The organism is Muricoprocola aceti (assembly GCF_025567005.1).
Lineage (GTDB): Bacteria > Bacillota > Clostridia > Lachnospirales > Lachnospiraceae > Marvinbryantia > Marvinbryantia aceti.
Map to the genome: position 1 here is coordinate 57,672 of NZ_JAOQKE010000002.1, position 57,671 is coordinate 115,342.

The 57,671-nt window shown below is 44.7% G+C and carries 46 protein-coding genes and 2 pseudogenes (2 of these 48 cut by a window edge); 38 read left to right on the top strand and 10 right to left on the bottom strand.

Annotated elements, in window-relative coordinates; genetic code table 11:
* The 3 genes and pseudogenes from OCV47_RS02455 to OCV47_RS02460 form a co-directional block, all read left to right on the top strand.
* Positions 1-97, top strand: partial view of a virulence RhuM family protein gene (locus OCV47_RS02455; RefSeq protein ID WP_262653517.1) — the 3' portion only. The gene continues 896 nt to the left of window position 1, outside the view; the window shows 97 of its 993 coding nt (coding positions 897-993); its start codon lies off the left edge, out of view; it ends in the stop codon at positions 95-97.
* 88 nt (positions 98-185) lie between these two features.
* Positions 186-377 (top strand): annotated as a pseudogene (locus OCV47_RS16140) (hypothetical protein); the annotation flags it as partial.
* Entirely contained in the window at positions 364-537 is a 174-nt protein-coding gene (locus OCV47_RS02460; RefSeq protein WP_470358168.1) for a DUF6061 family protein, read from the top strand. The pseudogene OCV47_RS16140 and the gene OCV47_RS02460, both read left to right, overlap by 14 nt.
* 51 nt (positions 538-588) lie before the next feature.
* Here the strand turns inward: OCV47_RS02460 and OCV47_RS02465 are convergent, their stop codons facing one another.
* The 4 genes from OCV47_RS02465 to OCV47_RS02480 form a co-directional block, all read right to left on the bottom strand.
* Complete coding sequence (locus tag OCV47_RS02465; RefSeq protein WP_262653521.1) at positions 589-3,237, bottom strand: ABC transporter permease; 2,649 nt, start codon at positions 3,235-3,237, stop codon at positions 589-591.
* A 15-nt stretch (positions 3,238-3,252) separates the two neighbouring features.
* The gene (locus tag OCV47_RS02470; RefSeq protein WP_262653522.1) at positions 3,253-3,924 is read right to left on the bottom strand and encodes an ABC transporter ATP-binding protein; all 672 of its coding nucleotides are present in this window, start codon (positions 3,922-3,924) and stop codon (positions 3,253-3,255) included.
* 135 nt (positions 3,925-4,059) lie between these two features.
* Positions 4,060-4,959 carry a sensor histidine kinase gene (locus tag OCV47_RS02475; RefSeq protein WP_262653523.1) on the bottom strand — a complete coding sequence of 300 codons (900 nt, stop codon included), beginning with the start codon at positions 4,957-4,959 and terminating at the stop codon, positions 4,060-4,062.
* A complete protein-coding gene (locus tag OCV47_RS02480; RefSeq protein ID WP_262653525.1) occupies positions 4,952-5,629 on the bottom strand; it encodes a response regulator transcription factor in 678 nt (225 codons plus the stop codon). Before OCV47_RS02480 ends, OCV47_RS02475 begins: the two co-directional genes overlap by 8 nt.
* 1,000 nt (positions 5,630-6,629) lie before the next feature.
* On the opposite strand from OCV47_RS02480, the gene OCV47_RS02485 reads away from it, so the two are divergent.
* The 8 genes from OCV47_RS02485 to ilvD all read left to right on the top strand — a co-directional run bounded on the left by OCV47_RS02485 (position 6,630) and on the right by ilvD (position 14,782).
* The gene (locus OCV47_RS02485; RefSeq protein ID WP_262653527.1) at positions 6,630-6,962 is read left to right on the top strand and encodes a dihydroxyacetone kinase subunit DhaK; all 333 of its coding nucleotides are present in this window, start codon (positions 6,630-6,632) and stop codon (positions 6,960-6,962) included.
* A gap of 33 nt (positions 6,963-6,995) precedes the next feature.
* Positions 6,996-7,862, top strand: coding sequence for an EamA family transporter (locus tag OCV47_RS02490; RefSeq protein ID WP_262653529.1), 867 nt, complete (start codon positions 6,996-6,998; stop codon positions 7,860-7,862).
* A gap of 89 nt (positions 7,863-7,951) precedes the next feature.
* On the top strand, positions 7,952-8,392 hold the full coding sequence (locus tag OCV47_RS02495; RefSeq protein ID WP_262653530.1) for a MarR family winged helix-turn-helix transcriptional regulator: 441 nt from the start codon (positions 7,952-7,954) through the stop codon (positions 8,390-8,392).
* A 5-nt stretch (positions 8,393-8,397) separates the two neighbouring features.
* Positions 8,398-9,078, top strand: coding sequence for a hypothetical protein (locus OCV47_RS02500; RefSeq protein WP_262653532.1), 681 nt, complete (start codon positions 8,398-8,400; stop codon positions 9,076-9,078).
* Between the two features lie 228 nt (positions 9,079-9,306).
* Positions 9,307-10,677, top strand: coding sequence for a sodium-dependent transporter (locus tag OCV47_RS02505; RefSeq protein ID WP_331481128.1), 1,371 nt, complete (start codon positions 9,307-9,309; stop codon positions 10,675-10,677).
* A 15-nt stretch (positions 10,678-10,692) separates the two neighbouring features.
* Entirely contained in the window at positions 10,693-11,415 is a 723-nt protein-coding gene (locus tag OCV47_RS02510) for a FadR/GntR family transcriptional regulator (protein ID WP_262653533.1), read from the top strand.
* Between the two features lie 206 nt (positions 11,416-11,621).
* The gene (locus OCV47_RS02515) at positions 11,622-12,977 is read left to right on the top strand and encodes a GntP family permease (RefSeq protein WP_117448051.1); all 1,356 of its coding nucleotides are present in this window, start codon (positions 11,622-11,624) and stop codon (positions 12,975-12,977) included.
* Between the two features lie 17 nt (positions 12,978-12,994).
* Entirely contained in the window at positions 12,995-14,782 is a 1,788-nt protein-coding gene (gene ilvD, locus OCV47_RS02520; RefSeq protein ID WP_256298733.1) for a dihydroxy-acid dehydratase, read from the top strand.
* A gap of 75 nt (positions 14,783-14,857) precedes the next feature.
* On the opposite strand, the gene OCV47_RS02525 is transcribed toward ilvD, so the two are convergent.
* Both OCV47_RS02525 and OCV47_RS02530 read right to left on the bottom strand, forming a co-directional pair.
* Complete coding sequence (locus tag OCV47_RS02525; protein WP_256298589.1) at positions 14,858-16,507, bottom strand: putative manganese-dependent inorganic diphosphatase; 1,650 nt, start codon at positions 16,505-16,507, stop codon at positions 14,858-14,860.
* A 61-nt stretch (positions 16,508-16,568) separates the two neighbouring features.
* Complete coding sequence (locus OCV47_RS02530) at positions 16,569-17,855, bottom strand: O-acetylhomoserine aminocarboxypropyltransferase/cysteine synthase family protein (RefSeq protein ID WP_256298591.1); 1,287 nt, start codon at positions 17,853-17,855, stop codon at positions 16,569-16,571.
* 649 nt (positions 17,856-18,504) lie between these two features.
* On the opposite strand from OCV47_RS02530, the gene OCV47_RS02535 reads away from it, so the two are divergent.
* From OCV47_RS02535 to OCV47_RS02550, 5 genes and pseudogenes are all read left to right on the top strand, one after another.
* Positions 18,505-19,068 carry an HD domain-containing protein gene (locus OCV47_RS02535; RefSeq protein WP_117448055.1) on the top strand — a complete coding sequence of 188 codons (564 nt, stop codon included), beginning with the start codon at positions 18,505-18,507 and terminating at the stop codon, positions 19,066-19,068.
* 140 nt (positions 19,069-19,208) lie between these two features.
* Complete coding sequence (locus OCV47_RS02540) at positions 19,209-19,733, top strand: ECF transporter S component (protein ID WP_256298594.1); 525 nt, start codon at positions 19,209-19,211, stop codon at positions 19,731-19,733.
* Positions 19,734-19,998: 265 nt separating this feature from the next.
* Positions 19,999-20,133: pseudogene (locus OCV47_RS16145) on the top strand (response regulator); the annotation flags it as partial.
* 78 nt (positions 20,134-20,211) lie between these two features.
* Positions 20,212-20,343, top strand: a complete 132-nt coding sequence (locus tag OCV47_RS02545) for an LPXTG cell wall anchor domain-containing protein (protein WP_117448058.1) — start codon at positions 20,212-20,214, stop codon at positions 20,341-20,343.
* Between the two features lie 166 nt (positions 20,344-20,509).
* On the top strand, positions 20,510-21,493 hold the full coding sequence (locus OCV47_RS02550) for a D-isomer specific 2-hydroxyacid dehydrogenase family protein (RefSeq protein WP_256298601.1): 984 nt from the start codon (positions 20,510-20,512) through the stop codon (positions 21,491-21,493).
* 441 nt (positions 21,494-21,934) lie between these two features.
* Here OCV47_RS02550 and OCV47_RS02555 read toward each other — a convergent pair whose 3' ends face one another.
* The gene (locus OCV47_RS02555) at positions 21,935-22,792 is read right to left on the bottom strand and encodes an AraC family transcriptional regulator (RefSeq protein ID WP_256298603.1); all 858 of its coding nucleotides are present in this window, start codon (positions 22,790-22,792) and stop codon (positions 21,935-21,937) included.
* Between the two features lie 374 nt (positions 22,793-23,166).
* Here OCV47_RS02555 and OCV47_RS02560 point away from each other — a divergent pair, with 374 nt between their 5' ends.
* The 6 genes from OCV47_RS02560 to OCV47_RS02585 all read left to right on the top strand — a co-directional run bounded on the left by OCV47_RS02560 (position 23,167) and on the right by OCV47_RS02585 (position 30,912).
* Entirely contained in the window at positions 23,167-24,462 is a 1,296-nt protein-coding gene (locus tag OCV47_RS02560) for an ABC transporter substrate-binding protein (protein ID WP_256298605.1), read from the top strand.
* A gap of 100 nt (positions 24,463-24,562) precedes the next feature.
* Positions 24,563-25,450 (top strand): carbohydrate ABC transporter permease, encoded by an 888-nt coding sequence (locus OCV47_RS02565; protein ID WP_256298607.1) that lies wholly within the window; start codon positions 24,563-24,565, stop codon positions 25,448-25,450.
* 12 nt (positions 25,451-25,462) lie between these two features.
* On the top strand, positions 25,463-26,308 hold the full coding sequence (locus tag OCV47_RS02570; RefSeq protein WP_256298609.1) for a carbohydrate ABC transporter permease: 846 nt from the start codon (positions 25,463-25,465) through the stop codon (positions 26,306-26,308).
* Between the two features lie 11 nt (positions 26,309-26,319).
* Entirely contained in the window at positions 26,320-28,434 is a 2,115-nt protein-coding gene (locus tag OCV47_RS02575; protein ID WP_262653540.1) for a glycoside hydrolase family 3 C-terminal domain-containing protein, read from the top strand.
* A gap of 1 nt (position 28,435) precedes the next feature.
* Positions 28,436-29,989: a glycoside hydrolase family 43 protein gene (locus OCV47_RS02580; RefSeq protein WP_262653542.1), complete on the top strand. Its 1,554-nt coding sequence runs from the start codon at positions 28,436-28,438 to the stop codon at positions 29,987-29,989.
* On the top strand, positions 29,986-30,912 hold the full coding sequence (locus OCV47_RS02585) for an MBL fold metallo-hydrolase (protein ID WP_262653544.1): 927 nt from the start codon (positions 29,986-29,988) through the stop codon (positions 30,910-30,912). The genes OCV47_RS02580 and OCV47_RS02585 overlap by 4 nt, the downstream gene beginning before the upstream one ends.
* A 56-nt stretch (positions 30,913-30,968) precedes the next feature.
* Here the strand turns inward: OCV47_RS02585 and OCV47_RS02590 are convergent, their stop codons facing one another.
* Positions 30,969-32,519, bottom strand: a complete 1,551-nt coding sequence (locus OCV47_RS02590; RefSeq protein ID WP_262653547.1) for an ABC-F family ATP-binding cassette domain-containing protein — start codon at positions 32,517-32,519, stop codon at positions 30,969-30,971.
* Positions 32,520-32,685: 166 nt separating this feature from the next.
* On the opposite strand from OCV47_RS02590, the gene OCV47_RS02595 reads away from it, so the two are divergent.
* The 4 genes from OCV47_RS02595 to OCV47_RS02610 all read left to right on the top strand — a co-directional run bounded on the left by OCV47_RS02595 (position 32,686) and on the right by OCV47_RS02610 (position 39,758).
* Positions 32,686-33,174: a MarR family winged helix-turn-helix transcriptional regulator gene (locus OCV47_RS02595; RefSeq protein WP_262653548.1), complete on the top strand. Its 489-nt coding sequence runs from the start codon at positions 32,686-32,688 to the stop codon at positions 33,172-33,174.
* Complete coding sequence (locus tag OCV47_RS02600; protein WP_262653550.1) at positions 33,158-37,477, top strand: efflux RND transporter permease subunit; 4,320 nt, start codon at positions 33,158-33,160, stop codon at positions 37,475-37,477. The genes OCV47_RS02595 and OCV47_RS02600 overlap by 17 nt, the downstream gene beginning before the upstream one ends.
* 129 nt (positions 37,478-37,606) lie before the next feature.
* Complete coding sequence (locus tag OCV47_RS02605; protein ID WP_262653553.1) at positions 37,607-38,803, top strand: hypothetical protein; 1,197 nt, start codon at positions 37,607-37,609, stop codon at positions 38,801-38,803.
* 112 nt (positions 38,804-38,915) lie between these two features.
* On the top strand, positions 38,916-39,758 hold the full coding sequence (locus OCV47_RS02610) for an Mrp/NBP35 family ATP-binding protein (RefSeq protein WP_256298625.1): 843 nt from the start codon (positions 38,916-38,918) through the stop codon (positions 39,756-39,758).
* Between the two features lie 51 nt (positions 39,759-39,809).
* Here OCV47_RS02610 and OCV47_RS02615 read toward each other — a convergent pair whose 3' ends face one another.
* Both OCV47_RS02615 and OCV47_RS02620 read right to left on the bottom strand, forming a co-directional pair.
* Positions 39,810-40,577 (bottom strand): lysozyme family protein, encoded by a 768-nt coding sequence (locus OCV47_RS02615; RefSeq protein WP_262653554.1) that lies wholly within the window; start codon positions 40,575-40,577, stop codon positions 39,810-39,812.
* 53 nt (positions 40,578-40,630) lie between these two features.
* A complete protein-coding gene (locus tag OCV47_RS02620; protein WP_262653556.1) occupies positions 40,631-40,804 on the bottom strand; it encodes a hypothetical protein in 174 nt (57 codons plus the stop codon).
* Between the two features lie 265 nt (positions 40,805-41,069).
* Between OCV47_RS02620 and OCV47_RS02625 the strand changes: the two genes are divergently transcribed.
* From OCV47_RS02625 to OCV47_RS02680, 12 genes are all read left to right on the top strand, one after another.
* Positions 41,070-41,276 carry a hypothetical protein gene (locus tag OCV47_RS02625; protein ID WP_262653559.1) on the top strand — a complete coding sequence of 69 codons (207 nt, stop codon included), beginning with the start codon at positions 41,070-41,072 and terminating at the stop codon, positions 41,274-41,276.
* A gap of 197 nt (positions 41,277-41,473) precedes the next feature.
* Positions 41,474-42,511, top strand: a complete 1,038-nt coding sequence (locus tag OCV47_RS02630; protein WP_256298633.1) for a LacI family DNA-binding transcriptional regulator — start codon at positions 41,474-41,476, stop codon at positions 42,509-42,511.
* A 133-nt stretch (positions 42,512-42,644) separates the two neighbouring features.
* Positions 42,645-44,411, top strand: coding sequence for an arginine--tRNA ligase (gene argS, locus OCV47_RS02635; protein ID WP_256298635.1), 1,767 nt, complete (start codon positions 42,645-42,647; stop codon positions 44,409-44,411).
* A 319-nt stretch (positions 44,412-44,730) separates the two neighbouring features.
* Positions 44,731-46,242: a protein kinase domain-containing protein gene (locus OCV47_RS02640; protein WP_256298735.1), complete on the top strand. Its 1,512-nt coding sequence runs from the start codon at positions 44,731-44,733 to the stop codon at positions 46,240-46,242.
* Positions 46,243-46,280: 38 nt separating this feature from the next.
* Positions 46,281-48,887 (top strand): hypothetical protein, encoded by a 2,607-nt coding sequence (locus OCV47_RS02645; RefSeq protein WP_256298641.1) that lies wholly within the window; start codon positions 46,281-46,283, stop codon positions 48,885-48,887.
* 51 nt (positions 48,888-48,938) lie between these two features.
* On the top strand, positions 48,939-49,895 hold the full coding sequence (locus tag OCV47_RS02650) for a YARHG domain-containing protein (protein ID WP_256298643.1): 957 nt from the start codon (positions 48,939-48,941) through the stop codon (positions 49,893-49,895).
* Between the two features lie 13 nt (positions 49,896-49,908).
* Entirely contained in the window at positions 49,909-51,009 is a 1,101-nt protein-coding gene (locus tag OCV47_RS02655; protein ID WP_256298645.1) for a hypothetical protein, read from the top strand.
* A gap of 37 nt (positions 51,010-51,046) precedes the next feature.
* Positions 51,047-51,994: an N-acetylmuramoyl-L-alanine amidase family protein gene (locus OCV47_RS02660; protein WP_262653563.1), complete on the top strand. Its 948-nt coding sequence runs from the start codon at positions 51,047-51,049 to the stop codon at positions 51,992-51,994.
* A gap of 2 nt (positions 51,995-51,996) precedes the next feature.
* Positions 51,997-52,644 carry a CPBP family intramembrane glutamic endopeptidase gene (locus OCV47_RS02665; protein ID WP_262653564.1) on the top strand — a complete coding sequence of 216 codons (648 nt, stop codon included), beginning with the start codon at positions 51,997-51,999 and terminating at the stop codon, positions 52,642-52,644.
* Positions 52,645-52,677: 33 nt separating this feature from the next.
* Positions 52,678-53,196 (top strand): signal peptidase I, encoded by a 519-nt coding sequence (gene lepB / locus OCV47_RS02670; protein ID WP_256298651.1) that lies wholly within the window; start codon positions 52,678-52,680, stop codon positions 53,194-53,196.
* A gap of 68 nt (positions 53,197-53,264) precedes the next feature.
* Positions 53,265-54,641, top strand: coding sequence for an aminopeptidase (locus tag OCV47_RS02675; protein ID WP_256298653.1), 1,377 nt, complete (start codon positions 53,265-53,267; stop codon positions 54,639-54,641).
* Between the two features lie 104 nt (positions 54,642-54,745).
* On the top strand, positions 54,746-57,671 hold the 5' portion of the coding sequence (locus tag OCV47_RS02680; RefSeq protein WP_262653565.1) for a phosphoribosylformylglycinamidine synthase. Its footprint extends 911 nt past the window's final position; the window shows 2,926 of its 3,837 coding nt (coding positions 1-2,926); the start codon lies at positions 54,746-54,748; its stop codon lies off the right edge, out of view.

Below are 57,671 nucleotides of genomic sequence, written 5' to 3' on the forward strand. Positions count from 1 at the left end.
ATATAAAAAATATAAAGCGCGAACACTCAGCACGGTGGAAGAAGACTACCTGAATTCAATAAAAATATTGGAGAAAAAAACAGATAAAAAACAGTGAGAGCATCATCGGAATTAGTGGTCTGGTATTTCCGGTGTATTATGAAGACTTTGAAGGCGAAGCAATTCGGTTGCTCAACGAAAACACAGTTGAGACGGTTGTTTTGCTTCCCAAGGGTGAGGTCGACTTGAAAAAGATTCGGGTTGGTAAGAACTATAATTTGCCGAAGTCCGAAAATTCCAGACAGCCACAGTGTCCACCGGAAAAAGAGAAAGCAATCCGAGAAGCATACCGCCTGTGTGGAACTGAAATTCTTAGATGGCAGTATGATTGCTATTGATATAATAGCCGTGGAGAATGAGGTTGCTGACAATATGTATCAGCGGTCAGAGCTGGACTATCTAATCTACAATGACCCGATTGGATATGCAGACCTTGTTTTGAACGGAAACCCCGAAATTTATCTAAAAACTGTAACTGAATGTAAACCCTTAGATTAAAACTCAGCCCTCTGCCTTTTCATTGGCAGAGGGCCGTTTTTTGCTTAACAGTTATTGAGCATCCCTTAATTGCTCTACAACACTGCATTTCGCTGCGTTGTCATACATCATGCAGGGGATCAGCCACCCCAGCAGAAGAAATACCGGAATTGTCAGCAGGACAGGCAGAATGGTGAATCGATACTCAAAGAACCAGAACATACTGCCCAGCATTTTTCCTGCAAGAGGTCCCACCGCCAGCGACAGAATAAAAGCCACCGCTACGGAGGACATTGCGTAAAACAATCCCTCGTAGATCAGCATGGTTTTGAGCTGCCGGTTCGTCATTCCTACAGCTTGAAGCACAGCAAATTCACGGCGGCGGGAAAGAATACCGGTCATCATGGCGTTGAAGAAATTTAAGAGTCCCACCAGCCCAATGATAGCACAGAGGATACCGCCTATCAGAAGGAACATATGCCGGTACTGAGCAAATTCAGAGCGAGCCGTGGCCTTGCTTTCATACATCAAGGGCGAAAACTCACCGGCAGTGAGCTTCGATAGATATTGCTCTGCTTCGGCCTCGTCAGCGTCGTCCGCTGTGTCGAACAGGTAGAGCATCGGAATGGCTGCACCACCGCTGTCCCTCTGTGCGGTGTCCACAGACAAAACTACGTCATATCCAATACCACCATAACGATAACTCATGGAATTCGGAAGTTCTACCAAGGCGCAGACCGTGTACTCTACATCTCTGGCTCCATACAATTTTGCCTGAAGGTACTCCTCCGGTGTATCTTCGGTGCAGAGTTCTCCGGTGCGGCTGTCGATATATTTCACATCGTCCGCATAGGTAGCGGTGATCGTGTCTCCCACCTTGGGGTAGTATTCAAGATTGGGCAGATTACCGTAGTCATCTAAGGAAACCGCAATGGCAATGGCGTTATTGTCCGGCTCCAACATGGGAGAAATATCTCCGTCGAACACTTGCAGCTTGTCAAACAGACTGTTATCCAGAGCCTCGATTCTGGTATCTCCCATCACCATATTGCCCCGGTGCTCCAGACGGCTCATATGGCTGTCCAACTGCTCGGCGCTTTCGTACCTTGCATAGTCCTGCCGCAGAGCATCCTCCGTCATCCACAGGTAGGCGATTTTTCGCACAGCATATCCCGTGCCGGAAAGACTGGCCTTTGTGTTTGCGGAGATATCCTCTATTTGCTCCTGGGTGATAAATTCATCTGCACTCGAGTTATAACGAAAATAGTCGGGAGTGCTGACAATAAAATCGGCGCAGGTCATGGCGGATACATACTTCTCCATGCTGAAGCCGCCCACAAAGGCACACAGCGCATTGAACAGTGTCACCGACAGTGCCAGAGACAACACCACCAGTACCGTCTTTTTCTTGTTTCGTCCCAGATTGGCAAAGGCCATCTGATGGAGCTTTGCTCCCCGGGTGTTGCGCCGTTTTTTCTTGGTCTGCATTGCATCCGTATATTTGGTAGCCTCCACCGGAGAGACCTTAGCTGCCATTTTTCCGGGCTTGGAACAGGACAAGAGCACCGTCAACAAGGCGAACAGCATAGAACCAAGGAAGATCACAGGCGATGTGCTGATGGTGGTGATGCCTGCATCCAACCGGGTGGAGCGCAAGACAACAGGAACCAAAACAGCGCCAATGCCGTAGCCCAGCAGCAGCCCCGCCGGAATACCGATCAGACAAAGCAGAAGTGCCTGCTGGCGAATGATGCGTTTGAGCTGCCGGGGCGTTGTGCCAATGGTTTTCAGAAGTCCGTAAAACCGGATATCCCCTACAACAGAGATCTGGAAAATGTTATAGATGATAAGATACCCCGTGAAAATCACCAGCAGCAAAAAAGCTGCTATGGCGATCACAAGTTCCGGATCAAGCTGCGACTCCAGCTGGGATGAGGTATATCCCCAGTTGACGCCGATCCGGACGCTGTTGGGATCAGTATAGCTGTCCCATGTGTAGCCAAGATCGGTATCCACCTGCTCCATCTGCCCTTGAATGTTTGTGCCGGAGGCCAGCATGACATTCAAATCGGTGCGGAAAGGCTGTAAACCTGTTTTCACTGCCTGCGCTTCGATGTCATCTGCGTAATCACGGCTGATGTTGATGTAATGAACAGGCATTAGTTCATCATAGTCCCAATAGCCCACCAGCGTAAAGGTATCTGTTACAGTAAAGGCGGTTTGATCCTTGTCCGTAATGGAATAGGAAACCGTGACCTCGGTGCCCAGCTCCGGCGTTACGCCAAGCAGCTGCAACGCTGCCGTATCCATGGCTACCTCTTTGCCGCTTTCGGGCATCCGTCCGGTAGTAGGGGTTGCATAGCTCCATTTAGTGCAGTTGGCATCCATGTAGCTGATCTCTGCCGGTATTTTGGCAAAGACCCCCTCCGCAGTGATACCGATTACCTTCCGTACCCCCGTAGCCTTCACCTTTGGGTGGGCAGCGATGCGTTCCGCCTGCTCGGGGGAAACATCCTTAAAGGTGCCATGCGCATAGCCGCCTACCTGCCGAAACTGGTAGGTTTCATAACTGGCGTTCAACGACAAGACAATGGTGAACATGGAAGTAAATAACAACGTGGTCAGCGCAATGGCAAAAATAGCGATTAGATTGCGGCGACGGTTCGCATAAAGAGATTTTACGCTGAGTTTTCGAATACATTTTCGATTTTTGACATTCATCGTAGCCACCTCCCGTTAGTTCTGGGAGACGATCCGACCATCTTCGATACGGATAATGCGGTCTGCCATCTGCGCAATTTCTTCGTTGTGAGTGATCATTACGATTGTCTGGGCGAACTTTTGACTGGTGACTTTCAAAAGGCTCAATACATCCTGGCTGGTTTTGGAATCCAGATTGCCGGTGGGTTCATCTGCCAGAATGATAGCGGGTGCTGCCGCCAGCGCACGGGCAATGGCTACCCGCTGCTGTTGACCGCCTGAGAGCTGATTGGGCAGCGCATCCAGACGATCATCCAGCCCAAGTGTCTGTACAATCTGCTGTACGAAATCCTTATTGACCTTGCCACCGTCCAGCTCAATGGGTAGAACAATATTTTCATACACATTCAGCACCGGAACAAGATTATATGCTTGGAACACAAAGCCGATTTTCCTGCGGCGGAAGATGGTCAGCGCTTCCTCCTTCAGGGAGAAAATATCCTGTCCGTCCACCATGACCGTGCCGCTTGTAGGGCGATCCAGCCCGCCCAGCATGTGCAGCAGCGTGGATTTGCCGGACCCGGATGTGCCGACAATTGCAACAAATTCGCCCTTCTTTACACTTAAATCAACTCCATCCAGTGCATGAACTGCGTTATTGCCGGAGCCATAAATTTTTCTCAGGTTTTTTGCCTGTAAAACCTCCATAAATGAGTACCTCCATGAAAAAATCTGTATGTATGAAAGGAAATGATCCTTTGATATATACAGATTATCGCATAGGATTCTTTCCACATTCTTTCCGGCGGAAAATGAAATCTAACAGTTTTGATAGAATTGTTGTTATTTCGGCAGAAATATGGAAAACGTACTCCCTTTTCCCAGAACGGAAGCAACCTTGATATAACCGCCCTCGCCGGATATAATCTGTCGGGCAAGGTATAAGCCGATGCCGACCCCTTCCTGCTCCTGAACCGCCTTTGAACGATAAAAACGGGCAAAGATCTTTGCTTGCTCACTTTCCGAAATGCCTGTGCCAGTATCCGATATATCGATCCTTGCAAACATTTCATAGCTTACAGCAGAAATAGTAATGGTGCCATGCTCCGTATATTTGATGGCGTTGTCTACGATATTAGCCAGCGCTTCCGCTGTCCATTTGAAGTCGAATACAGCAAAAGCATCGGTATCCTGCATTTGCAAAGACAATCCTTTTTCAGAAACCTTGGCGGCATATTGTTCTATTACGCTTTCAAGCAGCGGCTGCAGCGCTGCTTGCTGAGGGGAGAGTGAAATGATCCCGTTTTCCAGTCTGGAAAGCTTTACGAGAGAATCGATCAAAAATCGTAGCTTTTCCGATTGTTTGTACAGCGCCTCCACATTTGCCTTCGCCGATGCAGGCAGAGTTTCCTCCATCAGAAGCTCGCTGTATAACAGCAGGTTTGCAATTGGCGTTTTTGTCTGGTGGGAGATGTCCGCAATCAAGGTTTTGATTTTGTCTTTTTCCTGCGCTATATTTTGAGAAGATGCTTCTGCGGCAGAAAGATAGTGTGCAAACTTTGTTTCCAAAGCAGACAGCTGGCTTTCATCAAAATTGGTTTCAGAAAAGGAGCCGGTCATGGCAGCGTCCAGCATCCTTTCGATTTCTTCCAGCGTTTTTCTGACCTTTCGCCGTTCCCATAACACAACAGCTGCCGCCACCAGAAAACACAGCAGTATGATCACAATACCGGTTCTATTCATCTTTTATCACCCAGCTATAACCGATTCCATAGACGGTTTTAATATATTTCTGTGCACCAAGCTTATCCCTCAGACGCTTGATCGTAACAGATAAAGCATTTTCATCCACATATTCTGCGCCATCTGTCCAGATCCGGTCTACAAGGTCTCCACGGGTCATGGTTCGACCTCGGTTTTCAACAAGCAGGCGCAGTAATTTTTGCTCTGTTTTGCTCAATTCCACTTTTGAATCTCCCGCATAAAAGGTCATAGCCTCAAAGTCAAAGTGAAATAGATCAATACAGATCGGCGCATTTTTATGGTTTAACGCTTGCTTTCGCAGTTGGGTATTCACCCTTGCCCGCAAAACCGAAAGAGAAAAGGGCTTGGTAATGTAATCATCAGCGCCCCGCTCCAGTCCGTCTACGATGTCCAGATCGGTGTCATTGGCAGTCAGCAGAATAACAGGAATCCCGGGCATGTTTTCCTTGATCTCCCGGAGCAGCTCAAGCCCACTGCCATCCGGCAGATTGATATCCAACAGGATCAGGGATACACAGCCGCAAAGTAGCTGCTCCTTCGCCGTTTTTAGGTCTTGGCAGGAAATGATCTGCCGAGCATCTGCTTTCAGCGCTTTGCATAACCCTTGATTCAAACCGATATCATCTTCAACAATCAGTAATTGCTCCATATATCTCACTCCTTCGTTATTCAAATGCCACCATGCCTTGCCGTTCTGAAAATCCAATGATATTTCGCCCCATTCGTCATCGCAGTCTGCTTGGTATTCGTAGATTGCGGCGGCTCCGGTTCCAGTTGGAAGATGCACAAAAGAAATATGTCATGCTTTGCATGACGCGCATCTCGCAGCAAGAATGCCGAGGCATTCTTGAACCCATGAAAAATCATTCGGCATAGCGCACCTCCCTTCATCTCGAAATTTTGAATTTACTTCTTTTTCTTTGGCGCAGGAAGATCGTTATACATAGCATGAAATATCCTTGTAGGAGAACGGCGGCGTTTCGCTGAGAATATCTGGCATCGCCAGAGCAGCTCCCCTTGCCATAGGAAAGAGTGCGGAAACATCCTGTCCTGTTTTTTCATTTTTCTAATTATATCATGTGAATGTGAAGAAATCTACGTCCTCAGATAAGTTGTCCTGTCATTAGCCTGGTTTTTGAACGCAGATAAGCATTCCCCCGCTTCAAGTGCGCGGAGCGCAAAGCGACTGCGTTCATGAGATAGCTTGGAATAGTAAGCGGATATTTTTAAATTGATTGTGTCAATTTACAATCAATTTCTATTCAATGTGTCAAACTCCCGCCAAGCAATGGAAAAATAATAATCCGAGTAAAAAGGGGAATGTGCGTGATGATGCAAATTTAAATCAGTTATAAAGGAAAACAGAAATTGATAGAAGAAATTAATTTCAAAGATTGAAAGGATCTTGTTTTCCTGCTTCATTTTCAGGCGTAGTACAGAGATGGAAAGTGTTCTAAGACTAAAATGGAAACATAAATCTTGATGTTGATACATGGTATATGTGTGAGTATAATTATTTTAGAATTAATGAAAAAATGATGAATGATTTATACAAAAATTTAAATAAATAACGAGGAGGCATACCATGAAAAAAGTATTAAATGCGGATGTTACCAATGTTGTAGAAGAGAGTCTTACAGGTTATCTTCTTGCGTATAAAAATACTACAAAAAATTGGGGATTTCAATGCATTTTCTTACAGAGGCGCAAGACAGAATAAGGTTGCCCTTGTAATTGGTGGTGGCAGTGGACATGAACCACTGTTTACAAGTTACTGTGGAGCCGGTCTTGCTATGTTGAATTCCATGGGTGGCGCATCTGGAGTGATTTTCGGAAGTTTGTATCTTGAAGGAGCGAAAGGTATGGATGCGAAAGCATTTCTGACACCAGCTGATTTGGCTATGATGGAAAGAAAGAGTCTCGTGAATATTCAGAAACGTGGTGGTGCTCAGGCGGTGACAAGACTATGGTGGACGCATTAGTTCCTGTTCAGGTGTAATACAGGAGGAAGGTATATGTGGATTTTATATGCGGCAGGATCCTCTTTTTTTGCCGGAATTACAGCAATTCTTGCAAAATGTGGAATCCGGAAAACGGATTCGGATGTGGCAACGGCACTGAGAACCGTTGTGGTATTTGTGTTTTCATGGATCATGGTACTTTTAACCGGAACAATATCCGAATGGAAGAATATAAGTGGACAGACATTGTTATTTCTTGTGCTGTCCGGACTTGCTACAGGAGCCTCCTGGTTATGTTATTTTCATGCACTTCAGAAAGGTGATATTAACAAAGTTGTGCCAATTGATAAATCCAGTACGATTTTGACGATACTTCTTGCTCTTATTTTTCTTCATGAGGGACTGACGTGGAAAAAAGCAGGATGTGTCTGTCTGATTGGGATTGGAACAGCATTGATGATTACCAAAAAAGAAGTAACGGAGGATAGAGAAACGCATAGCGGAAGCTGGTTTATCTATGCTGTATTATCTGCGGTATTTGCCAGTCTGACTGCAATTTTAGGAAAAATAGGTATCTCTGGCATTGACTCAAATCTGGGAACCGCAATTCGTACAACTGTGGTGCTGGCTATGGCATGGTTTATGGTGATGATCAAAAGAAAAACACATGAAGTTGGAAAAATCGATAAAAAGGAATTGCTGTTCATGGTTCTTTCAGGAATCGCAACAGGAGCCTCATGGCTTTGTTACTACAAAGCATTGCAGGATGGTCCGGCAAGTGTGGTCGTGCCGATGGATAAATTGAGTATTTTGCTCACGATTGCATTTTCATGGATCGTTTTTCATGAAAAACTGACACGGAAATCTGCTGCGGGAACAGTTCTGATCACAGTGGGAACAGTTCTGCTGGCAATGATATAAAAATTGTAGTATCTGAAAAAGCAGGGTTGACGAGGGATAGTACTTACTATATAATCGTTCTAAATAGAACGATAGAGAGGAGAAGCAAGGTGCATTTCTGGGACAAGCACAAGACAATTACAAGCTACTATGAATTGCTGGCAAGAGAAGTATGTGAGAGATATCAGCTGACGCAGATGGAATATGATATACTCATGTTTTTATATAGCAACCCACAGTATAATACTGCGGCGGATATTGTAAAGGTTCGAAAATCGACCAAATCTCATGTTTCGACTTCCATAAAAGAGTTGGAAAACAAAGGAATGATCGAAAGAATTCAGAGTGCCCACAATAAAAAACATATCGAGATTGTTTTATTAGATAAGGCCGGACCGGTTGTAGAAGCCGGAATGGATGCTCAGAAGCAATTTGCAAAAAATGTGTTAAGTGGACTGACAGAGGAAGAAATGCAGATATGCAGAGAGATATTTGACAAGATTTGCAATAATGCGGATGAGTATTTAAAAAATTATAGGGAGGAGAAATAAAAAGTATGAAAGAAAAAAACTATAAACCGCTGATGCCGGATCTTATGGAGGCAATATTTGATGCAGGATATCTGATCTTTGATTTGATTGCAGGGATTTTATTTTTCGTATTTTCAAAAGGAAATACGTTATTCGTTCTTTATGGTATATTGACATTGACACTTTGCGGCGGAGACGCATTTCATCTGGTTCCGAGAATTATCAGAGCTGTGCGTGGAAGTAATGATAAAATAAAGAAAATGCTTGGGAGAGGACTGCAGATTTCATCCATTACCATGACAGCATTTTACATTATTTTAATGTATGTCTGGAAGCTGACTTTCCCGGAGCTGAGTGCACCTGCTGCAGTAGAAGCAATGGTATGGATCTCAGCACTGATCAGAATCATGATCTGTATTTTACCGCAGAATAACTGGTGTACAGAGGATGGAAACATGAAACTGTCAGTACTCAGAAATGCAGTGTTTGCAGTTACCGGTATAGGTGTGATAATTCTTTATGCCATGTCAGGTAATACGAACGGATATCATCTGACAAGAATGGTTGCAGCAATTATTATTTCTTTCGGATGTTATATTCCGGTAACCTTGTTCAGCAAAACAAAACCAAAAGTCGGATTATTGATGATCCCAAAGACCTGTGCATATATGTGGATCATTGCAATGGGACTGGAACTGTTATTTTAACCGAATCGGGCAGGTAACGAATGCGGATTGCGAAGATCCACCTGACAGGAATCAGATAAGCTCTGTGTTGAGAAGCATGGAGCTTTTTACGTGAAACAGATAAAGGCTGTGCAGGAAAAGACGAATAAAACGAAAAAAACAGATAAAGCAGACAAAACAGAAGATAATTGTGGTATAATCAGTTCTTGCGTAATACAAATGATTTTGAACTACGGGAGGAAAAGAGAAGTGGAACATCATGAAAAACGAAGTACATTTTCCGGTAAACTGGGATTTGTACTGTCAGCAGCAGGTGCATCTGTCGGACTGGGAAATATCTGGAGATTCCCATATCTGGCAGCAAAATATGGAGGAGGAATTTTTCTCCTGGTTTATATCATACTGGCACTGACTTTTGGTTATACCATGATAGTAGCAGAGAGTGCACTGGGACGTATGACGAAGAAAAGCCCGGTGGGAGCATATCATTCTTTTGGTAAATCAAAATGGCTGTCTTTTGGCGGCTGGATCAATGCGATCATTCCGGTGCTGATTGTACCGTATTATTCCGTTATCGGTGGCTGGGTCATCAAATATCTGGCAGGATATGTTATGGGACAGGGACAGGAACTGGCAGCAGATGGATATTTTGGAACTTTTATATCCAATGGAGTGTCTACAGAGATTTGTTTTGCTGTCTTTACTTTGTTCACAGTAGCGATTATTTATGCAGGAGTGCAAAATGGAGTAGAACGTGTATCTAAGCTGATGATGCCGGTATTGGTGGTACTATCTGTTATTATTTGCGTATATTCAGTAACTAGGCCGGGAGCAATGGAAGGTGTAAAATATTTCCTGATTCCGAATCTGGCGAATTTTTCCTGGATGACAGTAGTGGCAGCTATGGGACAGATGTTTTATTCTCTGTCCATTGCCATGGGTATTCTGGTAACATTCGGTTCCTATATGAAGAAAGATGTGCCGATCGAGGAATCAACCAGAAACGTAGAGATTTTTGATACAGCCATTGCGATTATGGCCGGCTTGATGATTATTCCGGCAGTATTCGCTTTTTCGGGTGGAACACCGGAGACACTGCAGGCAGGACCGTCACTGATGTTTATTACCATTCCAAAAGTATTTGAAAGTATGGGAATGGGAACGATCGTAGGGATTATGTTTTTCCTGCTGGTATTGTGTGCGGCAGTCACCAGCTCCATTGCTCTGACAGAAAGTGCAGTGTCCACATTTCAGGATGAGCTGAAATGGAGCAGAAGAAAGGCAACGGTGATCGTGGGCGTAATCATGCTGCTGCTGGGAACACTGTCATCACTGGGCTATGGACCATTGGCCGGTGTGAAGATCATTGGTATGCAGTTCCTGGATTTCTTTGATTTCCTGACAAACTCTGTGATGATGCCAATAGCAGCAATCGCTACCTGCCTTCTGGTGGCGAGAGTTATGGGAGTGAAAAAGATAGAGGAAGAAATGCTTCTGGAAAACGGCACCTTCCGCAGAAAGAAGATTTTTAACTTTATGATTCAGTATCTGTGCCCGATTTTTGCGGCTATCATACTGGTCAGCTCTGTGGCTAATGCATTTGGATGGATTTCGATGTAGACAGGTGGGGATTTTATGGCATACAAGTATGAAAAAGTAGACCAGAAACTGCTGGTTCCACAGATTGAGGATCAGCTGATGATGTATGTGCATCAGGAGCAGATGGAAAAAGGCGCCAGACTGCCAAGTGAACATAAGCTTGGAGAACTTTTCGGTGTGGGAAGAAGTACCATTCGGGAAGCGGTAAAGAGTCTGGTATCAAAAGGCATTTTAGAGGTCAAAAGAGGTTCCGGGACTTATGTGAAAAATACGGAAATCACCGTAGACGATCCATTGGGATTTTCTCAGTTTGAAGATAAATACAGATTGGCGATGGAACTGTTTGATGTCCGTATACTTCTGGAGCCGGAAGTAGCAGCGACTGCATGCCAGAAGGCTTCAGAAGAAGATAAGAAGCATATAAAAGAACTGTGCGATGAAGTAGAACAGCTTTACTTATCAGGGAAGAATCATATTCAGAAGGATATGGAATTTCATTCAGCAATTGCAAAAGCCAGTGGCAATCATGTAGTGGAGATATTACTTCCGGTGATTTTTACTGCGATTACGACCTTTGCAAATCTGACACACAGAAAGCTGCAGCTGGAAACGATCGAAACCCACAGAGAAGTCACCAATGCCATTCTGCGTGGAGACAGTATGGGAGCAAAATGTGCCATGATCATGCATCTTACTTATAATCGTCAGACATTGCTTCAGATGTCAGATACACGAAAAAATCTGTCTGACAAGTTGTAATGACAAATTATGAAAATTGAATATAATTCACGAAAAATCCGGTCTTACAGATGTGGTAAGACCGGATTTTTTGTTGTATTTATAGAAAAAATAGGTAGATTTGAAACAACTTGATGTGGGAATACTGATATTATATACTGAAATCAGGATACAGAAGACGTCAGATGTATAAGACAAAAACTGGAAAAATAATTGGAGGGTTATCAATGAGTGAGACCGTAGTATTAGATCCAACGCGCCTGGTGATAGCTGCATTAGTTGGATTAGCATTATTGTTGGTATTAATTATTAAATTTAAGATTCATGCGATGATTTCTATTTTGATCGGAGCAATTACCATAGGACTGGTAGCCGGTATGCCGTTTTCAGAGATCGTTCTGGCAGTAAATGATGGAATCGGGAATACTTTGAAGGGTATTGCATTACTGGTTGGACTTGGTTCTATGTTTGGAGCTATATTGGAAGCATCTGGCGGTGCTCAGACACTGGCTGTAACCATGGTCAGAAAGTTTGGGGATGAAAAGGCAGCATGGGCGCTGGGCTTAACCGGGCTGGTCATTGCCATGCCGGTATTTTTTGATGCAGGATTAATCATTCTGATTCCACTGGCATTCTCTCTGGCAAAGAAAACAAAACGTTCCACCTTATTTTATGTCATTCCACTGCTGGCCGGACTGGCAGTAGGACATGCATTTATTCCACCTACACCTGGACCGGTACTGGTAGCAACCATGTTGAATGTAGATCTTGGATGGGTAATTTTAGTAGGTATTTTATGTGGAACGGTAGCCATGATCGTGGCAGGACCGATCTGGGGATCCATTTGTGGAAAGAAATATATGGTTCCAGTTCCGGAACATGTGGCAAATCAGGAAGACTTTGATGAATCCAAGCTTCCAAAGTTCGGCACGATTGTACTGATCATTTTGATTCCACTGGTACTGATCATTCTGAAGTCACTGGCAGGCGTCGTTCCGGCTATGGCACCGGTAGCGTCCATATTCACATTTTTGGGAGAACCGTTTGTGGCATTATTAATTGCAACAGTAGTGGCAATGTTTGTGCTTGGAACAAAGCATGGATATAGTCTGGAAGAACTGGAAAAAATCATGACCAAGTCTCTGGAACCAACCGGACTGATTCTGTTAGTAACCGCCTGCGGTGGAGTTCTTCGTTATGTGTTGCAGTATTCCGGACTGGGAGACTTAATTGGTAATGCGGTCGCTTCTATCAATATGCCAATCGTAGTAGTAGCATTTGTTGTGGCAGCGCTGGTAAGAATCTGCGTTGGTTCTTCTACCGTAGCGATGACTATGGCAGCCGGCATTATTGCTGCAATGCCTGGAATCGCTGATTTATCTCCGTTATATCTTGCATGTACCGTAGCAGCAGTAGCAGGTGGAGCCACCGTATGCTCCCACTTTAATGATTCTGGCTTCTGGCTGGTAAAATCATTGGTTGGCATTGATGAAAAGACAACTTTAAAAACATGGACAATTATGGAAACATTAGTTGGCGTGACCGGATTTGTAGTAGCTTTTATTATTTCATGTTTCGTATAGGAAATTGACAGGAGGGCATTATGCTTAGAAGTGAAGAAGTTAGAAAACTGGCACCGGAGATGGATCCGCTTCGTATGGGAATGGGATGGAAAGTGGGTGACTTGTCTAAACCACAGGTTATGGTGGAAAGTTCTTATGGAGACAGCCATCCAGGTTCTGCGCATCTGAATATATTTGTAGAGGAAGCAGTAAAAGCAGTCGATGAAAATGGTGGCAAAGCAGCCAGATATTTTGCAACAGATATGTGTGATGGAATCGCACAGGGGCATGACGGAATCAACTATTCACTGCCGCATCGTGATGCCATGGTCAATCTGATCGAGGCACAGGCAAATGCAACGGTGTTTGACGGTGGCGTATTTATTGCAAGCTGCGATAAATCTATGCCGGCCATGATGATGAGCATCGGACGACTGAAAGATATGAGTGCAATTGTTGTGACTGGTGGCGTGATGGAGGCTCATGAGCTGCCTGAAAAATATATTGTGAACGATCCAGCCTGTAAAATCAATGAACTCCTGACACTGGAACAGATCGGTAAGTTTGATGCATGGGAAAAGACTGGTGTGATTCCAAATGAACAGCTGGATTACTATAAACAGCATGCCTGCCCGAGCTGTGGAGCCTGCTCCTTTATGGGTACTGCTTCAACCATGCAGATTATGGCAGAAGCACTGGGACTTATGCTTCCGGGAACTGCCTTGATGCCATCCACAGCGCCGGAATTAAAAGAAGCATCCTATCAGGCTGGAAAACAGCTGATGGATCTGATCGCAAAAGGAATCAAAGCGTCAGATATCGTGACAAAAGAAAGCTTTGAAAATGCCATCATGGTTCATGCAGCCATCTCCGGTTCTACCAATGCGACCATGCATATTCCGGCCATTGCTCATGAGTTTGGGGTGGAGATTGATGCAGATACATTTGACCGGTTACACAGAGGAGCACATTATTTATTAAATATTCGTCCTTCCGGAGACTGGCCGGCACAGTATTTCTATTATGCTGGCGGTGTGCCTCGTGTCATGGAAGAGATCAAGAGTATGCTTCACCTGGATGTGATGACCGTAACAGGCAAAACTTTGGGAGAGAATCTGGAAGAACTGAAAAAAAATGGATTTTATGAGCATTGCGATGAAATTCTTCAGAAAAAAGCAAAACAGTTTGGAAAAGAGATTGACAGAGAAGATATTATCCATTCTTTTGATCATGCTAAGGGAACAGACGGAAGTATCGCAATTCTGAAAGGAAATCTTGCACCGGAAGGCTGTGTCATTAAACATACCGCCTGCCCGAAAAATATGTTTAAAGCGGTGTTAAACGCCAGACCATTTAACAGTGAGGAAGCGTGCATTGATGCAGTGCTCCATGGAAAAGTAAAACCGGGAGATGCCATCTTCATTCGTTATGAAGGACCAAGAGGAAGCGGAATGCCAGAGATGTTCTACACAGGAGAAGCTATCTGCGCCAATCCGGAACTGGCATCCAGTGTGGCGCTGATCACAGATGGACGATTCTCAGGTGCTTCCAGAGGTCCGGTAATCGGTCATGTTTCACCGGAAGCTGCAGCAGGAGGCCCGATTGCCTTAGTGGAAGAAGGCGACCTGATTGAGCTGGATGTAGCAAACAGAAAGATTGCCATTGTCGGTATCAGAGGAGAAAGAAAAACGCCAGAAGAGATCGATGCCATCTTAAAAGAAAGAAAGGCAAACTGGAAAGGATTCGAGAGTAAATATAAGCACGGACTTTTAAAATTATATGCACAGCATGCAGTAAGTTCCATGAAAGGAGCTTACATGGAATAAACCACTGGGGACGGAGTTTTCTGGCTCTATAGAGCCAGAAAACTCCGTCCCCAGTGGCTTTCGTCCCCAGTGGCTTTATCCCCCAATATATTCAGTAATTACTGCTGTCAGTGCCGGCAATATTTGCTGTTTTCGTGAAAGCAGATTTTCCTGAAAGGCATGTTCTGTGCCATCTGGATCCGGGAAAGCTTCCTCTGCCCACGGTGCACGACTGCCACCGGCGTAGATGACAGAACCGTTTTCCAGAATGCTGGTAAAGACCAGTACAGCCAGGTCAATACGCTTTTTCTGGGCAAAACGATCCAGTGCAGCGGTGATCTCCCGGGCATCGATTCTGGTATCAGCTGCGGATGGCACAATAACCTGTGAAATAGACAGCTTACAGGAATGGATATCATAGACCTTCAGATCCTGATTGATCATGTCAGAATAGCTGACGTTTTCCTGGTTGGAAGTAATGCTGAACATCTCTTCGGCAAAGGTATCGATATCCAGATCTGCAATGGCTGCCAGAATATTAGCAGTAGAGATATCCTTTTCTGTGGTAGTCGGTGAGTGAAAGTCCATGGTATCGGACAGGACAGCACCAAGAAGAAGACCGGCCAGATTCGTTGGAATCGGGATCTGATTCTCACGGAAGATGGTTGCCACAATAGTGGCAGTAGAGCCAACGATCTCATTACGAAAAGCCACTGGCTGTGAGGTGGAAAAATCATTAATCCGGTGATGGTCAATAACTTCCAGAACCTCTGCTTTTTCGATGGCATTTACGGACTGGGAAAATTCGTTGTGATCCACCAGAATCAGTTTCCGCCGTGGAGCATCCATGATGTGATATCTGGCCACGTAGCCCACCAGCTGTTCATTCTGGTCTACCACAGGATAAGCACGGTAACGGTTGCGCAGCATCTTTATACCAACGTCTTCTGCCAGTTCATTGGTATGAAAATAAATTGGATTGCGCTTCATGATTCGTTCCACCGATGGCGCAAAGTAAAGATAGCGGGAGGTATTCATGGTGCCATGTCCTGAGAGAATGATTGGACAATGGTGTGCTCTGGCTTCTTCAATTACCGCATCCTCGACACTGTCTGCCCAGACAATAATCAGCATACCAGCGCCAAGCAGGATGCATTTTTTCTGCGCCATAGTATCGGCACCTACGATCACAATTCGTTTTTCCACTTCATAATGATCCAGCCGTTCTGGTTTTGTCATGGCAATGACACTGACTTTTCCATTGATAACGGCCTGGTCATCGTCATAAAGAATGGTTCCGTTAATGGTTTTTCTGATATTTTCGGAAGAGGTGTGAGCCAGAATATCAATAGATCTGGCTGTATCATCCAGTCCAACGACAGAGATATCAGACTTTGTCACCATACCAAGAAGATGATTCTGTTCGTCCACCACACCACAGTAGGCTCGATTGGTCTTCTGCATAATCTGCAGAGTATCATAGATAGTAGTATCCGGTGTGATAGAAACCGGAGAATCCATATCTATTTCAGAAAGCTTCATACGGGCATCCTGAAGAAGCTGTGGAGCCTGAAAGCCGAAACGGTCCAGAAGATAGCTGGTCTCCGCATTCAAAGAACCCAGACGGCATGGAATCGTCGGAATCCCCATGGATTTTTTGAAAAAAGCATATGCGATAGAAGAAGCAATGGAATCCGTATCAGGATGACGATGACCAGTGATATATACAGAGCTTTTCTTTTTCATATATAGCAATCCTTTCTGAATAAATACATATTCTCAGATAAGTCAGTTTGGTATAAAAAGTTTATTTGATTGCGTCCAATGCGTTGGAGATATCAGCAATCAAATCTTCTTTATCCTCCAGACCCAGGCTGATACGGATCAGTTCAGCCGGAACGCCGGCTTCGATCAGCTGCTCGTCTGTCATCTGACGATGGGTAGAAGTAGCCGGATTCAGGCAACAGGTGCGGGCATCGGCAACATGAGTTTCGATAGCGCCAAGCTTTAAGTTCTGCATAAAGACAGAAGCAGCTTCACGGCCGCCTTTGAGTCCAAAGGAGACAACTCCACAGCCACCGTTTGGCAGATACTTCTGAGCACGTTCATAATATTTGCTGGATGGAAGTCCAGAGTAATTCACATAAGCAACCTTCGGATGCGCTTCCAGGAATTCTGCAACAGCCTGGCCGTTTTCTACATGCTTTGGCATACGTACATGAAGAGATTCTAGTCCAAGATTCAGGATAAATGCATTTTGCGGAGACTGCATACAGCCCAGGTCACGCATCAGCTGGGAGGTACATTTGGTAATAAACGCGCCCTCTTTGCCAAATTTTTCAGCATAAGTAATACCGTGATAGCTTTCATCCGGGGTACAAAGTCCCGGATATTTCTCAGCATGAGCCATCCAGTCAAAACGGCCACTGTCTATGATCGCGCCGCCCAGTGCAGCTCCATGTCCATCCATATATTTTGTGGTGGAGTGAGTGACGATATCTGCACCCCATTCGAATGGACGGCAATTCACCGGAGTAGGAAATGTATTATCCACAATCAGCGGTACATCGTGTGCATGAGCAACCTTTGCAAACAATTCAATATCCAGAACTGTCAGTGCCGGATTGGCAATGGTCTCACCAAACATCAGCTTCGTATTTGGCTGGAATGCCGCATTCAGTTCATCTTCCGTAGCATCCGGAGAAACAAACGTGGAAGAGATTCCCATCTTCTTCAGGGTCACTGCAATCAGGTTAAAAGTGCCGCCGTAGATCGAAGAAGAAGCTACGATGTGATCACCACATTCACAGATATTAAACAATGCAAAAAAGTTGGCCGCCTGACCGGAGGAAGTCAGCATGGCAGCAGTGCCACCCTCCATGGCAGCAATCTTGGCAGCCACATAATCATTTGTCGGATTCTGAAGTCTGGAATAAAAATATCCAGATGCCTCCAGATCGAAAAGCTTTCCCATGTCTTCACTTGTACTGTACTTAAACGTGGTGGACTGGACAATCGGGATTTGTCTCGGTTCACCGTTTCCAGGTGTATAGCCGGCCTGTACACATTTGGTGCCCATCTTATAGTCATTCATAATAATCTCCTTAAATCATATTAATTTTATAGTAATAGTAGAAATATCGTAGCATTTTATGATGAAATTTTCAAGATAAGCAGAATTTCTTCCTGAAGATATAAAAGACTAATTATTCTGACAATTTGAAAGAAAATAAAAAAAGATCAGAAATATAATTGACAAACAAAAAGTATTGTGATATTATCTAACTATCAAAAGAAAAGACGAATAAAACAAATCAAAAGAAAGAGGTACAGTCCAATGAAGTAAGAATCTTTCGCCAAAGAAAATCCTGAGAGGATAACAAAAAATCTGAAGGAAGATGATAAAGATGAAAGGCAGAGATCCATAACGAATGGACAAAGAAGCAAAATTCTAAGACAGGAGGTATAGTCTAAAAGGAACATAAGGTACCAAATTCGCAGACAATGAAAGTTGAAGGTGTAGACAATGAAATTGCTGGAAATTCATTAAGAGCCCGATCGAGAGAAAAAAGAATCGATCGGGCTTCCTTTGTGCCTGGAGACAAAACAGGTTTTGCAGGTTGAGCCAGTGTATGTTATATTAAAAGTAATCTTCTCTGCCCTTTAAAGGAAATGAACTGGCGTGGAAAATAAGAGATGTCCGACAGGCATATGACAGATCTGCCGGTCAGAAAGGATAAGTAATGGATGCAAGAACATTAATTGATACACTGGCAGTAGCCGGCAGACTGAAGGACACGACAAGGCATTGCTATACACCGGGCGGAAGACATGAAAGCGTGGCAGAACATTCTTGGAGAATTACGCTGATGGCCTATTGGATCAGTGACGAATTCCCGGAGGCTAATCTTGAAAAACTTCTGAAAATGTGCCTGATCCATGATCTGGGTGAAGCTTTTACCGGAGATATTCCTTCTTTTGAGAAAACAGAGGTCAATGAAGAACGGGAAGCAGAGCTGTTATTTAAATGGATGAAGTCACTTCCGGAGCCGTTTGCCACAGAGATGATGGAACTTTACAGAGAAATGGAAGAGCGCAAGACTCTGGAGGCACGGATCTATAAAGCACTGGACAATATGGAGGCTCTGATTTCTCATAATGAGTCCGATATTCAGACCTGGCTTCCACTGGAATATGATTTACAGATGACTTATGGGAATGATAAAGTGGCGTTTTCAGAATATCTGACAGAATTGCGGGATATGATAAGGGAAGACAGCAGGGAGAAAATCGCCAGAGAAGCATAAGAAGCAATAAGTACGGATCTGACATTTGAAAAAATAAAAAAACTGGTTCTTTTAAAAATTGTTTTTTTCTTCTATTATAAGACCACGCAGAAAAGAATACTGCAACAATGCCGATAGATCCGGCCGGAAGGAGAAACATTATGAAAGAAAACACAGCAAAATATGTAACCGTCAATGCACTCGCAATTGCATTAGTCTGTATTGCAACTATGGCGATTCAGATTCCGATTCCACTGGGATATATGCATCTTGGCAACACCTGTATTTTACTGGTGGCAGTCTTATTCGGACAGACCACGGGACTGCTGGCAGGCGGTATAGGTTCTGCACTGGCGGATCTGCTAACAGGGTATACACAGTGGGTGCTTCCGACTCTGATCATTAAAAGTATCATGGGATTTGCGATTGGTGCTATTGCACACAGGAAGGGTACCGGATTTCATATGGTGAACATACGTACATTCCTTGGATCTGCTGCAGGAATTGTGATTATGATTTTTGGATACTTTGCAGCAGGTGCCATTATGAATGGCAGTATCTACACCGGATGGACGCAGGTGCCAGGACTGACTCTTGAAGGAATTATCGGTATGGTAGTGTTCTATGCCATTGGACTGGTGCTGGAAAAAGCCCATGTAGTAAAAACTCTCAATCTCGAGAGCTGATAAGTCCATATTTTTATAAAAATAATAAGCAAAAAGAAAATGTCTATGCTATAATGAAAATACAACAGATCTAAGATAAATGAGAAAATGGGGCGGTTCAGTAAAGAAGTGGAGAACAGGAACTTTGCAACGGATTGAGAAAAGAGGAACACCAGTATAAAAAGCAGATAAAACATGGAAGCGAGATGGAACAGGTGAATGCAGCCGACAGAGAATGGAAAGATGACAATGTCATAACACAGTATGATAGTAAAAGGACAAGACTGTCATCGCCATGACGGCCAATGCATTTGCGGAGGATGTGGTGAAGGCCAAAAAGGCAGGAATGAATGATCATATTGCAAAGCCGCTGGATCGGAAAAAGATGCGGGCAGTGCTGGCGAAATATATCGAAAAATAATAAGAAAACCGCAGGTTATCAGTAGCTGATCTGTGGTTTTCTGTCGTTTTGCACAAAAGTGGAGAGAAAAGAAGAAATTTGTGGATAAGACAAAAGATCAGCATAAAGACCGGCGATAACACGCCGATAGGTATGTTTGCAGGTATGCTGGCAGCATCCATGACAGTGATTTGTGTATACTTGAAACGACGCAGAAAGAATCAGAAATAGTACGGCGAAAATACCATGATGAAGAGATCTGTCATGGTATTTTACTGCCCGAGAGGACGTTGACTTTGCCGGGAGGCAAGGCTATACTGGATAGTAATGATGGCAGGGAAACAAAGAATCTTCCGTCATCCATAGTGATTTACGTGAAAGAACAGGAGATGGAGAAATGAGAGTATTTGTATACAGTTGCAGAACATTTGATGAAGATCCATATTTTGAACAGTTTTCCAGGGAATTTGGAATTGAACTTGGAATTTGCCGGGAGGCACCAACATTGGAAAATGCACATCTGGCAAAAGGGTATGATGCGATCAGCGTCATCACAACAAAAGTGGATGGTGCGCTTGTGGAGAAGTTTCATGAAATGGGTGTGAAAATGATCTCCACCAGAACGATTGGCTATGATCATATTGATCTGGAAAGGGCAAAAGAGCTTGGTGTGCATGTGGGAAATGCTACTTATTCACCGAATTGTGTGGCAGATTATGCCATGATGTTGATGCTGATGTCGATCCGCAAAATGAAGCGTATCATGCAGAGAGCGGAAATCAATGATTTTTCACTGCCAGGTATCCAGGGCGGTGAAATGGCAAACTTTACAGTGGGCGTCATCGGAACCGGCCGAATTGGACAGGCTGTGATCAAAGATCTTTCTGGTTTTGGATGTAAGATCTACGCACATGATCTGTATGAGAATGAAACCGTTAAGAAATATGCAGAATATGTCTCGCTGGATAAGTTATATCAGGAATGTGATCTGATTACGCTGCATATGCCACTGACAGAAGAAAATCATCACATGATCAATGCAGAGAGTCTGGCAAAGATGAAGGACAAAGTGGTGATTGTGAATACGGCCAGAGGCGGCCTGATTGATACAAAGGCCATGATTGATGCGATAGAATCTGGTAAGATTGGAGCAGCAGGCCTGGATGTAATCGAAGATGAATTCGGTATGTATTATTTTGACCGAAAGTCAGATGTGATGAGCAAAAGGGATCTGTATATCCTGCGTGGTTTCCCGAATGTCATCGTAACACCACATATGGCATTCTATACCGATCAGGCCATCAGTGATATGGTAAAACATTCACTACAAAGCTGCATGCTGGAAGAAAGCGGACAGGAAGATCCGTGGAGAGTGGCATAGCACACGGAAGAACAAGAGGTGGTACTGGCATATATGTAAAATAAATAAAAATGGGAACATATGTCCGATAAAAGAAAAGGATGTACGTTTCCCATTTTTGAGATTTAAATAGAAAAAGACATACTAAAGAAAAAGCATATTATTTCAACTCAAGGTGCGCAGCACTATCTGAATTCTTCATACATTTCAGGAATCTTATGCTTTCAAAAATAAAAAGTGCATAGGGACTGGGATGTATCACAGAATGAGGAGGCTGTAGACAGGTGGCAGTGTTTCCTTTTCAGTTCCTGTTCAGGAAAGGACGGTTTTAATCATTTCCTACTTATATACCGAATTATGAGATCAAACATGAAAGACAAAGAAAAGCTGTCAGAACTTCTCAAATTGATGATGCAATTCAGGAAGAAAAGAAAAAAGCCACTTTTCCCCGTCCCTAATGGCCTACGAATCGTACATATTCCGGAATTCTGTCGGGGTACACATATTCAATTGTTTGAACATCCGCAGGAATGCGGACAGACTGGAGAAGCCGCATTGCAGTGCAACATCCAGCACTGGCAGGTTCGGATCCAGCAGTAGGGTCTTGGCGTAGTCGATACGCTTCTGATTCAGATATTTGTAAAATGAGGTATCGGTGTATTGTTTGAACAGCCTGGTAAAGTGGTATTTACTAAAGCCGGCCAGGTCGGCAATCTGCTCCAGGGACAGATCCTCCGCAAAGTGTTCGTTGATATAGTTGGTGATGTAGAGAAATTTATCCAGATAGTCTTTTTGCCGGCTGTTGGAGGCATCAGCAGAAGGATGCTTCAGGGCACCGTGAAGCCGCCCGATATCCACGAGGATTCGTAAGAAATGGGAGTAGATGGCAGTCTCGTAGTATGGCTCGCAGCGAAAGTATTCCTCTTTGATCTCCAGCATAAGCTGATGGGCGGTCTGGTGAAAGGTGGGATATTTCTCCGGCGTGATCAGCACAGCCGGCCGGATCAGGGAGATCAGCAGTTCCAGTTCACGGATTTGAACCTGGGACAGCCCTGGCTGGAAAATGATCCGTTTTCCGGTCTCAGGTGCAAACAGTTCATGAACGATGCCGGGACAGATAACCAGAATATCTCCTTCTCGCAGAACATAGTGCTTTTTCCCGACATCCACGGTGTAGATATTCTTTACCGGCATGATTACCTCGAATGGTGTATGCCAGTGCGGCGGATAATTTTCATTTTCGTCGTTATAATACAGACAGATCTGGGTATCGGTACGATAATCTGCCGTTTCGTGAATTCCGCTGAGATGATGAATCATAGAAGGCTCCTTTTTATATGTGAAAACTGGTTGACTGGGTGCGATTATTCGATGAAACGTTATGAATTATTGCTGAGAAACAACGAATAGTTGCGAATGAACTTGTAAAATAAATATATCAAAATAACGTAAAAAATACAATATAGGAAATGATAATTGTGTATATTTTTTGCAAAATATAAAATATTATAGAAAAAGTGCATAAAAATTGAAAAAATAAATTGTATAAATTATCTATATGAATAATAGAGGAAAAATGAAAGAGCAATAATTAATAACTGAAAAGCAAGAATTGTAGTGAAAGCTGTCAGCCCCTTTGCTATGATTTGAGTATCAAGATCGTGAACAAAAAATAAAAAAGGGGGATTTACAAAATGAAGAAAAAATTACTTTCTGTATTACTTTCCACAGCTATGGTAGCTGGTCTGTTCGCTGCAGTGCCACTGACCGCATCTGCGGAAGGAGAGGTAGAAGAGATCACATGGATGTTCTGGGATGATCTGGAAGCAACAGAAGATCTGATTTCCAAGGGTTATGCAGATGTTATCGATCGCTTTAATGAGACCTATGACGGACAGTATCATGTGACTCCGATTACTACGAATCTGGAAGAATATGATGGCAAGTTAAATGCGCTGATCGCAGCTGGCCAGACACCGGACTGTTTCATCTGCAACCCTGGTCCGAACATGGATGTATATGTAAATGCACAGGCAGCAGCTCCTCTGACAGACATTCTGGAAAATCAGGAAAAAGAATGGTATGACGGATTTACTGATGGTATTTTTGAAAGAATGACTTATGACGGAGAGATCTATGCAGTACCTACCAACTTTGCAGCAGCACTTTGCTTCTATAATACTGAGATTTTTGATGAGGTTGGAGTAGAAGTTCCGACTACTTATGACGAACTGCTGGATGTATGCCAGAAGATCAAAGATGCAGGCTATACACCGATCAGCTGTTCTGCAGGAACGGCATGGTGCTTATCCATGGTAGCCGGTTATCTGTGTGACCGTCAGGGCGTTGACCTTGCAGCAATCGCATCTCATGAAGCAAACTGGACCGATGAGAACTGTGTAGAAGCTGGAACAAAATTAAAAGAACTGTCCCAGTACTTCCAGGAAACGGCAGCAGGTGATTCCAATGATCAGGCAACTGCAGGCTTCTACAATGGCGAAGCAGCTATGCTGATCCAGGGCTCCTGGGCTATCGCTCAGATCAATGGTAACAATCCTGACTTCGAAAGCAAATGTGGTGTATTCCAGTTCCCGGCAATCGAAGGAGCAAATGACCCGAACCGTATGATCGTTAAGACAGATAACCTTCTGATGAGCGCAACGACAGAACATCAGGATGCAGTCATTGCACTGATGAAGATGTTCACAGATGAGACCGCTCAGAAGTACACCGCAGAAGTTGGTGGAAAGATTCCGATCATCAAAGATATCGACATCGACTATGATGCAGCACCTGCACAGCTGAAATATATCACAGACATTCTGGCTAATGCAACAGGTACATTTGGATTCTACAACGAATCTCTGGCTTCTGTAGAAGCTGGCGACTGCTTCGACAATGCAATGGTTGACATCTTCCTTGGCAACCAGACACCAGAAGAAGCATTCCAGACTGTTCAGACATTCTATGAAGACAATGTTTGGGAATAAATGATAATCTGAAGGCACATGGCTGCTGCGGAACAAAAAGGCATGTTCCGCAGCAGCCTTTTCTATCATCTTGGAAACATAAAACTACGAGGAGGATGTTATGGATAAGATTTTAAAAGACAAAAAAGCCATTTTTATCTTTATAGCACCGGCACTTCTGATGTTTGTTCTGGTACTTGTGATACCGATCTGTCAGATGCTGTATTATTCACTATGTGACTATGCAGCACTTACGCCGCCGAAGTTTGTTGGCTTTGCCAATTATAAAAAATTATTTTTCAAAGATTCTACATTCCGTTTTGCATTGAAAAACTCTGTCTTTTTCATGCTGTTTTCTGCAGTCAGCCAGCAGATCGTGGGTCTGGGACTGGCGGTATTCCTTACGAATATTCCAAAGGGCAGGAACTTTTTTAAGAATATATATTATCTGCCATGTGTATTGTCATCAGCAGCGCTGGGACTGTTATGGGCATTCTTATTTAATCCAAAGATCGGTATCAATGCCCTTCTGGCAAAGTTTGGTATTCAGGGCCCGTTATGGCTGATGGATACCAAAGGATTCATTATCCTGCCGATGTGGGTGATTGCGTTTGTAGCACTGTGGCAATATGCAGGACAGAATATGATGCTGTATATGGCACAGATTACCGGCATCTCCAGAGATATTTATGAGGCATCTTACATAGACGGAGCATCAAAGGCCAAGTCTTTCCGTTATATTACACTGCCGTTGATCAAGCCGATGATGATCACATCCCTGTCTCTGAACTGTATCGGATCGCTAAAGTTCTTTGATCTGATTTACAATATGACACAGGGAGGACCAAACCATCGTACCGAAGTACTTGCTACAGAATTGTACGCAGAAGGGTTTAACTACTTCAAATATGGTTATGCCAGCGCAATTTCTGTGGTACTGCTGGTGATGTGTCTGTTCGTGACGCTGCTGATCAAGCGCGTTATCAAAGTAGAAAATTATGAAAGCTAGGAGGTTGGGAGAATGAAAGCTACAGCAAAGAAAAAACCGCTATCTCCGGTTGTTGTAATCATTTATATTGTTCTGGTACTTCTGGTTGTGATTTACGTTGCGCCACTTTTATGGATGCTGTGTGTATCTTTAAAAGATAATGCCGGAGTCATGGCGGATCCGTTTGGACTGCCAAAGGTATTGCATCCTGAGAACTATGCACAGGCATGGAGTATGGGAAAGCTGGGGGCAGCACTTGTGAACTCGGCACTGGTCTGTGGTGTCAGCCTGGTAGTCAGCCTGTTCTTCGGATCCATGGCAGCCTTTGCCATTGCCAGAATGAAATGGAAATTATCAGAAGCAGCACATACCTTTTTCCTGATTGGTATGATGGTACCGGTACACTGTATTCTGATCCCACTGTTCGTACGATTTGCTCGTCTGGGACTGACCAACAGCCGGTTTGGTCTGATGATACCATATATCACTTTTTCTCTGCCAATGACGATTTTCCTGATGACAGGATTCTTTAAAAGTATGCCTGGAGAATTATTTGAATCTGCAGCGATTGACGGATGTGGTATCTATGGATTTTTCTTTAAGATCGCATTTCCACTGGCCCGTACCGGATTTTTTGTATCTGGACTGATGACATTTGTAGGTAACTGGAATGAACTGCTTCTGGCGATGGTATTTATCTCAGATCCGATGAAGAAGACTCTTCCGGTTACACTGACTTACTTTGTAGGACCATATGCAACCAATTATGTACAGATGTTTGCGGCAATCATCATTGCCATTGCACCAACGGTTGTCGTGTACTGTATGTTCAGTAATCAGATCGTAGAAGGCCTGACCGCAGGCGCGGTAAAGGGATAAAGGAGAAGCAGATGAACAGAGAAGAAGCAAGAAAAAGAGCAGAAGCACTGGTGGGACAGATGACGCTGGAGGAAAAAGCCAGCCAGCTTCGCTATGATGCTCCTGCGATTCCGCGACTTGGAATACCGGCTTATAACTGGTGGAATGAGGGACTTCATGGCGTGGCAAGAGCGGGTCAGGCAACCATGTTCCCGCAGGCCATTGGGATGGCAGCTACTTTTGACACGGAGCTGGCAGGAGCAATGGCTGATACGGTAGCAGTGGAAGGACGTGCCAAATACAACGCTTATTCGGCGGAAAATGACCGGGATATCTACAAGGGACTCACATTCTGGTCACCAAATGTGAATATTTTCCGGGATCCAAGATGGGGACGCGGACATGAAACATACGGGGAAGATCCGTATCTGACCAGCCGTCTGGGAGTCGCCTTTGTAAAAGCAATGCAGGGGAACGGAGAAACGATGAAAGCAGCAGCCTGCGCTAAGCATTTTGCAGTGCATTCCGGACCAGAAGCGATTCGCCATGAATTCGATGCAATAGCCAGTGAAAAGGATATGGAAGAGACTTATCTTCCGGCTTTTGAGGCTCTGGTCAAAGAAGCCGGGGTAGAAGCGGTAATGGGGGCATATAACCGTACTAATGGAGATCCATGCTGTGCCCATCGTGCACTTCAGAAAAAGCTGCGTGGGGAATGGGGATTCCGGGGACATTTTGTTTCAGACTGCTGGGCCATCAAAGACTTTCATGAAAGCCATATGGTAACCAATACCCCGGCTGAGTCAGCAGCGCTGGCGATCAACCGTGGCTGCGATCTGAATTGCGGGAATACCTACCTTCACATATTGAGGGCTGTACAGGATGGACTGGTGACGGAAGAGACAATTACCGAATCGGCCGTTCGTCTGTATACTACACGATTCTTACTTGGCCTGTTTGACGGATCGGAATATGATCAGATTTCTTATTATGAGATTGAATCAAGAGAGCATCTGGCGTTGTCGCAAAAAGCGGCAGAAGAAAGCTTTGTGTTATTAAAAAATAATGGAATTCTGCCATTACAAAAAGAAAAGCTGCATACCATCGGCATCATTGGACCAAATGCAGACAGCCGGGCAGCACTGGCAGGAAATTACCATGGTACGGCTTCCAGATATGTGACGATCCAGGAAGGAATACAGGATTATGCAGGGGAAGATGTACGGGTGCTGACCAGTGTGGGATGTGATCTGTTCCGTGACCGGACGGAGCATCTGGCATTGACACTGGATCGTCTGGCAGAGGCAAAGGAAGTAGCGAAGCACAGTGATGTGGTGATTTTGTGTGTAGGATTGGATGAGACACTGGAAGGAGAAGAAGGGGATACCGGCAACAGTTATGCATCAGGGGATAAAGAGACGCTTCAGCTGCCGGAGGTGCAGCTGGATCTGATGAAGGCTGTGGCAGAATGTGGCAAGCCGGTGGTGCTGTGTCTGATGGCTGGAAGCGATCTGGATTTAAGCTATGCAAGAGAGCATTTTGATGCCATACTGGATCTGTGGTATCCAGGCTCCCAGGGCGGTGCGGCAGCAGCAAGGGTGCTGTTTGGTGAGGTGTCTCCGTCAGGTAAACTGCCGGTTACTTTCTATGAGACGCTGGAAGAACTGCCAGAGTTCACGGATTATAGTATGAAAGGCAGAACTTATCGTTATATGACAGAAAAAGCCCAGTATCCATTTGGATATGGTCTGACTTATGGGGATGTGCAGGTAGAAGAGGCAAATATCTGTACAGAAGGAAGCGGGGACGATATCACAGAGCTGTCTGTAAAGGCAATTGTGAAAAATCGTGACCGAACAGCTACAGATGAAGTGCTGCAGATCTATGTGCAGTATCTGGAAAAAGAAAATACCATCCCGCACCCGCAGCTTTGTGGATTTATCCGGGTACATCTGGAAGGCGGAGAAGAAAAAGAAGTGACTGTTCCAGTGGCAGCCAGGGCATTTACGATCGTAACAGAAAGTGGGGAACGAAAAGCTGTAACAGGAAGATTTGCTCTGTATGCAGGATGCAGCCAGCCGGATGAGAAAAGTGTGGAACTGACCGGAAAACGGCCGATTCGCATGGATTATGTGAGGAAACTATGATATGAAGATTTGGAAAAATCCAATACTGGAAGGGTTCTATCCGGATCCTTCCATCTGCAAGGTGGGAGACCGATATTATCTGGTGAATTCCACTTTTGCCTTTTATCCGGGAATACCGATATGGAGCAGTACAGATCTCCAGAACTGGAAACAGATTGGAAATGTACTGGAGCGTCCGTCTCAGCTGCAGCTGAGAGAATGTGCACATTCACAGGGTATCTATGCACCGACGATCCGGTATCATGATGGAAGATATTATCTGGTGAGCACCAATGTAGGGGGCTGTGGGAATTTCCTGGTGACAGCAGAACAGCCGGAGGGACCATGGTCGGACCCTTACATGCTGGATGCAGAGGGGATTGATCCAAGTCTGTTTTTTGAGGATGATGGAACCTGCTATTATATTGGAACCAGAGAACGGACAGGCGGCGGATCCTATTTCGGAGATAATGAGATCTGGATGCAAAGACTGAACCTGGAGACGAAGAAACTGGAAGGAGAGGTGGTACCGATCTGGTATGGCTTTATGGAGCATTCCATCTGGCCGGAAGGACCACATCTCTATAAAAAAGATGGATGGTATTATCTGCTTTATGCAGAAAGTGGGACGGAACAGCATCATTGTATTGCTGCGGCACGAAGCCGCCAGCTTACCGGTCCATACGAGGGCTGCCCGGATAATCCGATTTTTACCCATCGTCATCTGGGGAAGCATTATCCGGTGACTTGTGTGGGACACGGAGATCTGGTGGAAGATCATCAGGGAAACTGGTATATGGTATTGCTTGCCTGCCGTCCGAAGGATGGTTACACATTGAAAGGCCGGGAGACTTTTCTGGCTAAGGTGGTCTGGGAGGATGGATGGCCGGTGGTAAATCCGGGAATAGGACATCTGGAAGTGCCGGAGCCGGAGAAAATTGTGAAAAAGAAGTATGGTTTTCAGAAAGATCACTGGGAACCGGATTTGCTGAGACTGAGAAATCCCGGAAAAATGCAGATGCTCGATGGAACCTTACGTATGTGGCTGATGCCGGGAACCTTATCAGAACGAAAAGAAACCGCATTTGTGGCGCTTCGCCAGCAACATGACCAGTTTTATTTGGAGACAACAATGGAGATACCGACAGATCTGAAGCCTCACGAATGTGTGGGATTAGCTTATCTGCAGAATGAAGAGAATCAGATCAGGCTCGAACTGTATTTAGAAGAGAATCAGAATACTTTGAAAATGAATTGCTTCCAGACGGGAAAGGATGTACAAACAAGAGAATTGGAATTGCCTCTGGAATCCGTATCAGAGAAGGATTTTACGGGGGTAAAAGGCCGATATGTGGTGCGGCTTCGTATGGAAGTAACCTATCTGCAGGTATCTTTTGAAATGATGACCCAAAACGGATGGAGAAAAGCAGGCGATTACGTAGACACCAGACATTTATCCACAGAAGTGGCAGGCGGATTCACAGGATGTGTGGCCGGAGTATATGGATCATCCAATGGGAAAGATAGTGATCAGTATATAGAGATACATAATCTGGAGTATGGAGAACTGGTATGATAAGAATCTTGACAAAGAAATTAAAAGATCATTTTTATCGTTTTGAGGAATATGGCGGACCGAATCAGGTGCACGCTTATCTGATCTGTGGAACAGAAAAGGCGCTGATGATAGATGGACTGTGGCTGGCAGAAGGATTGCTGGCAGAGGCAGAAAAGGTTTTACGGACAGAGTATGAAGACTATACACCCCAAAACAGGGCTAAAAAGCTGGAGATGTTGATTACTCACGGACACGAAGATCATGCCGGAAAAGGAATGGAAGAGTTTCTGGAGGCAGGATGTGTGGTGTATTTGTCGGAGAAAGACTGGCTGATGCTTGCTGAAAAATACAAAGACAGAAAGCCACAAATCACATTTCTTACAGAAAAAATGTGCGGCGGTTTCACGGATTCAGGACAGTTGGTGCCCGGGCAGGAAGACGGAAGAATGGATTTTGGCAGCATCACTGTGCAGATCGTAAAGATGCCGGGCCATACACCCGGATCACTTTTGGTTTGGGTGCCAGAGTGGAATACTCTGTTTACTTCAGATGCTATTGGCGCAGGAGTATTGTGGATGCAGCTTCCAGAATGCAGACCACTTTCTGAGTATGAAATGCAGGTACGAAGGCTGCTGGTATTTCTGGAAAACGAGAAAGCGCGGACTGGAATAGAAGTCAAGATCTATCCGGGACATGCACAGCAGATAGTCGCGGATGGAAATGGGGTATCGGAAGACAGTTTGGCAGAAGATGGGGAGCAGGAGATACTTACTTATCACTATGTCAGAGAAGTACTGGAGCTTACAGAAAAGATACAGGATAATCCCCAGATTGGACAGACGAAGCAGATAGACTATCCAGGGTTGGAGCATGTCAGAGTAAGAAGCGTTGGGGAAAGACTGCTGTATGATTATTGCTATGATGAAGATCGTGCCAGATAAGTAAAAAAGATCCTTGGAGAGGAATGTGATGTCTCCACGGATCTTTTTTTGTTCTGTTACAGTTTCGTACTCCATTCCTGGCAGTTCCATACTTTTGTCACCACATCCTGATAGAATTCTGGTTCATGACAAATGAGAAGAATACTGCCCTTGTATTCTTTCAGGGCGCGTTTCAGCTCCTCCTTGGCATCTACATCCAGATGGTTGGTTGGCTCGTCCAGAAGGAGGATGTTGGTTGGTTTATTCAGAATCTTGCATAGCCGAACCTTGGCCTGCTCGCCACCGGAGAGTACACGTACCTGACTTTCAATGTGTTCGGTAGTCAGACCACATTTGGCCAGAGCAGAGCGCACTTCAAACTGATTAAAAGCAGGGAATTCCTGCCAGATCTCTTCAATGCAGGTAGTAGTATTTCCTGCCGGGGTTTCCTGTTCAAAGTATCCGATATACTGATAGTCGCCCAGTGTAACTGAGCCGGAGAATGGTTTGATCAGACCAAGTATACTCTTCAACAGAGTCGTCTTACCAATTCCGTTGGCACCCACCAGTGCAATCCGCTCGCCACGTTCCATGGAGATATTCAACGGACGGGTCAGAGGATCATCGTACCCGATCACCAGATCTTTTGTCTCGAAAATCATTTTCCCGGAAGCACGGGCTGCCTGAAAATGGAACTCTGGCTTCGGCTTTTCTTTGGCCAGTTCGATCACATCCATTTTATCCAGCTTTTTCTGACGGGACATGGCCATGTTACGGGTGGCCACACTGGCCTTATTGCGGGCTACGAAGTCCTTCAGGTCACGGATTTCCTGCTGCTGGCGGTTGTAGGCAGCCTCCAGCTGTGCTTTTTTCATAGCATAGACTTCCTGGAATTTGTCATAGTCTCCCGGATAACGGTCCAGAGATTTATTTTCCATATGATAGATCAGGTTGATGACACTGTTCAGGAACGGAATGTCATGTGAGATCAGAATAAATGCATTCTCGTAATCATTCAGATAGCGCTTCAGCCATTCGATATGCTGTTCATCCAGGTAGTTGGTCGGCTCATCCAGAAGCAGAATATCTGGTTTTTCCAGAAGCAGTTTTCCCATCAGTACTTTGGTACGCTGACCGCCGGACAGATCCGTAACATCCCGATCCAGCCCGATATCCACCAGACCGAGGGCACGGCCGATCTCTTCTACCTTTGCATCAATCATATAAAAATCGTGATGTTCCAGAAGCTCCTGAATGGTACCGGTCTCTTCCAGCAGCTTTTCCATTTCTTCAGGGGAGGCTTCCCCCATCTGCTCGAACATCCGGTTCATGTCGGCTTCCATATCAAAAAGATAAGAAAAAGCAGACTTCAGAACGTCTCGGATAGTCATGCCCTTTTCCAGAACGGCATGCTGGTCCAGATATCCCACACGGACATTTTTCGCCCACTCTACCGTTCCTTCATCTGGCATCAGATGCCCGGTAATAATATTCATAAAGGTAGACTTTCCTTCTCCGTTGGCACCGATCAGTCCAATGTGTTCTCCTTTTAAGAGCCGGAAAGATACATTTTCAAAAATCGCACGGTCACCAAAACCGTGGCTCAGATTCTTTACCTCTAAAATCATAAAAATCTCCTTAAATACAGGTGTTTTACAACAGACTCCTGACCATCATATAAGAAAACCGTAAATTTGGCAACAGATTTTTGGCAATTCCCTTGACACTTTAATAAGGACTGGGCTAAAATGCTAATACTATTAGATAACAATATGAGGAATAAGAGGGAAAATAATGGATTTTGAAGAACTGGCAAGTGAATTTTTAGAAGATTTTATTAGACTGGGACGATATCATCGCAGCAGAGAGATCAGCAGTTCGATGAAGGGAGAAGCGTTCCTGCTGATGTATCTCTGGAAAAAACAGGATACTGCGACGCCGGGGGAACTGGGAAAAGCAATGAAGACCAGCTCTGCGCGTGTGGCGGCAGCTCTGAATAATCTGGAACGCAAGGGGATGATCGCTCGAAAGGCAGAGGAGAAAGATCGAAGAAAAATACGAGTAGAACTGACTGGAAAAGGAGAAGAACAGGCAAAACAGTGGCAGAAGATGCCGCTTTGCATGGTGACCAGGCTGATGGAACAGCTGGGAGAAGAGGATGCAAAGCAGATGCTGCATATACTGAAGCGGATCAATGAGATTATGCCACAGATAGATTGTTGTGACAGTGTAAATGAGGGAGAAAAAGACAACAGGGGAGGCAAAGATGATATCGAAGTTTAGTGTAAAGAAGCCGTATACCGTTCTTGTGGGAGTGGTACTGGTTCTGGTGCTTGGTTATGTATCCTTTACCAGCATGCAGACAGATCTCCTTCCGGATATGAATCTGCCGTATGCGATTGTGTATACCACTTACATCGGGGCAAGTCCGGAGGAAGTAGAGAGTACGGTAACCAGACCAGTGGAACAGGCGATGGCAACCATCAGTAATATTGAAAATATCAGTTCTACATCCGCAGAGAATCTGTCTATGGTGGTCCTGGAATTTGCTCAGACAACAGATATGGATTCCATTACGGTAGATATGCGGGAGAAGCTGAACCAGATCGAGGGAACCTGGAGTGATTCGGTGGGCAATCCGATTATTATGAAGCTGAATCCGGATATGATGCCGGTTATGGTGGCAGCATTGGAAGGCGGCGACCTGAGTCAGAGTGAATTGACTGATCTGGTGGAAAATAATATCCTGCCGGAGCTGGAAAGCATAGAGGGTGTAGCTTCTGTTTCTTCCACCGGAACCATTGAGGAACAGGTGCAGGTTGTCCTTAGAGAGGACAAAATCAAAGAAGTCAATCAAAAAGTCCGTAAAGCACTGGATAAGAAGTTCGATGATGCACAGGCAGAGTTGGACGAAAACAAGGCGAAGCTGGAGAGCGGGGAAAGCGCTTTAAAGAGCGGACAGGAACAGCTGAAAGAGCAGACAGGAAAAGCACAGGAGCAGATCAGTTCCGGTTCCACTCAGATGATTACAGGAAGTGTCCAGTTAAGTGAGAAACAGAAAGAGGTAGAGTCTGCTTTAAGTGAACTGGATAAATCGGAAACAGAATTAAACAATCAGGAAAAACAGCTGGAAGACGGAGAAAAAGCACTTCTGTCACTTCCGGCTCAGAAGACAGCATTGGAGACGCAGAAAGATTCCATAGATCAGGCACTGGCAGCGGTAAGCACTCTGACTGCCGGGCAGGTAGAACAGTTGAATCAGGCGATTGCACAATTGGAGCAGGTGCTGGGGCTTGGTCAGGTCCAGGAAGATGTTCCAGATACAGAAGTGACAGAAGCAGATCAGACACAGGATGAGACAGCGGGTCTGATCGAAAATCAGCAGAATCTGACGAAGGCAGCTCAGGACAGCGCACAGGAGGCAGATGTGCAGATGCCAGATTCGGTGGATACCCAGCCAGAGATTGCAGATGGAGAAGTGCTGGCGGGGCTGGGAAGCAGTCAGAGTATCGGTGCGGAACAGATTCTGGATGAATCAGGAAGTGTGAATGTGCCGGATTATGGAGGGCTGGCAGGAGATGTCAGTCAGATGGCTCAGAGCATGGAAGCGGTCAAAGCACAGTACGATCAGCTGGTGGAACAGAGAAATCAGCTGATTGCCCTTGGAATCGATATTACATTGTCTGGTGACGAACTGGAGACCAATATTTCCAGTGTAAAGGCAACCTTGCAGGATACTGATAAGCAGCTTTCAGATGGTATTGCCACAATTCAGGAGCAGATTGACAAGACTCCGGAACAGATGGAGACCATTCAGAAGGGAAAAGACGCTGTTGCACAGGGCAAATCCCAGATTACAGAGGGCAGAACCCAGTTAAATGCGGCAAAAGAACAGCTGGCAGCAGCTCAGAAAAAGATGACCGATGGACAGAGCCAGCTGTCCGGTGCGCAGAGTAAGATAGACGGGGCCAAGATCGATGCCACCATTGAGATGGCAGTGGGAAAAGCCCAGCTGCAGTCCGGAAAGCAGCAGATTGAAGCAGCACTGGATCAGATCGAGGAGCAGAAGGAATCTGCCTATGATCAGGCAGATGTGACGGAACTGGTAACTACAGATCTGATCAGGAATATCCTGGCAGCCCAGAACTTTATGATGCCGGCAGGCTATGTGACAGAAGATGGCATTGATTTCCTGGTGCGAGTAGGAAACAAATTCAGCAGTATGGAAGACATGAATGATCTCGTGGTGCTGGATCTGCATATGGATGACCTGGATCCGATTACGCTTTCTGATGTGGCAGATGTGGTGATGACGGATAACAGTAATGAGATCTATGCAACGGTCAATGATCATCCGGGTGTGATGCTGACGATGCAGAAGCAGTCAGGCTATTCCACTGGAACGGTGTCGAATAAGATCAAAGACAAGTTCGCAGAACTGGAAGAAAACAACGGAGATATTCGTTTTATCAAGATGATGGATCAGGGTGTCTACATTGATATGGTAGTAGATTCTGTCATCCAGAATATGCTATCCGGAGCAGTGCTTGCAATCCTGGTACTGCTGATATTTCTGGGAAGCTTTCGACCGACGCTGGTGATTGCATGCTCTATCCCAATCAGTATTATGACGGCGATTGTTTGTATGTATTTCAGTCATATTACTCTGAATATTATTTCCCTGTCCGGTCTGGCACTGGGAATCGGTATGCTGGTAGACAACTCCATTGTAGTAATTGAGAATATCTATCGTCTGCGAAGCGAAGGATATTCCGTGAAAAAAGCAGCTGTAGAGGGCGCAAGCCAGGTGGCAGGCGCGATTGTGGCATCTACCCTGACAACCATATGTGTATTTGCACCGATTTTGTTTACAGAAGGAATCACAAGACAGCTGTTTGTGGATATGGGACTTACCATTGCATATTCACTGATAGCCAGTCTGGTCGTAGCACTGACACTGGTGCCGGCTATGGCGGCGGGGCTTCTGAAAAAAGGAACGGATAAGAAACACCGTATTTTTGATAAAATTCAAAATGCCTATGCATGGACATTGAAAGGGGCTTTGAAGGTGAAGCCTCTGGTTATTCTCCTGGCAGCAGGAATCCTGGTATTGTCTGCCAAGCTGGCAGTTTCCAGGGGAACCGAATTTATGGGTGACATGGAAAGTACACAGATGTCTGCTACCCTGACAGCACCGGAGGACAGTTCACTGGCCGACACATCAAAAGTGTCCGATGAGGCAATTGAGCGCATTCGCACGATTGAGGACGTGGAAGATGTGGGCGCCATGGTATCCGGAAACAGTATGATGAGTATGATGGGATCTGGATCGGGAAGTAACCGGGAAGTTTCTATGTACATTATGCTGAAAGAGAATAAGAAGCAGAGTGATGCGGAAGTGGCCAGCCAGATTATGGAGAAAACAAAGGATCTGGACTGTGAAATAAATGTACAGACTTCGAATATGGATATGTCATCCCTGGGTGGTTCTGGTATCAGCGTCATGATCAAAGGCAGGGAACTGGATACCTTGAAACAGATCGCAGGAGATGTGGCAGAGATTCTTTCTTCTGTGGATGGAACGAAAAATGTATCAGATGGTATTGAAGAAAAGACGGTGGAAATGCGCCTGGTGGTGGACAAAAATAAAGCCATGAGCTATCAGCTGACCACCGCACAGATCTATCAGTTCCTCCAGCAGAAGCTGGCAGAAGCAAGCAGTGCCACAACGTTAAGTACCGAGTCGTCTGATTATGACGTCCTGGTAATCAGTGATGCAGATGAGACACTGACCAGAGATAAAATAAAAGAACTGACAATAGAAGGAACCAATGCGGATCAGAAAAAAGAAGACATTCCATTATCTGACCTGGTGGAATTCGTAGATACAGAAGGATTTTCTTCCATTAAGCGTGATGCACAGAACCGTTACGTCAGTGCAACAGCAGAGCTGGAAGATGGCTATAATATTGGACTGGTTTCCGCAGAAGCAGAAAAGAAGCTTGCAGAATATAAGGTGCCGAAGGGATATAGTGTATCCATGCAGGGAGAAGATGAGACCATCAATGAGGCAATGGGGCAGGTAGTCAAAATGCTGATTCTAGCAATTGTATTCATGTACCTGATCATGGTGGCCCAGTTCCAGTCCATGTTGTCACCGTTTATCATTATCTTTACGATTCCATTGGCCTTTACCGGTGGATTCCTGGCATTATATCTGGCTGATAAGCCAGTCAGTGTCATTGCCCTGATCGGCTTTGTTATGTTGGCAGGTATTATTGTAAACAATGGTATTGTTCTGGTGGATTATATTAACCAGCTGCGAAGAGGCGGAATGGAAAAGAAACCTGCTATTGTGGAGGCTGGACGTTCCAGGCTGCGACCGGTTATCATGACAGCACTGACGACCATTCTGGGATTGTGTACAATGGCAGCCGGAAATGGTATGGGGGCAGATATGGTGCAGCCAATGGCGATTGTAACAATTGGTGGCCTGATCTATGGTACGCTGATGACCTTGTTTGTCATTCCATGTGTATATGACATTTTTAACCGGAAAAAAGATCTGACAGAACGGGAAGAATAGGAAATATAAAAAGGCTGAATCTATGTCTGAAAACAGATATTGGATTCAGCCTTAATTTGACTAAAAATAAGAAAAAACGAGCATGGATGATTAAAATAATAAATAAAAAGAAGCAGGAGGATTTGTTTTATGAAAGCAAAAAGGCTGATAAAGCTGTTAGGTATATGCAGCTGTTGCGTACTACTGAATGGCTGCATAGGTGTCAAGGCACAGGTGCAGAATACGGAAACCGTTCTGGAAGAAACAGAACTTCCTGGTTCTGAGGGAGTGGAAGATACCGAAATGGAATCGGATGTAGAAGCCTCTTCTGTGGAAGTGGCATCAGGAACAGGCGCAGAGGAAGAACAGGTTCTGGATCAGTCAGCTGAGATCAAAATGGCAAATGTCAATCCGGCAGCAGAAGAACGTGTTTTGGCAACGGAGGTTGCTGAGGAGACAGAAATCGACACACAAGCCGAGACAGAAGCAGATTCTGAAAACCAGACAGAAGGCGAGGAAGCAGAGAACCTGAGGAAACTGACGTATCAGGTGGAAGATCAGAAACTGGAGATCGGAAAATGCTTTGGTGCGATTGTGGTTCCAGAATATGCAACGGACGAAGATGGCAGTCAGGTAAGAGGAAAAGTGGAATGGAGAAAGCCTGGAAAGGATCGTGTTTTGGATGAAGATATGGAGCTGACAGGTGTGGCTGGTGATAAACGAATCTGGGAATGGACCTTTGTGCCAGAGGAAGCTGGATATGAGAAAGTGACTGGAACTGCAGAGATCACCATGCAGGAAATGACGGCAGAAGAAGGTGGCAGTATGATGGAAATGGCCGGTCTGTGGCCGGAGAAGATCACAGATGAGACATCGAAAGCCTCCAGTTCATCGGGAAGCAGCGCAGGTGCTTCAAATATTATCGAAGCATCCGATATGACCGAGGCACTGAAGTGGATGGGTGCACATATGACAGGCACAAATCGATTGGGTGGACGGAAAGAAAACACCGCTCGTGATGCCGGAAAAGAAAATTTTACGGTAGCACATGGAACGGTTGTCCATGAGGAAAATGAAAATCAGGAAGAACTGGAAAACAGATCTTTGGAAACAGAAAAGATTGTAGAAGGTGAAGCAGAAACGAAAACAACCGCTTATCACACAGCAGAAAGTGCAGTGAAAGCTTTGAAACATGTGCCAGAAAGAAAAAATACAGCGCCTGAAGCAGAGAAAAACCTGACATATACAGATCAGCATGAAGAGAGCCTGACCTGTGCAGATGTGTTGGAATATGGAAGAGCTGGTATGACAGTATTTATTGTTTCTCAGGGCTGGTATCTCAGATAGTACAAGGAAATGACTTGTAATAACAGAAAAAATGGCATAAAATAAAGAAAGTCAGGGGACGGAGAAGGTTTCGTCCCCTTATTTATCATAAAATAATAAAGTGAGGGATAATATGGCAGAGAATTCAACATGCAGCAGTGCATCCAGTTGCTCAAAATCAAGTTGTGAGGGATGTCCAAGTAAACAGAATCCACAGAGTTTCCTGGTGGATATGAATGCATTTTCAGATATAAAACATGTAATTGGTGTAGTCAGTGGAAAAGGTGGCGTTGGTAAATCTATGGTGACTGCGTCTCTGGCCAATCAGCTGGCGTCCAGGGGATATCGTGTCGGCATTATGGATGCAGATATCACCGGCCCATCCATTCCAAAAATGTATGGGCTGCATCAGCGTGCGGTGGCAGATGACCAGGGAATTTATCCGGCTATCACAGACAATGATATCAAAGTGATTTCTATCAATCTGTTAATGCCAAATGAGGAATCTCCAGTTATCTGGAGAGGACCGGTGATTGCGGGAATGGTCAAACAGTTCTGGAGTGATGTAATCTGGGGCGAACTGGATTATCTTCTGGTGGATATGCCTCCAGGAACCGGTGATGTTCCGTTGACAGTATTCCAGTCTCTTCCTGTAGAAGGAATTGTGATTGTATCTTCGCCTCAGGATCTGGTACGCATGATCGTGAAGAAAGCCTATAATATGGCGGTAACTATGAATATTCCGGTACTGGGAATTGTGGAGAACTACAGCTATCTGTCCTGTCCGGATTGTGGAAAGAAGATCTCTGTTTTTGGAGAAAGCCATATTGATGAGATTGCAAAAGAGCTCGGAACGCAGGTGCTTGGCAAGATGCCAATTGATCCGGAATTTGCACGGATGGCAGATGGAAGCTTCGCCCAGGCTGTGAATCCATATATCGATGATGCAGTGATGGCTTTGCGTAGACTGAAATAGAAAAAGAAGTCCATGGCCGAAGGTCATGGACTTTTTCTTTGACTTCTGAGATCAGGGCTCAACATAATAGCGCAGCACATGCTCTACATATTCCGGATCTCCGTAGCTGCTCCATCCCAGAGCTTCCTGCATCATCAGAGAGAATTCTGTGGCATTTTCTACGGTATAGCTTCCGTAATTTTCCAGAACCCAGGCAGCATAGCTGTTACCAAAATTATAATCCTGCAGAGCGATTTTTAACCGCTCTGTATTTTTTATTCTTTTACATCCGGCTTCCTTCAGACAGTAGGCAAAATATTCAGCACCCACCTGAATAGAATATTCTGGATCGGTGATAGCATTTGGACTGTTGTCATATTCCGTATTAAACGGACATTCGGAACACTGTAAAACATCCGTACCCAGACCGGAACTTTCCTGTTGCATCATAGCCAGCATAACAGTGGAAAACTGAGAAATGCCTGCAGCCTTGCAGGCTTTTTCCATGGAAGCCTGGTATTGTAGAACCTCGTCACTGACACCGTTCAGAGACCCTTTGTTGATGGGAAAGAGAAGACGGTGTATCAGCAGACCGCCGATGATCAGGACGGCAGCAGTGACAGCAGCGATCAATATCTTCAGGCGTTTGACTTCCTGCGCCCGGGAAAGCTGGGAGCGTTTCCTGTGGGAAGCAGATGATTGGCTGCCGGAGCGTTGGCGTTTCTTTGAGCTGCCGGCATCTGTTGTAGCATCGGCTGATTTTCGGGTGCTACGGCGGGTATTCGTTTTCGATTTATTACTGGCAGAAGTTCCTGATGTTTTTTTCTTTTGTTCTGGCATATAAGATCCTTGTATAGATGATAGTTGTAAATGATCGGATACTGGTATGGTCGTTAGTCTCGATAATTCTCGGCGCATTTGCTGCAGGCAGAATTGCGGCTGCAGACAAAGCTGGTCATGATATCCTCCGGATATCGGCTGCAGCTGCCTTTCGTGAAGGTGACAGAATGCTTTGCTTTTGAAGCATCGGTCGGACAACGGTAATCAAAAACCTTCGTATATTCCATAAGGAAACACACTCCCTTTCTGACGTTTGATTTTAATATCAGGTTCATTATAAATTCTGAATCGGATAGCGTCAAGATTTCTGTGCATTGAGAATCATGCAGCCTTGTATGGAGTGAACAGGAATGTTGGATGAAAGCAAACAAAAGGAAAAACGATTAACCAAAAGAAAGAAATAATGAAAAAAATGATTTTATCATTCAAAAAACATAGAAAATACAATGATTAAATCGTTTAACAATCTACCATAACACGGCGGAGGGGATCATGAGACAGGAAAGAGAAAAAATCAGATGGAAGGATATTCGCATTACAGACAGCCTGTTTGGATCTTATGTAAAGCGAGTCAGCGAAAAGATTATTCTACACCATTGCAGCAGGGCAGGGACTGGAATACGAGCCACTTGCATTGTATATGTTTTCCTGACAAATAGAATCATAGGTGGAATGACTGCCGGTGCAGTGAAAGAGTAAGTAATGGCATTAGAGAATGGAAAAAGGAGAAGATGATATACTCATAGACATTACATCAGGATTGGAGTATAATCAAAAGTAATTGACGGATAATAGACAGGCAGCAGTACCATACATGATAAATGGCAGGTATTTGCTGCCTTTTAAGATGAAAAGTGCATTTATGCAAAAGTAAAAAGAGATAAGGAGAATGCAGGATGCCTACGATAAAGGAAATAGCTAAGATAAGCGGAGTATCCGTGGCAACTGTCTCGAATATCATCAACGAGAAGGGAAAGGTCAGTGAAGAAACGCGAATCCGGGTACAGAAAGTGATCGAAGAGATGAATTATACCCCGAATTCTGTGGCAAAGAATCTGAAAACAAAGAATAGCCGGTGTATCGGAGTGATTGCAGAAGATATGACGGTTTTTGCCCTGCCAGATATCATTGATGGCATCACAGAGTACTGTGAGAAAGAAGATTATCAGATTCTGCTGGTGAATCTGAGACTTTATAAAAAATTTGAGGATACCTACTATCAAAGTGACCGATATGGAGCTATTGTACAGAGAGAAATATACAAGCTTCTGTCCAAACAGGTGGAAGGGATTATTTATGTAGCCGCTCATGAGCGGCTGATTAACGTTCTGCCACAACAGCTTCCGGTGCCAATGGTGGTAGCTTACAGTTATACGACGCAAAAAGGGATTCCGTCTGTGATGGTATCCGATGAGCAGGGAGCCAGGGAGCTGGTGAAGTATCTGATCTCTATGGGACATCGCAGGATTGGAGTCATTGCGGGAAAAAAAGACAGTATGCATACCCGTTCCAGACTGGAGGGCTATCAAAGAGCATTGTTTGAAGGCAATGTACTGTATGATCCTGATCTGGTAGTCTATGGAGACTGGGAGAGACCAAGTGGGTATCGTAATACGGACTATCTGCTGGAAAAAAATGTGACGGCAATTTTCTGCATGAATGACTTTATGGCTGGTGGAGCCTATGACCGGCTGGATGAGCGAAAACGAAAAGTCGGAAAAGATATTGCAGTAGTGGGATATGATAACCGGGAAATGGCCGGATACGAGAAGCCTCCGCTGACTACGATGGGACTGCCACTACATGATATTGGTTACCGGGCCAGTGAGATTATCATTGAACTGATGAAGCAGGATGAAAAAGCAGAGGCAGAGAGCAGTATTGCCTATGTGGACTGTAAAGCTTTTATCCGTGATTCAGTAAACCGGATATAAAACGACTATTGAAAATCCTCACATTTACCAGTATAATCGTAACTGTTCAGTATCTTCACAGTGAGTTCTGAACAGTTACGTATAATTAATAACAAAACGTGTAAATTGAGAAGTAAGAAACGAGGAAGTTGAGATGAAAAAACTGTTAGATCTGATTGCCCAGGAGCTGGTTCCGGCATTTGAAAAAGCCGGATACGATGCATCCCTTGCAAGAGTGTCCCTGTCCAATCGCCCGGACCTGTGTGAGTACCAGTGCAACGGCGCCATGGCGGCTGCGAAGCAGTATAAAAAAGCGCCGATTATGATTGCCAATGATGTTGTAGCGAATCTGGCAGAAAGCACTATGTTTGAGAAAGTCACAGCCGTGAATCCGGGATTTATCAATATGAAACTGTCAGGTGCTTATCTGGCAGATTATCTGCGTAAGATGCAGGCGGATGAAGATTTGTCTGTGGAAAAGGCAAAAGAACCTAAGACCATCGTGATCGATTACGGCGGAGCCAATGTGGCCAAGCCGCTTCATGTAGGACATTTACGTTCTGCAATCATTGGTGAAAGCTTAAAGAGAATGGGACGTTTCATGGGACATAAAGTCATCGGGGATGTGCATCTGGGAGACTGGGGTCTGCAGATGGGACTGATCATTACGGAATTACAGAAGCGTCAGCCGGATCTGGTCTATTTCCAGGATGATTATACTGGAGAATATCCAGAAGAAGCGCCATTTACCATCAGTGATCTGGAAGAGATCTATCCGACCGCCAGCAAGAAGTCCAAAGAGGATGAAAGTTATAAGGAAGAGGCACTGGAAGCAACACGCCAGCTGCAGATTGGAAAACCTGGATATCGTGCCCTCTGGGATCACATTATGAAGGTTTCTGTAACAGACCTGAAGAAGAACTATGGTAAGCTGGATGTATCTTTTGATCTGTGGAAGGGAGAATCAGATGCACAGCCTTATATTCCGGACATGGTTCAGAAGATGAAGGATGAGGGTTTTGCCCATGAAGATCAGGGTGCCTATGTCGTAGATGTCAAAGAAGATACAGATACCAAGGAGATCCCACCTTGTATTATAGTGAAGTCAGATGGAGCATCCCTGTATGCTACTACCGATCTGGCTACGATCGTAGAACGTATGAAGCTGTATCATCCGGAGCAGATTCAGTATGTCACTGACAAACGTCAGGAGATGCATTTTATTCAGGTATTCCGTTGCGCCAAAAAGACAGGTCTGGTAAGCGATGATACGAAGTTGTCCTGGCTGGGATTTGGCACCATGAACGGAAAGGACGGTAAGCCGTTCAAGACCCGTGACGGTGGAGTAATGCGTCTGGAAAATCTGATCAAAGAGATCAATGATGAAATGTATCAGAAGATCATGGATAACCATGAGATTGATCCGGAAGAGGCAAAGGAAACGGCGAGAATTGTAGGACTGGCAGCTATCAAGTATGGAGACCTGTCCAACCAGGCTTCCAAGGATTATGTATTTGATATTGATCGTTTTACCTCTTTTGAGGGAAATACCGGACCTTATATTCTGTATACCATCGTACGTATCAAGTCAATTCTGAACAAATATCAGGCATCAGGTGAAGATAGTCAGGCCGGTCAGATCGGTGTGGCAGCCAATGCCAGTGAAAAGGCACTGATGTTGGAACTGAGCAAGTTTAACAGCGTGATGGAAGGTGCATTTGAAGAAATGGCACCGCATAAGATCTGCTCTTATATTTATGATCTGTCCAATGCATTCAACAGATTTTATCATGAGACCAAGATCTTATCAGAAGAGGATGCACAGCAGAAAGCATCCTGGATCAAATTACTGGTACTGACCCGCGATGTGCTGGAAAGCTGCATCGGCGTGCTGGGATTTGATGCACCGGAGAGAATGTAAAAACTGCCCCCGTGTTGTAGGACACGGGGATTTTTATACAAGAAATCCAACAATCAGATACAATGAAAAACATTGTGCAACATTAACAATAGACAAATGTTGCATCCTGTATTATAATAAACACAATTCAAATCTGTGAATCATATCATGGCGTTCGCCAATTGATTCCATCTATGAAGAAAATATTGTTCAGAGTCATTGCTGCTTATGGAAGGGGCGGTAACTCAGGATTTTCTGGACACATTTATGACAAGTAAATAACCGGAAGGGAGGAATTGGTCTGGAACCGGGAACCTGGATTGACGACAGATACAAGATTCTGCGTTTACTGGGAAAGGGACAGGAAGGCAGTGTTTATCTGGCTTTTCAGGAGACGTTATTTCGTTTTTATGCAATAAAAGAAGTGAAAAAAGAGGGAGTCTGTTTCTCAAGAGAAAGCGTAGAAGTATGGAAGACTCTGCATTGTCCCGGGCTTCCGGAGGTGGCAGATATTCTGGAGACGGAGGATACTGTGATGATCGTGTCAGAATATATTGAGGGCATGAATCTGCAGGCCTACATGGAAAATGGCGGAAAAATAACACTGAAAATGGCGATGTGCTGGTGCAGGCAGATTGGAGAGATACTGGAGTATCTTCATCGTCAGAATCCGCCGATTGCCTATGGGGATCTGAAACCTGACAATCTGATGCTGCAAAGAAAGCAAATTGTGCTGGTGGATATGGGATCTCTGATTCGGCAGGGCAGTGCCGGAAAATATACCGGAACAAAGGAGTACACCAGAGAGAAAAGCGAATTACAGAAGATGGATCCGGAAGAACGGGATGGCTATAGCTATGGAAGATTGATGCAATTGCTGGCGGAGGCCTGTGGAAGCAGAAAATTAAGGAAGCTGGCCCTAAAGCTGATGGACAAAGGAAAGAAGCGAATCTCCATCAAAAAAGCCGAAAAGGAATTGAAAAAAATGAGTCTGCAAAGTTGGTTTTATGCAGTTATGCTGATCCTGACAGGAAGCCTGCTGACTGGAATGGGCATAAAAGAAGTCCGTGCATTACAGTGGAATACCAAAGAACAGGAGTATCACAGTGAGCTGGAGGCGGCCAGTCTGTTAAGTGCAGAAGAACAGCAGCAGGCGTTTGTTCAGCTGATTATGAAATACCCGGAACGAAAAGAGGGGTATTTGAAACTGCTGGAACAGTTTCAGCAGGATATGGAAATGGATGAACAGGAGGATCTGTATTATCGAAAACTATGGAAACAGATACCGGGGGGCATGGAAGCTAACTGCAGAGAGATTTTAAAGCAGAGTCCGGCAGACTGGCAGGAGGTGGCCTATGAAAGTGGAATTACCTACTGGTATTTTTATACCGGACTGGAAGGAAAACGCTATGCATCCAGATGGTTTGCCGAAGTAACGCAGATGTCGGAAGAGACTGGAACAGACTCGGAACTATGGAGAAAAAGCCAGTTATATAAAAAGATGGGAGAATACTGGGAGAAATGGAAAAAATATGATGAAACAGGAGAAGGACAACAGCTATTTTCAGACTATTGGGATGATTGTGAACAGCTTCTTATCTTTCACAAGGGGCAGATTACGATGACAAGGCTGATGCTCTGGTCGGAGATGCTCTCTTCCTGGAAACATTATATGGTGGAATTGAAAGAATGTGGCATACAGAGTGCACAATTAGAAGAAAAACTGCTACAGGCAGAAAAAGAACGAAGCCAGATCCAGAACAGACACGGTCGTATGCAGGAACTTGGAAAAGAACTGGATCAGGATATCAGTGAGATTCGAAAAATGATAAAGCGGGTATATCAGATGTGATACAAAGCAACAGAAAGCTGGAGATGAGGAGGAAAGGTATGAGGAAAATAGAAACTGTTGTAGCATTTGGCATATGGGCATCGCTGGTGCTGGCAGCAGATCAGGTTGGCGCAACACAGACAGACTGGAGGGGGCAGATATGGAACGAATCGGAATGGGTGACAGGAATCGAATCAGAAGAAGAGAGCGAGAAGGAGAATCTGGACGGCTCAGGCTCCAGAGAAGAAGGGGAAAGCGAATGGGAAGACGAAAGTAATACAGAGCAGGAAACAGAGACTGAAACGGAAACAGAAAAACATCAGATTATTCTGTCAAATGTGAAAATAACAGAACCGAGACGATATTACGATGGGACAGACCGGGCAGCAGTAGAAGCACAGGTGGTCGGGCTACCGGAAGGAATGCAGATCGAGATAGAAGGAAGAACGCAAGAATCGGATGCAGGAACATGGCCAGTTGAGGTGATCGTGGCGCTGACCGGAGCAGGCAGTGAACAATATGAGGTAATACAGGAACCGTCACAGGAAGTATTAGAGGTACAGATTTTGCCAAGACCGCTTACCATTCATATCAGTAACGCCAGAAAAAGCTATTATTCCGATGTTACGATGGATAATCTGATCTTTGAAGAGAAAGAGATTGTGAAGGTTACCGGATTTCTGGAGCAGGATTGCCCAGATGGGGAAGTACCGGAAGACTTTTGCTATCCGGAACTGGAAATAGATGAAAGCATACTGTGTAAAGAAAGTCCCATGTATGAAAAGGGAAAACCGATTCATTATCGACATGCAGTTACGGTAAGAAAAAATCCAGATGGAAGTATAACCGGCAATCCGACCGGTAATTATACGTTTTATATAGAAGAAACAGAGAATGTAGAAGGCGGAGATGTAATTCTTTCAGAGGCTCCGGTGACCGGAACACTGGATTATACAATACGGTGTACGGATCCTTCTGCTATGTGGGTCGATCCCGCAGGGACTTTATGGGTGAAAGCAGGAGCACAGATACAGGTTCTGCCAGAAGATGGGAGTGGGTTTACAGATGGAAAATTATTTTCCAATCTTCAGGAAGATGGAAGTGGGGAGTTTGTCCTGACACGAAAGAATGAAAATGGTGAAATCATCGCACAATCCCAGATACGCAGTTTTTCCTGGAGGACAGACAAAGATGCACCGCAGGCAGGGCTGCTGCTTGATGGAAAGCGAGAATCTGCAGAAGGTATACATTATTTGAACAGAGATTCGCAGATAGCAGTGTCCGATCTGACTGAGTATGGAAGCGGTGTGAAAAATGTGGAACTATATGCAGCTTTTGAAGAGGAAAAGACCATCAGCGGGGAAGCTCTTTACCTGAGCCGGAGCAACTGGAAAAAAGGAACACAGCTATTCCTGAACCGGGAGGGGAGTTGCCGGATATGGATCCGGCTGGAGGATATGGTAGGAAATGTTCGCTATCAGTGCAGTGGAGAAATTGTGATGGATCGGATGGCACCAGAGCTGCAGTTTGAACAGATCACAGCCGGCAGTGCGAATAATGGAAAAGTGACGCCCGTCTGTGTGATGAAAGATAGGAATCTGAAGAGAGACAGCCTGAAGCTGACCCTGACCGGATTCCAAAATGGAGAGCGGAGAGTCGTGTGGAACAAGACAGACAGAGAAAGTCTGGAAGAACTGGCATTGCAGATGGAAAATCTTCCGGAAAAACGTGAGTGGGATGATGTCTATACATTAAAGGCAGAGGCAGAAGATCTGGCCGGAAATCACAGCAGCAGGGAAATCCATTTTTCGGTGAACAGATTTGGTTCCGTGTATTATATAGATGATGTGACCAGAGAACAGACAGAGCAGTTCTATGTGGCCAGTCCGGCCAGCCTTAAAATTTATGAGGTAAATGTAGACTATCTGACGGAATCTGGAATTCTTCTGGGACATGAGGGGGAAACCAGACAACTGAAACGGGGAGTGGATTATACCGTAAAGAAGGAGGGAAATGACGGAACCTGGAAAAAGTATTGCTATACGATATCAGATGTCTGCTTTCAGGAAGAAGGACGGTATTACCTGATCTGTGCCAGCGAGGATCGAGCTTGGAATACCGGGGATAATCGTATGGGAAAACAGAAAATAGAATTTGCGGTAGATAAAAGTGCGCCATTTATTTTACTTACAGGAGTGGAAGCAGAAGGCGTTTATCAAATGTCGGAGAGAAAGGCTGTATTGGAGTGCAGAGACAATCTGGCATTGAAGGAAGTGACAGTGTGGCTGAACGGGAAAAAGATAAGAGAAAATACACAGGAAGAGCAGGAAATCATATTAGAGAAGGCGCAGGACTGGCAGACTCTCCGGGTTGTGGCAGTAGATAAAGCAGGAAATCAGAAAGATACCGGAGAAATACCATTCTGGATCGGAGAGTCCAGGCAGGTACCTGAACGAAAGAAAGGGAGTGACATTACAATACAGAAAAAAGAATCTGTTTCAGAAGAAAAAGAGGGAAAGGGGGAGACTGATGCGATGGATAGGACAGACAAAAAAAGAGAAGAGGAGGCAGAAAAAAGCACAGGGAAAAACTGGGTAATTATGCCTGGAATTGTTGTATTTACGGCATTATTGGCAATTTTATTCCTTAGAAAAAGGGAGAAATAATGGACAATTGAAACAGTATGTGTTATGATCCTTACCAAGAGGTGAGGAAAAATGTCTAATAAGAGGAAATTAACTACCATCCTGGCAGTAGCAGGTGCGACAGTACTTGCAGCAGGTGGAAGTGCATTTGTGACCAATGCCGGTTTATCCGTAGTAGATCCAGATGCATCCAAGAGCCAGGGGTCCGAAGTGGCAATAAATGAAAAAGAAACCGAATTGCCGATGACGGTAGAAAAATTTGCGGCTACCAAAGATTCTTTTACGGTAAAGCCACAGTCAGATTCTGATAAGAAAAATGGAAAGAATTCTGATAAAAACGAAGAAAGTGAACAGGAAACAGACAGTACAGATGGCAGTACCCGGAGCGATGCCACTACGGGAGACGGATCTTCCACAGGAAGTGGTGCATCTACAGATTTTTCATCCAGCCAGTACTATAGTGCAGATGGAAAGTTCTATAATGAAAGCGAAGGCGGCTATTATGATGACAATGGCCTGTACCATGATCAGTGGGGCGGTTATTATTCTGCTGATGGAGCATATTATGATGGACAGGGTGGTTACTGGGATGGCGATGGCTATCACAGCACCGGATCTGGAAGCAGCTCCACGGGAAGCAGTTCATCCGGAAGCAGCTCCACGGGAAGCAGTTCATCTGGCGGAAGTTCTTCTGGTATTACGATCGATGACGGCAGTGGAAGCACTTCAGGCGGCAGTTCGTCAGGAAGCAATTCAGGAGCTTATGATGACAGCTATATGATGTATGATGTGGATTCCCGTTACATTTCCGCAGATGAGCTCAGCAGCTGGTCTTCAGAGGATCTGGCAAAGTTGAGAAACGAGATCTTTGCCCGTCACGGAAGAATCTTTAAGACACAGAAATGGATTGATTATTTTGCAACAAAGACATGGTATGTACCACGGTATGACAATGTGGATTCTATGTTAAATGACTATGAATGGGCAAACCTGGATGTCATTTTGAAGCTGGAAGACCAGAGAAGTTAGGAGGGTACGTAGTATGGCAGAGAAAGAAAATCAACAATATAAATGGAGACAAAGGAAAAAGAGAAATACACTGTTGGCAGCATGGATCATTGCAGTGATCATTGTGGCAGCAGCGATTACCTTTGTTGTCGATGGTACAAAGAATGGCAATCCACTGAATGTGGCAAAGCGTTATGTGGAGAATGTGATAGGAGTCTCTGATTATCAGGTAGAGACAGGAGCACGCTCTCTGAATAATGATAATCAGTTTGTACAGGAATATAAGTTTACTTATACCGCAGATGGAAAAGAAGTTACCAAGACCATTAATATGCTGCAGCAGAGCAATAAGCGGTTTGGACTGTTTGACCAGTGGGGAATAGATGGTGAAGCAGCAGGAAAGACCATAGATCTGGAGCTGATTGCCCCTGTAGGTTCCCAGGTGCTGGTAAATGGTGTGGCTCCAGATGCATCCTCTGTAAAGGAAGATGAGAATCTGTCACCGGGAGCTGTCTGCTATGCACTGACCGGTGTGAAAGCACAGGACAGCAAAGTGCAGGTAAATGGTCTTCCATTTGACTCTTATGAGACAACGATTGATCCATCCACTACGGTTTTGGATGTACGTGAACAGCTGGTAGTAGGGGAAAATGCACAGACCCAGATGACTGAGATGGCCAAGACAATGATCAATGAATTATTTACTGCAGCAGTGCAGGAAAAAGGTGCCAGTTCTTTAAGCAGTCTGTTTACGCAGGCAGCGAATAAAGACAACCTGTATAAAGCAATTCATGATAATCTGTTTCAGGATAAGACACTGAAGGTTAAGAGTATTACATTCAGTGATTTTAAGCCGACTTTTGGAGATGTATATTATCCGGGAAAAGAAGAAGAAAGTTACATCGGTATGGAGATGACGCTTTCTTATACCTGCTCTTATGAACCGACTGACGGACAGGAAGCAGAGAGTGAGTCTGAGACAGAGACCGAGGCAGAAACACAGGAATCTGAGACCAACACATCTGAGACAGAAAAGGGCAATGGGAATTCTGCAACAAAGGAAGCAAAATTCTACTTTAAATATGTAAATGGAAATTGTACAGTAACTACGATAGAAGTTCCGAATGCAATTTAGTATAAGAGGTCCGTTTGGACAGGAGTCAAAAAGAAGAATGAAAAAGAAAAAATTTGCAGCGTTTTTTACGGCACTGGCAGTTGGCGTATCGGGTATGGTACCAGTCAGTGCCATGCTGTCAGAGGATGAGCAGAAGGCTGCTTATATCGAAAAGGCAGTAAAAGAAGCACTGAGTGCACAGACAGAAGCTACGACAGAACAGCAGAAGGAAGACGAAACCGAAGCTGAGACGGAAACAGAGTCAGAGACAGAAGAAAAAACAGAAACAGCTGCAGAAGAGGAAGAAACTTCGGAAGCAGAGACGGAGAATGAGACAGAGAAAGCTGCCAGCCAGGATGAAAAGATCATCGTAGCCATTGATGCATCTCATCAGGAAAAAGGCGGTGATCTGGAGGAAGAAGAACCAATAGGACCGGACGCAGAAGAAAAGGCAAAAGGGTTCAGTGAAGGAACCAGCGGAACAGTATCCGGTCTGACAGAAGCAGAACTGAATCTTTCTGTTGCTGAGAAATTAAAGAAGCAGCTGGAAGACCGGGGATATGAAGTCTATATGACCAGGGATAATAAGGAATCAGATCTGAGCGAATCGGAGCGTGCAAAGAATGTGAATGCTTCCGGGGCACAGATTCTGATCAGTCTTCATGCTAATGGAGGAGAAGACAGCACAGAGAATGGTGTAGAAGTAATGGCACCTTCTTATGAGAATCCGTACTGGAAGGACAGAACAGGTAATATAAAAAAGAGCAATGCATTGGCAGATATTATTCTGCAGTCCTATTGTGAGGAGACCGGGCTGAATGCAAAGGGACTTTACAATGTGGACAACCAGATCTTGTTGAACTGGAGTGAGATCCCGTCAGTAGTGTTAGAGATGGGATTCATGTCCAATGAATCAGACGATGCCTATATGGCAGAAGAAGAACATCAGCAGAAGATGGCAGATGGTATTGCGGATGGCATAGATCTCTATTTTGGGAGGTCCTGATAATGGATAAAGTCATACAGGCAGGTGCCAGGGTACTGGGACCGGTTGTGATCCATTTCTTTGCTATCAATATAGTACAGATGATGGGGCTGCATGCAGATGCAGCCTTTCGCGTAACTATAACAGCAGTGCTGGTACTTCCGATTTATCTGTGGATGATGAAAACAGATGGTTATGAACAGCAAAAGAAAAGCAGATTTACGATTTGGAATGGAATATTCGTAGTGCTGTTGGCCATGATAGTAAATGCGATTCTTACCGGCGTGATGAACGCAGTATTTGCACTGCTTGAGCTGTATGATAAAGAAGAAATAATGGTCAGCACGGCACAGGATTCACTTTTTCAAAGTAATATACTGATGCAGATCATTGGTGTGGGAGTGATTGCTCCTATTATGGAAGAAGTATTATTCAGAGGTCTTGTTTATCATCGTCTAAAGGATTATAATAAAGGATGGTTGTCAATCATTCTGGCAGCTGGGATGTTTGCCGTATATCATGGCAATCTCCGGCAGGCAGTGGCTGCATTTCCGATGGCTGTGATCATGATTTTACTGTATGACAGATGGAATTCCATTTTAGCTCCGATTCTGTTTCATATAACGGTGAATCTCAGCTCGATTCTGGCAACAGCAGCACTGAGGGTTTGACAGATGATCAGAAACGAGAAAAAGGAGAAACAAATGAAGAAAGAAATATTAAGCTGGATCGGATGCTTTGTAGTAGCGATACTGGCAGCATTGTTTATTGTCACATTTGTAGGACAGAGAGTACAGGTAGATGGACATTCGATGGAGGACACACTTCAGGACAGAGACAATCTGATCTGTGATAAGCTGTCTTATCGTTTTACAGATCCGGAAAGGTTTGATATTGTCGTTATTTATCCGGATGATCAGAAGGATAAACGCTGGATCAAACGTATTATTGGTTTACCTGGAGAGACAGTGCGGATCGATGAAGAAGGAAATATTTATATCAACGGTGAGATTCTGGATGAGGATTATGGAAGAGAAGTGATTCAGGATCCCGGTCTGGCAGCGCAGGAGATTACACTGGGAGAGGATGAATACTGGTGCATGGGAGATAACCGGAATCACAGCAGTGACAGCCGTGTGATTGGCCCAGTACCGAGAAGTCATATTCTTGGAAAAGCATTTGTACGGATCTATCCGTTTAGCAAGTTTGGACTGATTCACTGATGTGGGATGACTTGGAAAGCTACTCCCACATAACAATAAAGGAACAGATAATGGAGATGTGAACAAAAATGGAAAGAAAAAATGTATGGACCAGTTACGGAAAAAAGGAACTGGCAGAGCTGGAAAAACTGAATAAGAATTACCGTCATTTTCTGGATAATGGGAAGACAGAAAGAGAATGTGTCAAGGCCGCAGTGAAGCAGGCAAAAAAAGAAGGGTTCAAAGACCTGAAGGAGGTCATCCGTTCCGGCGAAAGGCTTCAGGCCGGTGACCGTGTATACGATGTGTTTATGGAAAAGGCAATTGCCCTGTTTATCATCGGAAGCAAGGATATCGAAAAAGGAATGAATATTCTTGGAGCCCATATTGATTCTCCTCGTCTGGATCTGAAGCAGAATCCACTGTATGAAGATACAGAACTGGCTTATCTGGATACCCATTACTATGGTGGAATCAAGAAATATCAGTGGGTAACCATTCCTCTGGCACTGCACGGCGTAGTTGCAAAAAAGGATGGCAGTGTAGCAGAGATCAATATTGGAGAGGAAGAAGATGATCCGGTATTCTGTATTTCTGATCTGCTGATTCATCTGTCCGGTGAACAGATGGAGAAGAAAGCGGCAAAAGCAGTGGAAGGAGAAGCACTGAATCTCCTGATTGGTAATATTCCACTGAAAGAGGAAGAAAAAGATGCTGTGAAGAAAAATGTATTGAATCTGTTAAAGGAGAAATACGACATAGAGGAAGAGGATTTCCTTTCCGCAGAGCTGGAAGTGGTTCCGGCAGGTAAAGCAAGAGAATGTGGTCTGGACCGCAGCATGATTCTTGCTTATGGACAGGATGACAGAGTGTGTGCTTACACCTCATTAGAAGCTATCCTGGATATGAAAAAAGTGAAACGTACAGCATGCTGTATCCTGGTAGATAAAGAAGAGATCGGAAGCGTAGGTGCGACTGGCATGCAGTCCAGATTCTTTGAAAACACAGTAGCAGAGCTTCTGAACTGTATGGGTGTATATTCTGACCTTACTTTAAGAAGAACATTGGCCAATTCTAAAATGCTTTCTTCTGATGTAAGTGCTGCATATGATCCGGAATACGCATCTGTATTTGAAAAGAAAAATGCAGCATATTTTGCAAAAGGAATTGTTTTCAATAAATATACAGGTTCCAGAGGAAAGTCTGGTTCTAATGATGCCAATGCAGAGTATATGGCAGAACTGCGAAAAATTCTGGAGAAGCATAACGTGGCATTCCAGACAGCAGAACTGGGGAAAGTTGATATCGGTGGCGGCGGAACCATCGCTTATATCCTTGCTTTATACGGAATGCAGGTAATCGATTGTGGTGTAGCAGTCATGAGCATGCATGCACCATGGGAGATTGTCAGCAAAGCAGATGTTTATGAAGCAAAGAAGTGTTATATGGCATTTCTTGCTGAGTAGTTAGTGACAGAACGTAATTGTCCGGAGCCTGTGGTAAATATCTGGTAATGCAGGCTTTCGGAGCATTTACAAATAAACAACATGGAGAAAACATGGAGGAGCTTATGAGTAACGTAAGAAGAGTTTATGTGGAGAAAAAACCGGCATATGCAGTGCAGGCCAAAGAATTGAAACATGAAATCCGAAGCTATCTGGGAATTGATAACATGACGGGAGTAAGGGTACTGATCCGTTATGATGTGGAAAATATTTCTGATGAAGTATTTGAGGCAGCATGCAAGACGGTATTTTCAGAGCCACCGGTAGACCAGTTATATCGCGAAAGTTTTGAAATGGGATCAGAAGACAGAACTTTTTCTGTAGAATATCTTCCAGGACAGTTCGATCAGAGAGCAGATTCGGCTGTTCAGTGTGTCAAGTTCCTGAAGGAAGATGAAGATCCGGTTATTCGTTCTGCAACAACGTATGTAATTGAAGGAAAGATCACAGATGATGAGTTCGCAGCAATTAAGAGCTATTGCATCAATCCGGTGGATTCCAGAGAGACGGATATGAAAAAGCCGGATACTCTTGTTACGGTATTTGATGAGCCAAAAGATGTCATGATTTTTAACGGTTTCACAGAGATGCCAGAGGCGGCCTTAAAGGACCTCTATGATTCTCTGAATCTTGCCATGACTTTTAAAGATTTCCAGCATATTCAGCATTATTTTGAAGGAGAAGAAAAAAGAGATCCAAGCATGACAGAGATTCGTGTGCTGGATACCTATTGGTCTGATCACTGTCGCCATACCACATTTTCCACAGAGTTAAAGAATGTGGAATTTGGGGAAGGAGATTATAAAAAGCCTATTGTAGGTACTTATGAAAAGTATCTGGCAGATCGTGCAGAGATCTTTAAGGGAAGAGATGACAAGTTTGTCTGCCTGATGGATCTGGCATTGATGGCGATGAGAAAGCTGAAAAAAGAAGGTATGCTGGATGATCAGGAAGAGTCTGATGAGATCAATGCCTGCAGTATTGTTGTTCCGGTAGAGATTGATGGTGAAGTAGAAGAATGGCTGGTAAATTTCAAGAATGAAACACATAACCACCCAACAGAGATCGAACCGTTTGGTGGTGCAGCGACTTGTCTTGGTGGAGCTATCCGAGATCCGTTATCAGGAAGAACTTATGTATATCAGGCAATGCGTGTAACAGGTGCGGCAGATCCTACAGTCTCTGTGAAAGATACTTTGAAGGGTAAGCTGCCTCAGAAGAAGCTGGTACGTCAGGCGGCTCATGGATATTCTTCCTATGGTAACCAGATCGGTCTGGCAACCGGATATGTAAAAGAAATCTATCATCCGAATTATGTAGCAAAGAGAATGGAGATCGGAGCCGTTATGGGTGCCGCTCCAAGAAAAGACGTAAAGAGACTGACATCAGATCCTGGAGATATCATTATCCTGCTTGGTGGCCGTACCGGACGTGATGGTATCGGTGGAGCAACCGGTTCTTCCAAAGTACATACAGAGAGTTCTATCGAAGTATGTGGAGCCGAAGTACAGAAAGGTAATGCACCTACAGAACGAAAGATTCAGCGTATGTTCCGCAGACCGGAAGTTAGTCGTCTGATTAAAAAATGTAATGACTTTGGTGCCGGTGGTGTATCCGTTGCTATCGGAGAACTGGCAGACGGACTCCAGATTTATCTGGACAAGGTACCGAAAAAATATGCCGGACTGGATGGAACGGAAATCGCCATTTCCGAATCCCAGGAGCGTATGGCAGTTGTAGTAGATCCGGCAGACGTGGAAGAATTCCTGAAATATGCCAGGGAAGAAAATCTGGAAGCTGTAGAGGTGGCAGTTGTTACGGAAACACCGAGACTGGTGCTGATCTGGAGAGATAAAGAGATTGTAAATATCAGCAGAGCTTTTCTGGATACCAACGGTGCACACCAGGAGACAAATGTATTTGTAGAGATTCCATCTGAAAAAGATAATTATTTTGCAAAAGAGTCCGTAGCAGATGTAAAAGAAAAATGGCTGGAGGATCTGGCAGACTTAAACGGATGCTCCCAAAAGGGACTTGTGGAGATGTTCGACAGTTCTATCGGGGCTGGCAGTGTGCTGATGCCTTATGGTGGAAAATATCAGCTGACAGAGACGCAGGCCATGGTAGCAAAGCTTCCAGTACTGAAAGGTAAGACCGATACAGTAACGATGATGGCTTATGGATTTGACCCATATCTGTCCAGCTGGAGCCCATATCACGGAGCTGTTTACGCAGTACTGGAGTCCGTAGCCAAGATCGTAGCAGGTGGTGGAGACTATAAGAAGATCCGTCTGACATTCCAGGAATACTTCCGTAGAATGAGCGAGGATCCAAAGAGATGGAGTCAGCCGTTTGCAGCACTCTTAGGTTCTTATGAAGCACAGCTGGGATTTGGACTTCCATCTATCGGTGGAAAAGACTCCATGTCCGGTACCTTCAATGAGATTGATGTACCACCGACACTGGTGTCTTTTGCAGTGGATGTAGCCAGTGACAAGACGATGATTTCCCCGGAACTGAAAAAAGCAGGAAATAAGCTGGTTCTGTTCCAGATTGAAAAAGATGCATATGATCTGCCAGTATATGAACAGGTAAAAGATCTCTATGGCAAGTTCTTTGGGGACGTAAAGGCAGGAAAGATCGTATCAGCTTATACACTGGATGGCAAGGGTGTGGCTCTGGCAGTATCCAAGATGGCATTTGGTAACGGTCTGGGTGTACAGTTAAATGATACACTGGAGAAAGATACCCTGTTTGCACCTGGATTTGGTGATCTGGTTGCAGAAGTACCGGCAGAAGAAGTGGATAAACTGACGGCAGGTGGTATCGTGATCGGTGAAGTGACAGATACACCAGTGCTGGCTTATAAAGATGTGAAGATTACACTGGATGAAGCTCTGGAAGCATGGAAAGGTACTCTGGAGAAGGTATTTAAGACAGTATCTGGAGAACAGGGCGGAACCGCATTCCTGGGCGAAGAGACAGCATCTG

Excerpts from the sequence above, each read along its gene's own strand:
- OCV47_RS02600 (WP_262653550.1), top strand. The coding sequence starts at position 33,158 with ATGATATCGAAGTTTAGTGTAAAGAAGCCGTATACCGTTCTTGTGGGA.
- OCV47_RS02615 (WP_262653554.1), bottom strand. The coding sequence starts at position 40,577 with ATGCCAGAACAAAAGAAAAAAACATCAGGAACTTCTGCCAGTAATAAA.
- OCV47_RS02620 (WP_262653556.1), bottom strand. The coding sequence starts at position 40,804 with ATGGAATATACGAAGGTTTTTGATTACCGTTGTCCGACCGATGCTTCA.
- OCV47_RS02575 (WP_262653540.1), top strand. The coding sequence starts at position 26,320 with ATGAACAGAGAAGAAGCAAGAAAAAGAGCAGAAGCACTGGTGGGACAG.
- OCV47_RS02550 (WP_256298601.1), top strand. The coding sequence starts at position 20,510 with ATGAGAGTATTTGTATACAGTTGCAGAACATTTGATGAAGATCCATAT.
- lepB (WP_256298651.1), top strand. The coding sequence starts at position 52,678 with ATGAAGAAAGAAATATTAAGCTGGATCGGATGCTTTGTAGTAGCGATA.
- OCV47_RS02610 (WP_256298625.1), top strand. The coding sequence starts at position 38,916 with ATGGCAGAGAATTCAACATGCAGCAGTGCATCCAGTTGCTCAAAATCA.
- OCV47_RS02510 (WP_262653533.1), top strand. The coding sequence starts at position 10,693 with ATGGCATACAAGTATGAAAAAGTAGACCAGAAACTGCTGGTTCCACAG.
- OCV47_RS02605 (WP_262653553.1), top strand. The coding sequence starts at position 37,607 with ATGAAAGCAAAAAGGCTGATAAAGCTGTTAGGTATATGCAGCTGTTGC.
- OCV47_RS02645 (WP_256298641.1), top strand. The coding sequence starts at position 46,281 with ATGAGGAAAATAGAAACTGTTGTAGCATTTGGCATATGGGCATCGCTG.
- OCV47_RS02565 (WP_256298607.1), top strand. The coding sequence starts at position 24,563 with ATGGATAAGATTTTAAAAGACAAAAAAGCCATTTTTATCTTTATAGCA.
- OCV47_RS02555 (WP_256298603.1), bottom strand. The coding sequence starts at position 22,792 with ATGATTCATCATCTCAGCGGAATTCACGAAACGGCAGATTATCGTACC.
- argS (WP_256298635.1), top strand. The coding sequence starts at position 42,645 with ATGAAAAAACTGTTAGATCTGATTGCCCAGGAGCTGGTTCCGGCATTT.
- OCV47_RS02655 (WP_256298645.1), top strand. The coding sequence starts at position 49,909 with ATGGCAGAGAAAGAAAATCAACAATATAAATGGAGACAAAGGAAAAAG.
- OCV47_RS02665 (WP_262653564.1), top strand. The coding sequence starts at position 51,997 with ATGGATAAAGTCATACAGGCAGGTGCCAGGGTACTGGGACCGGTTGTG.
- OCV47_RS02475 (WP_262653523.1), bottom strand. The coding sequence starts at position 4,959 with ATGAATAGAACCGGTATTGTGATCATACTGCTGTGTTTTCTGGTGGCG.
- OCV47_RS02675 (WP_256298653.1), top strand. The coding sequence starts at position 53,265 with ATGGAAAGAAAAAATGTATGGACCAGTTACGGAAAAAAGGAACTGGCA.
- OCV47_RS02465 (WP_262653521.1), bottom strand. The coding sequence starts at position 3,237 with ATGAATGTCAAAAATCGAAAATGTATTCGAAAACTCAGCGTAAAATCT.
- OCV47_RS02650 (WP_256298643.1), top strand. The coding sequence starts at position 48,939 with ATGTCTAATAAGAGGAAATTAACTACCATCCTGGCAGTAGCAGGTGCG.
- OCV47_RS02580 (WP_262653542.1), top strand. The coding sequence starts at position 28,436 with ATGAAGATTTGGAAAAATCCAATACTGGAAGGGTTCTATCCGGATCCT.
- OCV47_RS02525 (WP_256298589.1), bottom strand. The coding sequence starts at position 16,507 with ATGAAAAAGAAAAGCTCTGTATATATCACTGGTCATCGTCATCCTGAT.
- OCV47_RS02470 (WP_262653522.1), bottom strand. The coding sequence starts at position 3,924 with ATGGAGGTTTTACAGGCAAAAAACCTGAGAAAAATTTATGGCTCCGGC.
- OCV47_RS02530 (WP_256298591.1), bottom strand. The coding sequence starts at position 17,855 with ATGAATGACTATAAGATGGGCACCAAATGTGTACAGGCCGGCTATACA.
- OCV47_RS02590 (WP_262653547.1), bottom strand. The coding sequence starts at position 32,519 with ATGATTTTAGAGGTAAAGAATCTGAGCCACGGTTTTGGTGACCGTGCG.
- OCV47_RS02535 (WP_117448055.1), top strand. The coding sequence starts at position 18,505 with ATGGATGCAAGAACATTAATTGATACACTGGCAGTAGCCGGCAGACTG.
- OCV47_RS02595 (WP_262653548.1), top strand. The coding sequence starts at position 32,686 with ATGGATTTTGAAGAACTGGCAAGTGAATTTTTAGAAGATTTTATTAGA.
- OCV47_RS02625 (WP_262653559.1), top strand. The coding sequence starts at position 41,070 with ATGAGACAGGAAAGAGAAAAAATCAGATGGAAGGATATTCGCATTACA.
- OCV47_RS02570 (WP_256298609.1), top strand. The coding sequence starts at position 25,463 with ATGAAAGCTACAGCAAAGAAAAAACCGCTATCTCCGGTTGTTGTAATC.
- OCV47_RS02500 (WP_262653532.1), top strand. The coding sequence starts at position 8,398 with ATGAAAGAAAAAAACTATAAACCGCTGATGCCGGATCTTATGGAGGCA.
- OCV47_RS02460 (WP_470358168.1), top strand. The coding sequence starts at position 364 with ATGATTGCTATTGATATAATAGCCGTGGAGAATGAGGTTGCTGACAAT.
- OCV47_RS02660 (WP_262653563.1), top strand. The coding sequence starts at position 51,047 with ATGAAAAAGAAAAAATTTGCAGCGTTTTTTACGGCACTGGCAGTTGGC.
- OCV47_RS02585 (WP_262653544.1), top strand. The coding sequence starts at position 29,986 with ATGATAAGAATCTTGACAAAGAAATTAAAAGATCATTTTTATCGTTTT.
- OCV47_RS02630 (WP_256298633.1), top strand. The coding sequence starts at position 41,474 with ATGCCTACGATAAAGGAAATAGCTAAGATAAGCGGAGTATCCGTGGCA.
- OCV47_RS02515 (WP_117448051.1), top strand. The coding sequence starts at position 11,622 with ATGAGTGAGACCGTAGTATTAGATCCAACGCGCCTGGTGATAGCTGCA.
- OCV47_RS02490 (WP_262653529.1), top strand. The coding sequence starts at position 6,996 with ATGTGGATTTTATATGCGGCAGGATCCTCTTTTTTTGCCGGAATTACA.
- OCV47_RS02560 (WP_256298605.1), top strand. The coding sequence starts at position 23,167 with ATGAAGAAAAAATTACTTTCTGTATTACTTTCCACAGCTATGGTAGCT.
- OCV47_RS02540 (WP_256298594.1), top strand. The coding sequence starts at position 19,209 with ATGAAAGAAAACACAGCAAAATATGTAACCGTCAATGCACTCGCAATT.
- OCV47_RS02480 (WP_262653525.1), bottom strand. The coding sequence starts at position 5,629 with ATGGAGCAATTACTGATTGTTGAAGATGATATCGGTTTGAATCAAGGG.